Source organism: Actinoplanes couchii, from assembly GCF_016862075.1.
Classification (GTDB): Bacteria; Actinomycetota; Actinomycetes; order Mycobacteriales; family Micromonosporaceae; genus Actinoplanes; species Actinoplanes couchii.
The window spans coordinates 1-47,423 of the sequence record NZ_BOMG01000128.1 but is presented as its reverse complement, the minus strand read 5'-3'; the positions used below and the strand labels follow the sequence as shown (position 1 = coordinate 47,423).

The 47,423-nt window shown below is 72.1% G+C and carries 23 protein-coding genes; 4 read left to right on the top strand and 19 right to left on the bottom strand.

What is annotated here, in order from left to right:
• The 7 genes from Aco03nite_RS49180 to Aco03nite_RS49150 form a co-directional block, all read right to left on the bottom strand.
• The coding region (locus Aco03nite_RS49180) for a polyketide synthase (RefSeq protein WP_239146070.1) at nt 1-1,445 on the bottom strand (1,445 nt) is incomplete at its 3' end.
• 24 nt (nt 1,446-1,469) lie between these two features.
• Entirely contained in the window at nt 1,470-2,756 is a 1,287-nt protein-coding gene (locus Aco03nite_RS49175) for a condensation domain-containing protein (protein WP_203809534.1), read from the bottom strand.
• Nucleotides 2,753-3,028: an acyl carrier protein gene (locus tag Aco03nite_RS49170; protein WP_203809532.1), complete on the bottom strand. Its 276-nt coding sequence runs from the start codon at nt 3,026-3,028 to the stop codon at nt 2,753-2,755. Before Aco03nite_RS49170 ends, Aco03nite_RS49175 begins: the two co-directional genes overlap by 4 nt.
• Nucleotides 3,028-3,216: an MbtH family protein gene (locus tag Aco03nite_RS49165; protein ID WP_203809530.1), complete on the bottom strand. Its 189-nt coding sequence runs from the start codon at nt 3,214-3,216 to the stop codon at nt 3,028-3,030. Before Aco03nite_RS49165 ends, Aco03nite_RS49170 begins: the two co-directional genes overlap by 1 nt.
• Before the next feature lie 14 nt (nt 3,217-3,230).
• Nucleotides 3,231-9,614, bottom strand: a complete 6,384-nt coding sequence (locus Aco03nite_RS49160; RefSeq protein WP_203809528.1) for a non-ribosomal peptide synthetase — start codon at nt 9,612-9,614, stop codon at nt 3,231-3,233.
• A gap of 4 nt (nt 9,615-9,618) precedes the next feature.
• Nucleotides 9,619-14,061, bottom strand: coding sequence for a non-ribosomal peptide synthetase (locus Aco03nite_RS49155; protein WP_203809526.1), 4,443 nt, complete (start codon nt 14,059-14,061; stop codon nt 9,619-9,621).
• 4 nt (nt 14,062-14,065) lie between these two features.
• Complete coding sequence (locus tag Aco03nite_RS49150; protein WP_203809524.1) at nt 14,066-17,866, bottom strand: non-ribosomal peptide synthetase; 3,801 nt, start codon at nt 17,864-17,866, stop codon at nt 14,066-14,068.
• Between the two features lie 307 nt (nt 17,867-18,173).
• Here Aco03nite_RS49150 and Aco03nite_RS49145 point away from each other — a divergent pair, with 307 nt between their 5' ends.
• The 4 genes from Aco03nite_RS49145 (at nt 18,174) to ccrA (ending at nt 24,238) form a co-directional block, all read left to right on the top strand.
• The gene (locus tag Aco03nite_RS49145) at nt 18,174-19,382 is read left to right on the top strand and encodes a hypothetical protein (RefSeq protein ID WP_203809522.1); all 1,209 of its coding nucleotides are present in this window, start codon (nt 18,174-18,176) and stop codon (nt 19,380-19,382) included.
• 13 nt (nt 19,383-19,395) lie between these two features.
• Nucleotides 19,396-20,022 (top strand): RraA family protein, encoded by a 627-nt coding sequence (locus Aco03nite_RS49140; RefSeq protein WP_203809520.1) that lies wholly within the window; start codon nt 19,396-19,398, stop codon nt 20,020-20,022.
• A 108-nt stretch (nt 20,023-20,130) separates the two neighbouring features.
• Entirely contained in the window at nt 20,131-22,887 is a 2,757-nt protein-coding gene (locus tag Aco03nite_RS49135) for a helix-turn-helix transcriptional regulator (RefSeq protein WP_203809518.1), read from the top strand.
• Between the two features lie 16 nt (nt 22,888-22,903).
• Nucleotides 22,904-24,238 (top strand): crotonyl-CoA carboxylase/reductase, encoded by a 1,335-nt coding sequence (gene ccrA, locus Aco03nite_RS49130; RefSeq protein ID WP_239146069.1) that lies wholly within the window; start codon nt 22,904-22,906, stop codon nt 24,236-24,238.
• 19 nt (nt 24,239-24,257) lie between these two features.
• Here ccrA and Aco03nite_RS49125 read toward each other — a convergent pair whose 3' ends face one another.
• The 12 genes from Aco03nite_RS49125 to Aco03nite_RS49070 form a co-directional block, all read right to left on the bottom strand.
• Complete coding sequence (locus Aco03nite_RS49125; protein WP_203809514.1) at nt 24,258-24,662, bottom strand: DNA-binding protein; 405 nt, start codon at nt 24,660-24,662, stop codon at nt 24,258-24,260.
• A 66-nt stretch (nt 24,663-24,728) separates the two neighbouring features.
• The gene (locus Aco03nite_RS49120; RefSeq protein WP_203809512.1) at nt 24,729-25,208 is read right to left on the bottom strand and encodes a peptidylprolyl isomerase; all 480 of its coding nucleotides are present in this window, start codon (nt 25,206-25,208) and stop codon (nt 24,729-24,731) included.
• A gap of 79 nt (nt 25,209-25,287) precedes the next feature.
• The gene (locus Aco03nite_RS49115) at nt 25,288-26,448 is read right to left on the bottom strand and encodes a cytochrome P450 (RefSeq protein WP_203809510.1); all 1,161 of its coding nucleotides are present in this window, start codon (nt 26,446-26,448) and stop codon (nt 25,288-25,290) included.
• A gap of 25 nt (nt 26,449-26,473) precedes the next feature.
• A complete protein-coding gene (locus Aco03nite_RS49110; RefSeq protein WP_203809508.1) occupies nt 26,474-27,520 on the bottom strand; it encodes an SAM-dependent methyltransferase in 1,047 nt (348 codons plus the stop codon).
• A complete protein-coding gene (locus Aco03nite_RS49105; RefSeq protein WP_239146068.1) occupies nt 27,510-28,706 on the bottom strand; it encodes a pyridoxal phosphate-dependent aminotransferase in 1,197 nt (398 codons plus the stop codon). The genes Aco03nite_RS49110 and Aco03nite_RS49105 overlap by 11 nt, the downstream gene beginning before the upstream one ends.
• On the bottom strand, nt 28,690-29,718 hold the full coding sequence (locus Aco03nite_RS49100; RefSeq protein ID WP_203809506.1) for an isocitrate/isopropylmalate dehydrogenase family protein: 1,029 nt from the start codon (nt 29,716-29,718) through the stop codon (nt 28,690-28,692). Before Aco03nite_RS49100 ends, Aco03nite_RS49105 begins: the two co-directional genes overlap by 17 nt.
• Nucleotides 29,719-29,723: 5 nt before the next feature.
• Nucleotides 29,724-30,326: a 3-isopropylmalate dehydratase small subunit gene (leuD, locus tag Aco03nite_RS49095; protein ID WP_203809504.1), complete on the bottom strand. Its 603-nt coding sequence runs from the start codon at nt 30,324-30,326 to the stop codon at nt 29,724-29,726.
• Between the two features lie 23 nt (nt 30,327-30,349).
• Nucleotides 30,350-31,750: a 3-isopropylmalate dehydratase large subunit gene (gene leuC, locus Aco03nite_RS49090; RefSeq protein ID WP_203809502.1), complete on the bottom strand. Its 1,401-nt coding sequence runs from the start codon at nt 31,748-31,750 to the stop codon at nt 30,350-30,352.
• Nucleotides 31,747-32,919, bottom strand: coding sequence for a LeuA family protein (locus Aco03nite_RS49085; protein WP_203809500.1), 1,173 nt, complete (start codon nt 32,917-32,919; stop codon nt 31,747-31,749). Before Aco03nite_RS49085 ends, leuC begins: the two co-directional genes overlap by 4 nt.
• A gap of 5 nt (nt 32,920-32,924) precedes the next feature.
• Complete coding sequence (locus tag Aco03nite_RS49080) at nt 32,925-33,731, bottom strand: SAM-dependent methyltransferase (RefSeq protein ID WP_203809498.1); 807 nt, start codon at nt 33,729-33,731, stop codon at nt 32,925-32,927.
• A 22-nt stretch (nt 33,732-33,753) separates the two neighbouring features.
• A complete protein-coding gene (locus Aco03nite_RS49075; protein ID WP_203809496.1) occupies nt 33,754-35,025 on the bottom strand; it encodes a lysine N(6)-hydroxylase/L-ornithine N(5)-oxygenase family protein in 1,272 nt (423 codons plus the stop codon).
• Nucleotide 35,026: 1 nt separating this feature from the next.
• On the bottom strand, nt 35,027-47,410 hold the full coding sequence (locus Aco03nite_RS49070; RefSeq protein ID WP_203809494.1) for a type I polyketide synthase: 12,384 nt from the start codon (nt 47,408-47,410) through the stop codon (nt 35,027-35,029).
• Between the last annotated feature and the right edge of the window lie 13 nt (nt 47,411-47,423).

Genomic DNA, 47,423 nt, shown 5'->3' with positions numbered 1-47,423 from the left:
CCGAGAGCGACCCCCCGGAACGGCAGCAGGGCGCGTGACCCGAGCAGCGACCCGGCCACGGCCACGTCGTCGGTCTCGGGGGCCGAGGCGACCGCTTCCAACCGAGCGGCCTGGGCGCGGAGCGCTGCCTCCGAAGCGGCTGAGAACACCCACGGCACCACCTCAGGACGCGGACCGGAGAGTGCCACGGCCGGCTCCGGCCAGCCGCCGACGATCACGTGACAGTTCGCCCCGCCCATGCCGAACGAGCTGACCCCGGCGAGCAATCCGGCCGGATCGCCGGCCCACGGCTCGGTCGCGCGCTGGACGGCCAGTACGCCGTCGGCCAGTGGAATGGCCGGGTTCGGCGCCACGAAGTGGAGGCTGGGCACCAGTTCGCGATGCCGCACGCTGAGCACCGTCTTGACCAGTCCCGCGATGCCCGCGGCTGCCTCCAGGTGACCGATGTTGGTCTTGACGGAGCCCACTCGCAGCTCCCGTCGACGGCCCTCGCCGTAGACAGCACGCAGGGCCGCCGCCTCGATCGGGTCGCCGACGCGGGTACCGGTGCCGTGCAGTTCGACGTAGCCGACCTGCCCGGCCTCGATTCCCGCCGAGCACAGTGCGGCGCGCAGCACGGACTCCTGCCCGGCACGGCCGGGCACGCCGAGCTCGTTCTCGTCGCCGTCATGGTTCATCGCGGTGCCATGGATCACCGCGACGACCGGGTCACCGTCGGCTAGGGCGTGTGCCAGCGGCTTGAGGACGACGAACGCTCCGCCCTCACCTCGGACGAAGCCGTTGGCCCTGGCGTCGAACGTGTGACACCGGCCGTCGGGAGACAAGGCACCGAAGCTGTCCAGCAGTGCGAAGCCCTCGGGGGCGAGGTCGAGGTTGACACCGCCGGCCAGCGCGGTGCCGCACTCGCCGCGCCGCAGGCTCTCGACGGCGAGGTGGACCGCGACCAGTGACGAGGACTGGGCCGTGTCGACGGTGAGGCTCGGACCGCGCAGACCGAGCGTGTGCGACACCCGGTTGGCGATCATGCCGCGGTGCCGGCCAGGGACGGAGTGCGATCCGATGGTGTCGTCGCCGTGTCGGGCCAGCACCTTCGCGAAGTCGTCCGACGCCACCCCCACGAACACACCGGTGGCGGTGTCGCGCAACGCGTCCGGAGCGACGCGGGCCGACTCGATCGCCTCCCAGCCGAGCTCGAGCATCAACCGCTGCTGCGGATCCATGGCCGCGGCTTGCTCAGAGTTCAGGCCGAAGAAGTCGGCGTCGAACGCACCCGGCTCGTCGAGGAAACCGCCGCGGTAGCCGGCGGCCGCGTGGTCCGCGGGCGCGTCGGTGACCGCATCGGTTCCGGTGCGCAGCAGCTCCCAGAATCGGGCTGGCGTCGCGGCGCCCGGAAACCGGCACGCCATGCCGACCACTGCCACCGCACCCTCGGGAATCGTTGACATCGGCTCTTTCCTCCCCGTTTCTTCTCAGCTGAGAATGCCGCTCTCCGGTGCTCGGCTGAACCGGTCGAAGAGGACCCCGAGCCCGGAGGCCATGGCCCGGACCGGGCCGGCGTCGAAGAGATGCGTCTTGTACTGGATGGACACGATCGACTCGGTCCGGCGCTGGACGGCCTCGACAATGAGGTCGTAACCGCCTGGCGGGCTGCATCCGGGCAGCGGTGTCACCGGCGCGTCCTCGACGCTCAGGTCGAATGGCTTGCCGGGCAGGAAGTTGAACAACACCTGCACCAAAGGCGCCCGGTCCCGGGAACGCGGCGCCCGCAACAGCCCGGGCAGTAGGGCGAATGGGTAGTTCAGGTGCGGGAGTGCTGAGCCGAGCTGCCGACCGCACCCGGCGAGTACTTCGGTGAAGGTGGCGTCGGGGTCCAGTCGTACCCGGTAGGGCGGGGTGTTGACCAGATAGCCGACGGTGTTGCGTGATCGCGGCCGTAAGCGGGTCGAGGCGGTGTAGCCCAGTAGGAAGTCCTCCTGCCGGGTTTCCCGGTAGAGCTGAATCTGAAAGATCGTGAACAGGTAGACGAACGGCGTGACACCCGCGGAGCGCGCCGCAGTGTCCAGCCGATCACTGAATTCCGGGCCGTAGGAGACCCTTTCGGTGGCACTCGCCGTGGGCGCCGGACCGGTCCGCCCGGGGCGCAGGGTCAGGTCTGGCGGAAGCGGCAGGCAAAGCTCCCGCCAGTACGCTTCGGCCCGAGTCCGGCGCGGCCCGGCCAGCAACGCCTGCTCGTCGGCGACGAACTCGTCGTAGTCGGCCGCGGCCGGCAGTTCCGCCCGGTCGCCGCGGCTCAGCGCGGCGTACTCCTGCAGTAGGTCGCGCAGCAGCAGCATCTGGGCGGTCACGTCCATGGCGATGTGGTGAGCGGTCAGCACGAGGACCGACTCGGCGGCTGTGCTGGTCAGGGTGAACCGGAACGGAACATCCTTCTCCAGGTCGAACGGCCGGGCGGCAAGCTCTTCGACGATGGCGGCGATCCCGGCCTCGGTCACGTCCGCCGAGGCGCGCACGTCGAGCGGCGGCACCCGGTCGTCGGCGACCAACCGGATCGGGCCGGCCGGCCGAGAGGCGAACGTGGACCGCAGCATCGAGTGTCGCTCGGCGACCAGGCGCAATGCCCGGCCGAGCCGGTCCGCATCCACCCGGCGGGGGATCAGGACCGGCGTGGCGCCGTTGAACGCACAGTCGTCCGGACGCATGCAGTACAGGAACCAGAGCGCCTCCTGACCGACCGACAGGGAATGTTCCGTGATCACGTCATCGTCTGCTCTCCCGCCGGAACGGCCGCAATCTGCTCGCTCAGCCCGGCGGCGATGCTCTCGACGGTCAGGTGCACCTGGAAGAAGTCCTGTTCCAGCTGTACACCGAAGGTCTCCTCCACCTCGGCGCCCAGGGACGCCTTGGCGAGCGAGTCGACGCCGTACCGGACCACGTCCTCGTCGGCGTCGATCTCACCGGCGTCGATCTCGAGGTAGTCGGCGAGCCGCTCGACGAGCCAGCCTTCCAGGTATGCGGGTGTGATGGTCATCAGGCGCTCCGGACGCTGACCGGGCGCATGTCGGTCCACACCAGCTCGATGTGGTCGACGCACTGTTGCTCGGTGCCGGTGAAGTCGGCGTAGTGCCAGCCAGCCGGCCGGTCGCGATCGGTCCACCAGATCGAGTACTGGCCCTCGTCGTTCACCACGACGTGGAACTGGTCGTCGATGTCGGTCATGGGGATTACCTCCGTCACTGGTTGTCGTCTTCCGCCTGCAGCTCCGCGATGCGCGCGGACAGGTCGGCGATGGTGGGTGATTCGAAGATGTCGGCGAACGACAGCTCGATGCCGAGGCGCTGCTTGATCTGCCAGATGATCTGGATGATCAGCATCGAGTGGCCGCCGAGTGCGAAGAAGTCGTCGTTCACGCCGACGCCGCTGAGCCCGAGCGTGCCGGCCCAGATGTCGGCCAAGGCCAACTGCAGCGGCCCTTCCGGCGCGACGTAGCCGGCGGCCAGCTCCGGCCTGATGCCCTCGACCGGGGGCAACGCGGCCCGATCGGCCTTGCCGCTCGGCAGCAGCGGGACGGCGTCGATGGAGACGATCACCGACGGCACCATGTAGCCGGGCAGGGCGTCACGCAGGAACGGGCGGATCTCGGCGAGCTCGGCGGTGTCGTCGCGGGTGACGACGTGAGCGACGAGCCGGGCACCGCCGGGGCCGTTCTCGTCGACCGAGGCGACCGCGTCCACCACGTCCGGGTGGCGGGCCAGTGCCGCCTCTACCTCGCCCAGCTCGATCCGGTGGCCGCGGACCTTGACCTGCTGGTCGACCCGGCTCAGGTATTCGAGCCGGCCGTCGGCCAGGTAGCGAACCAGGTCACCGGTCCGGTAGAGGCGTGCGCCCGGCGCCGTTCCGTACGGGTCGGGCCGGAAGCTGAGGGCCGTACGACCGGGGCTGTTGCGGTAGCCGCGAGTGACGCCGATCCCGCCGATCCACAGCTCCCCCGGCACGCCCTGCGGAACCAGCCGCATGCGCTCGTCGAGGACGTACACGGTGGTACCGGCGACCGGCCGGCCGATCGGGATCGTGCGGCCGTTGGCCATCTCCGGGCGGCACCGGCCCATGACCGACACCACTGTCGTCTCGGTCGGGCCGTAGCAGTTGTACATCCGTAGCCGGTCCGCCCACCGGCGCACCACCTGCGGAGTCACCGACTCGGCGCCGGTACCGATCGACCTCAGCGACGGCAGGTCGCTCTCCGGCAGCGATTTGAGTACAGAGACCGGCAGGTGAAGCGCGGTCACCTCGTTCGCGTCGATGTGCCGGGCGAGTTCCGCGCCGTACCGGTACGTGTCCGGAGGTTGGATGTACAGCGTGCCGCCCTGGGTGAGCGGCAGTACGGTGGCCGACAGCGCCGCGTCGAAAGCTGGGCCGAAGGCGTTCGACGACCGGGTGTCCGGAGAGATCTCGAACAGGTCGGCCTGGTAGCGCACCAGGCTGACAAGGCCGCGATGGGGAACCTCGACGCCCTTCGGCAGGCCCGTCGACCCGGAGGTGTAGATCACATACGCGAGGTTGTCCGCGCCACCGAGCTGCGGCAGGTCGGCAGGGCTGAAGGCCGACAGGTCGACACCGGTCCGGACCACCCGTGCGGTGTGCGCGGGGAGACCGGCGGCCAACTCGTCGTCAGTCACCAGGGCCACCGCACCGGTATCCGCGAGCATGTAGGCGATCCGCGGCGACGGGTAACTCGGGTCCAGCGGCACGTACACGCCACCGGACTTGAACGTGGCCAGCAGGGCTACCACCGCGTCCACGCCGCGCGGGAGCAGTACCGCCACCGCCTTCTCCGGACCGGCACCGATCGAGCGCAGGTAGCCGGCCAGGCGGTTGGCACGCCCGTTGAGTTTCGCGTAGGTCAGCCGGTCGTCCCCGCAGGCAACCGCAATCGCCTGCGGCGTCTCCGCGGCCCGCCGCTCGATCATGCGGGCAACGGTCGTGTCCGCCGAGAGGTCGGGGACCGCGGGGCCAGTGCTCCACTCGCGGGTCAGCCGGTACCGCTCGGCGTCGCTCAGCATGTCGATCTCGGAGGCGCGGATGCCCGGCGAGGCCGCCACCACGTCCAGGATCCGGCGGAAGTGCGCGACCATCCGGTCCAGCGTCGTCTCGTCGAAGAGATCGGTGCTGTAGACGACACGACCGTAGAGCCCGCCGGACAGATCGTCGCCGGCACCGGGCGGGAGGATGTCCAGCATCTCGGCCGGCACCTCGACGTCCAGTGGCACCTCGGTCAGGTAGACCTCGACGTCCAGATGAGTGGTCAGCTTGCCGGTCATGAAGAACGACGACTGCAACTCCGCCATCTCCAACAGGCCGAGCGGCATGTTCTGCAGCTGGAACCCGACCTGCACGAGCGGATTGCGGCTCAGGTCCCGGGGCGGTGCCAGGGCGGTCACCAGGCGTTCGAACGGGATGTCCTGGTGGGCGTACGCGCCGAGGGTCGTCTCCCGGACCCGTTCGACCAATTCGCTGAACGAGGGATCGCCGGAGCAGTCGGTGCGCAGCACCAGCGTGTTGATGAAGAATCCGACGAGATCCTCCAGCACCGCACTGCGCCGGTTCGCGACCGGCGCGCCGATCACCACATCGGTCTGCCCGGTGTAGCGCACCAGCAGCGCCTTGAACGCGGCCAGCAGCACCATGTAGAGCGTGGCGCGATGTTCTCGTGCGACCGCGCGCAGACCGTCCACGACCGAGCGCGGCAGCGTGAAGAAGCGTGTCGAACCCTCGTAGGTGGAGACGGCCGGGCGCAACCTGTCGGTCGGCAGTTCCAGCACGGCCGGCATCCCGGTCAGTTTGCCGCGCCAGTAGGCGAGCTGGGCGTCGATCACCGTCTCGGTCAGCCACTCGCGCTGCCAGACCGCGTAGTCGGCGTACTGCACCGGCAGCGGGGGCAGGCCGGGGTCCGAGCCGGTGGCGTATGCGCCGTAGAAGGCACCGAGCTCCTTGGCGAGCAGGCTGGAGGACCAGCCGTCGCCGACCATGTGGTGGATGACCATGACGAAGACGTGGTCGGTCGGCGAGATCCGCAGCAGCGTGGCCCGGAAGACCGGCCCAGCCGACAGGTCGAACACCCGGGCGGCCTCCTCCGAGCTGATCCGGGTCGCCTCGGCCAGCCGCTCCTCGGCGGTCTCGCCAGCCACCTCGATCACCGGCATCGGCACCTCACCGGCGGGCAGCACGACCTGCACCGGGCGGCCGCCGGACGGTGCCGGGAAGACCGTGCGGAGCACCTCGTGCCGGTGGACGATCGCGGTCACTGTGCGGTGCAACGCCTCGACGTCGAGCGGTCCCAGCAGGCGGTAGGCGGCTGGCAGGTTGTAGAACGGATTGCCGGGGATGAGCTGGTCGAGGAACCACAGCCGCTGCTGCGGGAAGGACAGCGGCAGCTGCTGGTCGCGGTCCACCGCCACGACCGGCGGCAGCACCGCGGTGGCGCCGCCGGCCAGCATCCCGGACACCACCTGAGCCAGCCCCGCCACGGTCGGCGTGTCGAACAGCGCGCCGAACGGCACCTCCACGCCGAACGCCTCGCGCACTCGGGACATCACCCGGGTCACCAGTAGCGAGTGGCCACCGAGCGCGAAGAAGTCGTCGGCGGCGCCGATTCGGTCGGCGCTCAGCAGGTCCGCCCAGATTCCGGCGATGACCTCCTGCACCGGGCCGCTCGGTGCCACATAGCCCTCGTCCGCTCGGGTGATCACCGGGACCGGTAGCCGGGACCTGTCGACCTTGCGGCTGGCCAGCATGGGGATCTCGTCGACGGCGACGATCAGCGAGGGCACCATGTAGCCGGGCAGTGACTCGGCCAGGTACCCGCGCAGCCCCGGCACGTCCACCGAATCATCGGCCGGGACGACGTAGCCGACCAGGCGACGGTCACCGGGGATGTCCTCGCGCACGATCACTGCCGCACGGGAGACGCCGTCATGCCGGGAGAGCGCCACCTCGATCTCACCCAGCTCGACCCGGTGCCCACGGATCTTGACCTGGTGGTCGATCCGGCCGAGGAATTCGAGATTGTGGTCCGGCCGGTAGCGGACCAGGTCACCGGTGCGGTAGAGCCGCGCGCCGGGTGCGCCGAACGGGTCCGGCACGAACTTCTGCGCGGTCAGGCCGGCCCGGCCCCGATAGCCCCGGCCGACGCCGACACCGCCGAGGTAGAGCTCGCCCGGCACGCCCACCGGCAGCAGCCGCGCGCGGTCGTCGAGCACGTACGCCGTGGTGTTGGGCAGTGGGCGGCCGATGGGCAGCACACCGGTGGCCTGCTCGGCGCCGTCGATCCAGTTGAACGTCGTGCCGATGCTGCCCTCGGTGGGCCCGTAGTGATTGGCCAGGCGCACCCGCGGGGACTCGGCCAGCTCGGCGAGGAGCCCGCTGCGGAGCACCGCCTCGCCACCGACGAGGAGGATCCCGGTGAGGTCGGCGACCTGGTCGGCGGTGAGGCGTTCCTCGGCTGCCAGCTCGGACGGTGTCATCTTGAGGTAGGACAGCCGCTCGCCCTCGGCCAGGAACGGCTCCGCCTGGATGACCGACTTCTCGTGCGCGGGCAGAATGTGCAGCCGCTGACCCGCGAGGAGCGGGCAGAACGTATCCCGGACGGTGGTGTCGAACGCAAGGCTGTAGTGGCTCACCCCGCCGTCGCCCTGGCCGTCGATGATCCCGGCCCACCAGCGCAGGTAGTTGGCCACGCTGCGGTGGGTGATCTCGACGCCCTTCGGGATGCCGGTCGAACCGGAGGTGTAGATCAGGTACGCGAGGTTGCCCGGCCGGGCGGACGAGGGCAGGTTGCCGCCCTCCTGCTCGGCGATCAGCGGCCAGTCGGCGTCGATCCGCACCACCGGCACGTCGTGCTCGGGCAGCTCGCGTGCCTCCGCCTCAGCGGTGAGCACCATCGCCGCGCGCGTGTCGGCAAGCATGAACGCCTTGCGAGACAGCGGATAAGACGGGTCGATCGGCGCGTACGCGGCGCCCGCCTTGAGCACGCCGAGCATCGCGATCACCGATTCGACGCCGCGGTCGAGGCTGATGGCCACCACCGTCTCCGGGGCTGCGCCCAGTGTCCGCAGGTGTCGGGCCAGCCGGTTGGCCCGCTCGTTCAGCTCCGCGTAGGTGAGCCGGTCGGTTCCGCAGACCACGGCCACCTCGCCGGACGAGCGTGCCGCCTGCCGCTCGAACAACTCACCGAGGGTGGCGTCCGGCCCGAGGTCTGCGCCGGTGGCGTTCCACTCCTCGACCAGCAGTCGCCGGTCGGCGCCGGTCAGCACGTCGAGCCCCGCCACCGGCTTGTCCCACTCGGCGACCAGCGCGTCGAGGATCGCCAGCAGGTGCCGGCTCAGCTGGTCGACGGTGGGCTCGTCGAATCGGCGGGTGTCGTAGTTGATCTTCAGATCGAGGGTCTGGTCGAACTCGGCGATCAGCGTCAACGGGTAGTTGACCCGGGTCCGGTAGTCGACGGCGCCCACCTCGACGACTGGCGCCGCGGTCGCCTCGGCCAGCGGGTAGTTCTCGAAGGCCAGCATCGTCTCGAACAGCGACGCGTCGGTCGCCAGCCCGGACCAGCGGTGGATATCGGTCAGTGGCGCCCGGCCGTACTCGCGCGCCTCGGCCTGGTGGGCCTGCAGCGACCGCAGCCAGTCGCCGACCGTCTGCCCACGGCGTACCTCCGCGCGGATCGGCACCGAGTTGAGCATGACGCCGACGATCCGGTCGGCGCCGGCGAGTTCTGCCGGCCGCTCCGCGGCGCTCAGCCCGAACACCACGTCACGGGTTCCGGAGTAGAGGGCGACGAGCAGGGCCCAAGCACCGGAGACGACGGTGTTGACGGTGATCCGCTGCGCCGCCGCGAACGAGCGGATCCGCTGGAAGCCGGCCGCGTCCACGGCCAGCTTGCGGCTGCCGTCGGTGTGCCAGCGCGCGGTCCGGCCGTCGCCGAAGAGCGGGGCCGGTTCGTAGCCGGCCAGCGCATCGCGCCAGAATCGGTCGGCGCCGTCCGGTTCGCTGCCCTGTAGCCACGCGAGGTAGGCGCTGTACTGCACCGGTTCGGGCAGGTCCGGTTCCCGGCCGGTGAGCAGCGCCGCGTACACCCGGGACAACTCGCCGTAGACGGTCTGCAGGCTCCACCCGTCCATCAGCAGCTGGTGGAACGACCAGACCACGTGCGTGCCCTCGGTGGTATGGAAGGCCGTCACCCGGTAGAGCGGCGCCGTCGCCAAATCGTACCGGCGGTCCAAGTCCTCCTGCGCGTACGCATCGATCGCCTTCCGCTGGTCGTCCTCCGGCAGACCGGTGAGGTCCCGGCGGTCGACGGCGAAGCCGACCCGGCGCCAGACGATCTGGACCGGCTGGTCGATGCCCTCCCACTCGAAGCTCACCCGCAGCGCGTCATGCCGCTGGATGACGATCTGCCACGCCTTCTCGAAGAGGTCCATGTCGAACTCGCCGCGGACGGTCCAGCGGTACTGCGCGACGTAGATCGAGTCGTCGTCGTCGAGCAGGCCATGGAACAGGATGCCCTCCTGCAGCGGGGTGAGCGCCTGGATCTCCTGGACATCTCCAACGTCGTAGGTCACTGTCTCAGCTCTCCCGCCGGGTCATACGCTTCATCAGCTTGGCCATGTCGCTGTCGGAGACACCTGTGGTGGGGACCCGGGTGTCCTGCGCCGCCGTGTCGCAGATCTCGCGCAGGGCGCCGGTGTACGCCTCGGCCAGCCGCACGACGTCAGGTGCGCCGATCCGGTCCGGATCGAAGGTCCAGGTGGTCACCAGCCGATCCGACGCCACCCAGGCGTTGATCTCCACGACGTGCGTGCCGTCGCTGCGCGAGCGCTGGTTCGGCCCGGTGGTCATGTCCTCGGCGGTGAGCACCTGCCGCAGCAGGCCGTCACCGGTGACGAGCAGCTCCGGCCGGCCTGAATAGTTGAACCGGACCGACGGGCGGGGCAAGCCGGCCAGCCCGCCGGCCGACTCCGGCGGCGCCAGGTAGCGGAGAAGCCCGTACCCGATCCCGTGCCGCGGCACCGCGCCGAGCCGGTCGCGCATGTCCCGCAGCCGGGTGGCGACGTCCTGGCCCGCCCGCGGCGCCGGGAGCAGCAGCGGGTACATGGCGGTGAACCAGCCGACGGTGCGGGACAGGTCGACGTCGTCGAACATCTCCTCGCGACCGTGCACCTCGAGGTGGATGGAGATCGCCGATTCGCCCGCCCACGAGCAGAGCACCGGGGCGAGCGCGGTGAGCAGGCCGGCGTCGATTCGGGTGCCGAGCACCTCGGGCACCCGGCGTAGCAGGATGTCGGTTGCCGTCTCGTCCAGCGAAACGGTCACCGTGTCCACTTTGCCGGCGCCGGTACCGGCCGGTGCCGGGCCGGCGACCAGCTGGGACCGCCAGTACGACAGCTCGTCGTGTAGTGCCGGATCCTGCGCGTGCTCCTGTAGCCGACCGGTCCAGGTGCGCCAGCTCGTCGTCTCGGGGAGCTCGGGTGGCCGTCCCCCGGCGAGCTGACGGTACGCGTTCTGCAGGTCGTCGAGCAGGATGCCCCACGAGACGATGTCGACGGCGACGTGGTGCACGACCACGACCAGTGCGTCCTTGCCGGCCGAGCCGCCCACGACGATGGCGGCCCGGAACAGCTCGCCGTCGGCCAGGCTCAACCGGCCGCTCAGCTCGGTCGCAACCGCGTCCAGGTCGGTGACGCCCTCGATCCGTTCCAGCATCGGCCGCGGCTCGCCCGCCGGCACCTCCGGGATCTCGTGTCGCCAGGCGCCGTCGGCGTCGCGGCGGAAGCGGCCGCGCAGCACGGCGTGGTGCCGCCACACCGCGCCGAACGCGCGGTCCAGCAGCTCCGGATCGACCGCGGCGTCGAGTTCGCCGATGTAGCGGTGCCCGAACTCGTCGCGGCCGGTCTCGATCTCGGCGAAGAACCACCGCTGGATCGGGCTGAGTGCGGCCGGGCCGGTGGGGTCACCGGTCACTGTGAGCGGGATGCGGGTGCCGGCCTTGGCGAGCTCGGCCACGGTCTGGTGCTCGAAGACGTCCTTCGGCTTGAGGATGATGCCCTCCTGCCGGGCCCGGCTCACCATCTGGATGCTGGTGATCGAGTCGCCGCCCAGTTCGAAGAAGTTGTCCGCGGCGCCGACCCGGCGCAGGCGCAGTACGTCCGCCCAGACCCGGGCGAGCGCCGCCTCGACCTCGTCGGCCGGTGCGACGTAGCTCTCGCCGTCGCGCAGCGTCTCCCCGTCCGGCGCGGGCAGGGCGGAGCGGTCCACCTTGCCGTTGGCGTTCAGCGGCAGTTCGGTGAGGACGACGAACCGGGACGGGATCATGTAGTCGGGCAGGTTCGCCGAAAGGTGCTCCCGCAGCTCGGGCGCCAGCCGGTCCTGCGCCTTGCTGGTGATCCGCCGACTGATCGGGTGGTTGGTCATCCGGCCACCGGGTGCCGACGGTGCGAAGTCGACAAGGACCGGTGCCGCGGGTTTCGGGATGAGAACCGCGTCGAAATTGCCAGCGCTGTGCGGCGACAGCAGACTCAGGTGCGCCTCGTAGCCGGACTCCTCGGCCATCGCGTACACGTCGGCCGGGTCCAGCGCCGCTCCGCCGCCTTGACGCAGGGAGCTCTCACCCCGCAACGTCGGCAGGAATCGCGCGGCGGCCTGAGCGGCCTCGGCCGTCCGGGCGTTCGGGATCTCGCGGTACGCCAGGCAGGCGGGCCGCTCGCGCAGAGCCTCGCGCAGCGTTCCGGCATCACCGTTCCAGGTGATCCAGGCCGGCGGCCGGAGCACCGGCGCCGGGCGCCGTACGTGCACCATGACGTCATAGCGGTAGCAGCTCATCTCATTGCGCGACCGGGACCGCTTGGGCATCACCTCGACATGAGTGATCTCCGGATGCCGCTCGGCCAGCCGCAGGAAGTACGCCGGTGCGACAAGCAGCTCGTTCTCGCCTTCGAGTGCCAGCTTGACGCGCTCCCGGACCGTCTCCTCCCCATCGGCCGCCTGTACCAGGCTCACCTGGAACGGGACCTCCAGGCCCAGGTGGCGGACGTCGCCGACGAAGATCCGCCCGTGGTCCACCACGCTGACGGCCCGGTCCAGCACCTCGTCGAGATATCCGGCGTCCGGGAAGTACTGGACGATCGAGTTGAGCACCACCAGGTCGAAGCGTTCGGTGTCGAGACCGGTGAAGTCGGTCGCCTCCTGGGTCTGGAAACGGGCGTTGGCACGTCCCGCCTCACGGAAGTGCCCCCGCAGGTCCTCCAGGGTGCCGGGGCTGAAGTCGGTGCCGACGTACCGCCCGGCTCGCTCGGAGAGCCGCCAGGCGAGCAAACCGGTGCCGCAGCCGATCTCCAGCACGCTCGCACCGTCGCTGGCCGGGAGCCGGGCGAGCGTGTCGTCGCGCCACTCCCGCATCTGCTCGGCACCGATCGGTTCCCGGCGGTAGGAGTCGTTCCAGCCGAAGATGTTGAAAGTGCCGTCCATCGTGTGGTGCGTTCCGGTGGACTCCTCGAACAACGCCCGCCACTCGGCCAGGTGGTCGGTCTCGCTGGCGCGCCGGTCACTCTCGCCCCGGCTGACGACGTACGCGACCAGGCGCCGCTCGCCGGGCACGTCCTCGCGGATCATCGCCACCGCGTCCGCCACCTCGGGATGCGCGCTCAGGCTGCTCTCGACCTCGCCCAGTTCGACCCGGTGTCCCCTGATCTTGACCTGGTCGTCCACCCGGCCGACGAAGTCGAGGTTGCCGTCCGGCAGGTAGCGGACCAGGTCGCCACTGCGGTAGAGCCGGGCGCCGGGACTGCTGCTGAACGGGTCCGGCACGAACCGCCGGGCCGTCTGCCCGGGCCGGCCGTGGTATCCGCGGCAGACCGCGGCGTCACCGATGTAGAGCTCGCCCTGGGCGCCGATCGGCACCGGCCGCATCCCGGCGTCGAGGACGTAGAGCGTGGTGTTCGGCAACGGCCGGCCGATCGGCACCGGGCGGTCGGTAGGCAGGGCGGCGGGAACCGGGTACATCGTGGTGGCGGTGCCGGCCTCGGTCGGGCCGTAGCCGTTGTAGATCCGCACGTGCGGATACCGCTGCTGCACCTTGGCGACGTGCTGCGGCGACAGCACCTCGCCGCCGGTGAGAATCGCCTCGACCCCGGCCAGCGCGTCGAGCGCGACGTCCGCGAACTGGTGGAGCAGCGGCGCGGTGAGCCACACCGCGGTCACGCCCTCACGCTGGATGGTCGCGCCCAGCTGGTGCGGGTCGGGGACACGGCCCTCCTGAACGATCGTGCGGCCGCCCTGGGTGAGCGGGCACCACAGTTCGAGCAACGCGGCGTCGAACGAGATCGGAGCGAGCTGGGTGGTGACAGGGGCACCGGCCGACCACCCGTTCGCCATGCCCGTCAGGACCCGGGTCAGGCTGATGTGGGTGATCTCGGCGCCCTTCGGGATTCCCGTCGAGCCCGAGGTGTAGAAGATGTACGCCAGATCCTGGGGCCGGGCGTGGGCGCCGGGGTTCGTCACCGGCTGCCTGTCGAGTTCGGTGCCCTCGTCGTCCAGCAGCACCACGGTCGCCTCGTGCGGCGGCAGGACGCCGGCCAGCGCCCGCTCGGTGATCACCACCGCAGAGCCGGTGTCCGAGATCATGAACGCCAGTCGCGACCGCGGGTACTCCGGGTCCAGCGGCGCGCAGACGCCGCCCGACTTGAGTACCGCCATGATCGAGACCACCGCTTGCACCCCGCGCGGCAGGCACACCGAGACTACGGTCTCCGGACCCACGCCCAGCCCACGCAGGTGATGGGCTATCCGGTTGCTGCGCTCGTTCAACTCGCGGTAGGTGACGCGTTGTTCTCCGCAGACGACGGCGACCAGGTCGGGTGTGCGTTCCGCCTGCTCCTCGAACATGCGCGCCACGGTCGATTCGGCCGGGAAGTCCGCAGCCGTGTCGTTCCACTCGACGAGGAGCCGGTGCTCCTCGTCGGCGGTCATCAACGGCACGGAGAACAGGGAGAGTCCGCCGGGATTCAATGCCATCCTCCTAGAACCGCGGGTCGGCCGACCAGGCGCGGGAGATGTGTTCGAGCAGCTGGATGTACGAGGCGATGAACCGGTCGATGGAGGTTTCGTGGTAGATGTCCGCGGCACAGATCCAGCGGCCGGTCAGCCCGCCGCCGACCTCCTGCAGGTGCACCTCGGTGTCGAATCGGGTGTTGATGAAGCCGTCGTCGAACCGGGACACCTGGGCGTCGCCGAATCGGGGCGGGGCCGCCTCGGTGTTCTGTAGCTGGAAGACCACCTGCACGAGCGGGTTGCGGCTCAGGTTCCGGGCCGGCGCCAGCTCGGTGACGAGGCGTTCGAACGGCAGGTCCTGGTGGGTGTACGCGCCGAGGGTCGTGTCCCGGACCCGGCCCAGCAGGTCGCGGAACGACGGTGTGCCGGCGCAGTCGGTCCGCAGCACCAGGGTGTTCACGAAGAACCCGACCAGGTCGTCCAATTCGGCGCTGCGCCGGTTGGCGACCGGCGCGCCGACCACGATGTCGGTCTGCCCGGTGTACCGGGCCAGCAGCACTTTGAAGGCGGCCAGTAGCACCATGAACAGCGTCGCCGCCTCCGCCTGGGCGAGAGCACGCAACGCGCCGGTGACCACCGGGCCGACCGTGAACTGCCGGGTGACGCCGCGGTAGGAGGCCACCACCGGCCGGGGCCGGTCGGTGGGCAGTTCGAGCGTCGGCGGCATGCCGGCCAGCCGGTCCCGCCAGTAGCCCAGCTGGCCGGCCAGAACGGCCTCGGTGAGCCACTCGCGCTGCCAGATGGCGTAGTCCCCGTACTGGACGGTGAGCGGCGGCAGCGGCTCGGCGGCGTACAGCCGGGTCAGGTCCCGCGCGATCACACCCATCGACCAGCCGTCGCCCGCGATGTGGTGCAGCACCAGCACGAGCACGTGGTCAGTGTCCGACAGCCGCAGCAGTGCGGCCCGGAAGACCGGGCCGTGGGCCAGGTCGAACACCCGGCTGGCGGTACGCTCCACCATCCGGGCCGCCTCGGCGAGCCGAGCCGGTGCCGTGTCACCCGGCACGTCGAGGACCGGCATCGGCACCTCGCCGCCCGGCTGGACGACCTGCACCGCCCGGCCGTCGGAGGTCTCCTCGACGGTGGAACGCAGCGCCTCGTGCCGGTGCACCACTGCGGTCACCGCCCGGTGCAACGCCTCGACGTCGAGCCTGCCCTCGATCCGGCAGGAGACGGGCAGGTTGTAGAAGGGGTTGTCCGGAATGAGCTGGTTGAGGAACCAGAGCCGCTGCTGCGAGTACGCCAGCGGAAGGTCACCGTCACGCCGCCCGGCGGTGACCGGCGGAACCGGCTCGGTCGCGCCGCGGGCGGCGAGCGACATCACCACCTCGGCGAGACCGGCCGCGGTCGGCGCCTCGAACAGCGCGCCGAACGGCACCTCCACCCCGAACGCCTCGCGTATCCGGGACATCACCCGCGTCACCAGCAGCGAGTGGCCGCCGAGTTCGAAGAAGTCGTCGTGCGGGCCCACCACCTCGACGTCCAGCAGGTCGGCCCAGATCGCGGCGATCATCCGGACCACCGGCTCGTCCAGAAGCCGGGCTCCGGCTACCGGGGTGGGACGTGTCACCGCCGGCTCGGGCAGTTGCGAGCGGTCCACCTTCCCGCTGGGCAGCAGCGGGATCTCGTCGATCGAGACGACCGCGGCCGGCACCATGTACGCCGGCAGGTGCTCACCGGCGAACGCGCGCAGTTCGGCCGGCTCCGGCGCTACTCCGGCCGGAACCACATAGGCCACGAGACGGAAGTCTCCCGGGGTGCTCTCCCGGGCCATCACCACCGCACGCGCCACAGCGGCGTGCCGGGACAGCACGGTCTCGATCTCGCCCGGCTCGATCCGGTGGCCGCGGATCTTCACCTGCTGGTCTCGCCGGCCGAGGAACTCCACGTTGCCATCCGGCAGGTAGCGCACCAGGTCGCCGGTCCGGTAGAGCCGTGCGCCGGGCTCGCCGTACGGGTCCGGAACGAACCGTTGCGCGGTCAGGCCCGGCCGGTTGCGGTAGCCGCGGGTGACCCCGGTGCCGCCGATGTAGAGCTCGCCGGTCACGCCGGCCGGCACCAGCCGCATCCGCTCGTCGAAGACGTAGATCGTGGTGTTCGCCAGCGGGCGCCCGATCGGGACGGTGTGCGGCGGTCGCTCGGTGCAGGTGTAGCTGGTCGACCAGATCGTCGTCTCGGTCGGCCCGTACACATTGGTGAAACTGCCCACCGCGTCGAACAGGCGGCCCGCCAGCGACTCGTTGATCGCTTCGCCGCCGGTGAGGCAGCGGATCCCACGCAGCCGGTCGCTGCCGGCCCGCAGCACGAGTTCCCACTTCGACGGAGTGGCCTGCGCGGTCAGCCGTTGCGGCCGGGCCGCGATGTCCGCCACATACTCGCCTGTCGACACGATCACCGTGCCGCCGCTGACCAGCGGCCCGAAGAGTTCGAGAGCCGCGATGTCGAAGGTCGGCACGGTGCCGAGCACGAAGTCCGGGAAGTCCGTCGACACCAGGTCCCACAACAGGTTGACGACCCCGCGGTGGGGCACCTCGACGCCCTTCGGGGTGCCTGTCGAGCCGGACGTGTAGATCAGGTACGCGAGGTTCTCCGGTCCGGCAGTTCCGGGCAGGTCAGTACCGTCCTGCTCGGCGATCGCGCGGCGGTCGGTGTCCAGGCGGATCAGCGGTATGCCGTTGTCGGCCAGCACCGCGCCGGTGGGCTCGTCGGTCAGCACCGCGACCGCGCGGGTATCGGCCAGAAGGAACCGCAGGCGGGCCTCCGGGTAGGCCGGATCGAGCGGCGCGTACGCCCCGCCGGCCTTGAGGATCCCGAGCAGGCCCACCACGAGGGCGGTGCTTGGCGGCAGGCACACGCCCACCACGCTCTCCGGCCCGACGCCGCGGTCCCGCAGGTGCCGCGCCAGCCGGTTGGCACGGGTGTCCAGTTCCCGGTAGGAGAGCCGCTCCGCGCCGCAGACCACCGCCGTCGCGTCCGGCGTCCGGGCCGCCTGCGCCGCACACAGCCCGGCGATCGTCGCGTCCCGAGGGAACCACGCCGCGGTCGCGTTCCACTCGGTCAGCTGCCGGTCCCGCTCGGCGGTGGCCAGCATCTCCACCGCGGCGATCGACCGATCCGGATGGTCTGCGACCTCGCTCAGCACCGAGCCGAGGTGGCCGGTGAGACGCCGCATCGTCGACTCGTCGAACAGGTCCGTGCGGTAGCTCAGCCACCCGTCGAGGCCGCCGTCCGGCCGGCTCTGACCGGCCACCCGCAGCGCGAGATCGCATCCGCCAGGCACCGGGGCGCCGGCCGTCTCGGACTCACCGGTGTCGAAGTAGATCCGTGCCCCCGGAGCCTGCGGGCGCTCCGCCGCGAACTGCCCCTGGTGCGCGAACGCCTCCAGGACGGTCTGCCGGACCCGGCCTGCCAGCTCGCGGAACCCCGGCCCACCGGAGCAGTCGGTGCGCAGCAGGAGGCCGGCCGAGGTGGCGACGACGATGTCCGTCTGACCGGTGTACCGCATCACCACGACCTTGGTGGCCGCGAGCATCACCACGAAGAGCGTGGCCCGCTCGGCCTCGGTGATCTCACGCAGGCCGTCGAGCACGTCGGCGGGAACGGTGAAGGCGATGGTGTCCACTGTCGATGAGTGAGCGGACTGAGCCATGGCGCGCGGCCGGTCAGCCGGCAACTCCGGAGCCGCCGGCATGCCGGCCAGTTTCTCCTGCCAGTAGCCGGGCCGCAGTCCCGCAATGGCACCGGCCTGTTCACTACGTGTCGAAGTCACTGACCACCATCTCCGCTGCCGAATCCATGAATGCACCGGATCGGAACGCTACGGAGGCGGTTGTGCAGCGCCAACCCTTAAACGGCGCCCCCGGCACCCCTACGGCTACCTGCACCACCCCGACCCGGCGCATAAACCGTGCGCCGAGCAGGCCATACGACAACCGGGGTTGACCCACCGCAATATGTATTTCTAGTGTCAACTCGCCTCACTCGACCTCTTTGATATCTGACCCGACGCCATTGGGGCGCGATCAGCGGGGGATATATTGGAAACGCCATTCCTGAATCGAATAAGCGACGTCGTCGTGGTCGTTTCCAGCCCGCGAGGTGGGTCCTCCCATCTGGCCGAGCTGCTGCGTGGCTGCCCGTCGCTGTTACACCTGCCGGGCGAGACACCACCTCTACTGACACTGGCCGGGCTCGACCCGCTGAGCCGCACCGGCTGCGAGGAGCTGGGCGCCGCCGACGCCGCCGACTTCGCCGAGGCGCTGGACCGCGAGTTCGCGCGTGAGGCCGGCGCTCCGGCCGATCGATGCGACCTGCCGGAGCTGGCGGCCTGGCTACACCGCCGGCTCACCATGCAGTGGCCGGACGAGACCTTCGAGACCGATGAGGTGGCGGGTTACGTCGCCGAGGCCACCGCGGTGGCCAGGCTGCCGGAGCGAGCCGCCGAATTCGGCGACCTGGCCGAGTTCCATCTGGAGTTCTTGGCTGCGGTACGCGCAGCGCATCCGCGCGTGGACCCGTACTACTACGACCTGGACGAGGACCTGGTCACCGCCCGCTTTCCCGGGCTGGACGTGCCGCAGGCCCCGCATCAGGCAGACCGGCTGGTCGAGGTCGCTCCGTTCCTCATCGCCCGGCCATGGCGCCTGGCCGACCCGGACGAGTTGGCGGGCCGCACCCTGGTGATCAAGGCGCCGGGATGCTCGTACCAGATCCCCTTCTTCCGAGCGCTCTTCCCGCACGCCCGGGTACGGATCCTGCACCTGACCCGCGCGCCCGGACCATCGATCAACGGGCTGATGATCGCCTGGCTGCACCGGGGATTCTTCTCCCGCACGGTTCCCGAGGAGCTCGCGATCGGCGGGTACAGCGACGTCCATCCCGAGTGGGGAGACCACTGGTGGAACTTCGACCTCCCGCCGGGCTGGACCGACATGACCAAGGAGCCGCTGGAGGCAGTCTGCGCCTTCCAGTGGGCGTCCGCACACCGGGCCGTCGGCGCGGAGATCGCCCGCTCACAGGTGGACCACCTGACCGTGCGACACGAGGACCTGGTCGGTTCCGGCCGAAAGCGGCACGCCGCCGTCCACCGGCTGGGCTGCTGGCTGGGCCTGTCCAGTGCCGAGATCGAGCGCCTGGCGACGGCGACAATCGATCCGGTCTCGGCGACCGCCAAACCGGACGAGAACCGCTGGAAGCGCAACGCGCACGTGATCCTGCCCGCGATGCGGGCGCCGCACATCCGCGAGGTCGCCTCCGACCTCGGCTACCACGACTTCTCCGCATAGACGGGACGACGCGATGACGACGATCGACCATGGACGGATACTCCGGCTGGGCTCCTCGACGCTCTTCGAGGCCGGCCGGGCAGCCGGTGCCACCGACATTCTGGATCCGGCCATCCGGCCGCTGTGGAACGGCGCTGCCGTCTGCGGACCGGCCTATCCGGTGACCTGTGACTCCGCGGACAACCTGGCCGTGCACCGGGCGGTGGAGCTGTGCGAGCCCGGCGGGGTGCTGATGGTGAACGGCTGGGGTGTCGCGGCCGGCTACTGGGGCGAGATCCTCACCGCCGCGGCCCAGTTCCAGGGCATCGCCGGTGTCGTGATCGACGGCGGCGCCCGGGACCTCGACGGACTGCGGGCGCGGGGCTTTCCGGTCTTCGCCCGAACGATCGGCATGCGCGGCGCGGCCAAACGATCTCCGGGCGAAACGGGACAGCGGGCCAAAGTCGGAGGGGTTACGGTCGAGTCCGGCGACCTCGTGGTGGCCGACACCGACGGCGTCCTCGTCGTGCGCCGCTCCATGGTGTCCAAGGTCACAGCTGACGCCGAGGAGCGAGTCCGGTATGAGAACGAACTCCTCAACAGGGTTACGAAGGGCGAACGCACATTGGACCTCTTGCAACTCCGCGCGACCCTTGACTGAACATTGACGGATTTGAGTAGCCATTCAAGGATTCCAGAGTAGAATCCGGACTGCCAATCACTGAATGTGAAGGCCAAAGAGCACAAAACCGTAATCGGGGGATGGCGGATGAGCTTGGCTGAACGGGACCAGTGTGTCCACAGCTTGATGAAATCCCTGGACGAATGCCGGCAAGGGAAAGGCAGCGTCACTCTGGTCAGCGGCTCCATAGCAAGCGGGAAAACAGCTTTACTGCACGAATTCGCCGAGCATGCGACGACTTCGAACGCACGATTCCTGAGCGCCACCTGTTCAGCAGCTGAGAGCGACCTACCCCTTGGCGTCATCGATCAGATCATTCTCAACGCCCGGACGGCGTACGGCTACGAGCCGGGCGGCGACGACGGAAACGATCGGGAGCCGGCCGGCGCCCGTGCCCTGCACCGCCTCTGCCTCGACATCGCCGACCGGGACGCGGAGCGTCCACTCATCATCGGCATCGATGATATCGAATACATCGACACCGCATCGCGGCAGTGCGTTCTCTACCTGGCGCGCCGGCTGACCGCGAGCCCGGTGATGGTGGTGCTCGCCGGGTCCTCCGACCCGCAGTCGGTCGGCTGGCAGTTCCAGGCCGAGCTGCTGCGGCAGCCGCACGCCTCGGCCATCCGGCTCGCTTCGCTGACGCCGGCCGGCACCGCCGACGTGCTCGCCGATCACCTGGCACCGGCCGAGACACAGCGGCTGGCGGCCGCCTGTCACCAGATCAGCGGGGGGAACCCCCTGCTCGTGCACGCCCTGGCGGAGGACAACCAGTCGCCGGCCGACCCCTCGGCGCCGATCGAGGTCGGCGACGCCTTCAGCCGGGCCCTCCTCAACTGTCTCTACCGGTGCGACCCGCCGACGCTCTCGGTGGCCCAGGCGCTCGCCGTCCTCGACGGGCTGCCCACCGGCCTCCCGGCGCTGGTGAACATGGAGCCGGAACAGGTCGAGGCCATCCTCCGCTCACTGCAGTCCGCCGGGCTGGTGAACCGGGGTCACTTCCGCCACGCGGTGGCGCAGACCGCGGTGCTGCAGAGTCTCGACCCGCAGGAGCGACGGCGACTGCACCTGCGGGCCGCCGTCATCCTGCACGACATCGGCAGCCCCGCCACCGAGGTGGCCGGCCACCTGGTGGCGGCCAAGCGGGTGACGGACGCCTGGGGTGTCGGCGTACTGCGGGAGGCCGCCGAGCAGCGGCTGTCCGACGGGGACGTCGGAGCGGCACTCGACGCGCTGGACCTCGCCTACCAGGCCAGCTCCGGCGAGCACGAGCGGGCCACGGTCAAGTCGCTGATGGCGGTGGCCGAATGGCGGATCAACCCGTCCAGCGCTCGGCGGCACCTGCCCGAGTTGAGCGCGGCCGTGCAGCGAGGCGACCTCGCCGGGCGACCGGCGATCGACCTCATCGACCGGCTGCTGTGGCACGGCCGGCCCGAGGACGCCGTCGATCTGCTGGACCGGCTCAGCGAACGCGACCGAGCCGGCGAGCTGGACGCCGAGTCCCAGGCCGCGCTCCGGGCGATCGCCCTCAGCATCGCCTTCCTCTACCCCGACACCGCCGAGCAGGTCCGGCCCGAGGCCACGGACGGTGACCACACCGACGAGGCGATACCGGCCAGTCCACTGAGCCTGCGACTACAGTCCGCCACGGTCCGGGCCGCGATCCTGGCCGACGGTCCGGACAGCGCCACGGTCAGCCACGCGGAGCAGATCCTGCAGGTGGCCCGGCTGGACGACACCACCCTGGCCCCGATCACAGCAGCGTTGCTCGCCTTGTTCTACGCCGACCGCGCGGACAAGGCCGCGGCCTGGTCCGCGCCCCTGCTGGCCGAGGCTGACCTCCGGCACGCGCCGACCTGGCAAGCGATCTTCGGCACCCTGCACGGATTGGTAGCGCATCGCCAGGGTGACCTGGCCGCCGCCGAGCAGCACGGGAACACCGCTTTGACCCGGATCTCGCCCCGATGCTGGGGCGTCGCGATCGGTGCCCCGCTTGCGCTGCTCATCCTGGCCAAGACCGAGATGGGCAAGCACGACGACGCCGCGGAGCTGCTGCACCACCCGGTGCCGGACGCCATGTTCCGGACCCCGTACGGACTGCACTATCTGCATGCCCGTGGGCGTCACATGCTCGCGACCAAGCACTTCGCCGCGGCACTCAACGACTTCCAGGCGTGCGGCGAGCTGATGCAGAGGTGGGGCTTCGACCTACCGTCCGTGGTGCCCTGGCGCAGTGAGGCGGCGCAGGTCCGCCTGGCGCAGGGCCGGGGCGACGAGGCCCGCCGTCTGGTGGAGGAGCAACTGAGCATGCTCGGGCCGGGGCACACCAGGGCCCGCGGCATCTCGCTGCGCGCGATGGCCTCGATCACCGAGCCGCGTCAGCGCCCCCAGTTGCTCAGGCAGGCCGCGGAGGTGCTGCAAGCCTGCGGCGACCGGCTGGAACTGGCGCGCACGCTGGCCGCGCTGAGCCATGTCAAGGAGGAGGTCGGCGAGTCCAGCCGGGCCCGGGCCCTGGAACGCTGGGCACAGAACCTGGCCGCGACCTGTTACGCCGAGACGCCGTCGACGGAGCCGCCCGGGCCCGGCGACGGCACCGAGCAGCATGCCACCGTCGACGGCGGTGCTTCCTCGCTCAGCAACGCGGAGCGCCGGGTCGCCGAGCTGGCGGCCAAGGGCTACACGAACCGCGAGATCTCTTGCAAGCTCTACGTCACCGTGAGCACGGTCGAGCAGCATCTCACCCGGGTGTACCGGAAGTTGAACGTCAATTCCCGTGCCGACCTGCCGCTGGGTCTCGACTTCGACGACCTTGACTTCGACGACCACACCAAGGCGATCGCCTGACCATCGGGAGGTATCCGTGAGAGCGGAGTTCATCGAGACGGTAACCGGCGAGACGGACGCCGGCGCGGTCGCGGCCCTGCCCGTGCCCGACCACTATCGCGCGGCGGTGCTGCTCGAGGACGAGCAGACCATGTTCGAGGGTGTCTCGATGCCGGACCGCAAGCCGGCCGACGCCGTGCACATCCAGGAGGTGCCCACCCCGGAGCCCGGTCCCGGCGAGGCGCTGATCGCGGTGATGGCCAGCGCCGTCAACTACAACACGGTCTGGAGCGCGATGTTCGCCCCGGTGCCGACATTCGCGTTCCTCCGCCGGTACGCCAAGACCGGTGGCCTGGCCGCCCGTCATTACCAGCCGTACCACGTGATCGGGTCGGATCTCGCCGGGGTCGTGCTACGCACCGGTCCGGGCGTCCGCCGGTGGAAAGCGGGTGACCGGGTGGTGGCGCACTGCCTGTCGGTGGAGCTGGAACACCCGGACGGCCACGACGACAGCATGCTCGACCCGGAGCAGCGCATCTGGGGATTCGAGACCAACTACGGCGGGCTGGCCGAGCTCGCGCTGGTCAAGGCCAACCAACTGATGCCCAAGGCCGAACATCTGACGTGGGAGGAGGCGGCGTCGCCGGGGCTGGTGAATTCGACCGCGTACCGTCAGCTCGTCTCGCACCACGGCGCCGCCATGAAACAGGGCGACAACATCCTGATCTGGGGTGCGGCCGGCGGCCTGGGCTCGTTCGCTGTGCAGTACGCCCTGGGCGGCGGCGCGAACCCGATCTGCGTCGTATCGAATGCGCGCAAGGCCGAGGTCTGCCGGCGGATGGGCGCAGAGGCCGTGATCGACCGGGACGCCGAGGACTACCGGTTCTGGACCGACGAGCACACCCAGAACCCGCGTGAGTGGCGGCGCTTCGGCGAGCGCATCCGCGAACTGACCGGCGGCGAGGACGTCGACATCGTCTTCGAGCACCCGGGCCGGGAGACGTTCGGCGCTTCGGTCTATGTCGCACGCCGGGGCGGCACGGTGGTGACCTGCGCCTCCACCAGCGGCTTCCTCCACCAGTTCGACAACCGGTACCTGTGGATGAACGTCAAGCGCATCCTCGGTTCGCACTTCGCCAACTACCGCGAGGCGTGGCAGGCCAACCGGCTCATTCAACAGGGCCGGATCCACCCCACTCTGTCCACCACATACCGGCTGGAGGACACCGGACAGGCCATCGACGACCTGCATCACAACCGGCACCAGGGCAAGGTCGGCGTGCTGTGCCTGGCGCCGGCCGAGAACGGCGGAGTCACCGATCCCGAGATGCGTGAACGGCATCTGCCCGCCATCGAACGGTTCCGGTCGTGAGATCGGTCTGACCGGCGCCTCAGGCCTGCTGACGTTCAGACAACCGGTCGTGGCGCTGCTTGACCGCCTGGGCGCTGTTGAGGCCCACGCCCTGGGCGATGGCCTGCCAGGTCAGCTCTCGGCCGCGCGCGGCGTTGAGCAGGCCCAGCTCCAACTGGTCCACGTCGGCCCGCACGTGGGCGATCAGCGCCAGCGCGGCGAGGACGTCCTCGTCGGCGATGTCGGGCTCACCGAGATCGAGGTCGATCGTGCCCAGCGCCAGCCCGGCCACCAGGCGCACCGCCTCATGGGGCTCGATGGCCGCCGGGTGGGCGGACCGCCGCCGCTGCTCGTCGGTGGCGGCGTGCCGCTCCGCGATCCGGCTCAGTGCCGCCCACTGCTGTCGCGCCACGTCCGCCGCCGGTGCCGTACTCGTCTCCGTCATGCACTGATCTCATCATTTCAACGAAGTGTTGTCAACACTTCGTTGAAATGATGAGGGGTGCGGACCCTACTCGACCGTGGCCGACTCGATGACGATCTGCTCGCGCGGGACATCCTGGGCGCCGGTCGGCACCTGGGCGATCCGGTCGACGACGTCGAAGCCCTCGGTCACCTTGCCGAACACCGTGTAACCCCAGCCGTCCTGGCCCGGATAATCGAGGAACGCGTTGTCCACGGTGTTGACGAAGAACTGCGCGCCCGCCGAGTGCGGATCGGACGTCCGGGCCATGGCCAGGCTGTACTTGACGTTCTTCAGTCCGTTCTTCGCCTCGTTCTCCACCTGGTGGGGAGCGGGCTTCTGCCGCATGCTCGTGTCGAAACCACCACCCTGGATCATGAAGGTGCCGATCACCCGGTGGAAGATCGTTCCGGTGTAGTGGCCTGAGTTGACGTAGTTCAGGAAATTCGCGACGGTCTTCGGCGCGTTCGCCTCCTCGAGCTCGAGCACGATGTCGCCGTAGCTGGTACGCAGTCGGACTGTAGACATATCGGCAGTTTCTCACAGCCGCCGATCCGCCCGCGGCCGTGCCCGAACTCATCGCCCCGGGCACGGCCGGACGAGCCGTCTATCCGACGAGAAGAGGGAGCTCCTTGGGCCCGTTCATGGTCGGGTCAGGGTGCGGCCGCATCGGGCGATCCGGATCGAGCCGGATCCGGTCGAAGCGGCGCAGCAGCACGCCGAGCGCCGCCTGCGCCTCGAGCCGGGCCAGCGGCGCGCCGAAACAGAAATGGATGCCCTTACTGAAGGCGAGATGCGGGTTCGGCGAGCGCTCGGGGTCGAACTCGCCGGGCCGCTCGAACTGCCGCTCGTCGTGGTTGGCCGACAGCACCGAGCACACCACGATCTGGCCCGGCTCCATGGCCACACCGCGCAGCTCGGTGGCCTTCTTCGTCACCCGCGGCACGATGCCCACGGGACTGCGGTAGCGCAGCACCTCCTCCAGCGCGGTGGGGATGACCTCCGGACGCCGGCGTACCAGCTCCTCGGCCTCGGGGTTCTCCGCCAGGCACAGGATCGCGTTGCCGAGCCACAGGGTGACCGTGACGTGCCCGGCCAGCAACAGCACGGTGGCGAATCCGGCGATCTCCCGGTCGGTGAGCCGCACGCCGTCGACCTCGGCCGTCACCAGGTCGCCGAGCAGACCGGGCTCGGGCTTGGCGCGGCGCCGGACGGCCAGGTCGAGCAGGTAGTCGTGGAACGACTTGGACGCGTTCACCGCCGACTCGTCGTTCGGGTCGAAAGCGCCACCGGCGTACAGGGCGTCTGCCCAGTCCTTGAACTGCGGCCGATCCCGTTCGGGCACACCCAGCAGCTCAGTGATCACCGTGAGGGGCAGCGGGTAGGCGAAATCGTTCACGAGTTCGAGCCGGCCCGGGTCGGGCGCACGGTCGAGCAGATCCTCGGCCAGCTGCTCGATCCGGTCCTTGAGCCGCGCCACCGACCGGGGCGTGAACGCCTGGCTGACCAGGCGCCGCAGCTGGTGGTGCCGGGGCGGGTCGAGCGTGCCGATGTGCCCCTCCATGAGCTGGACCTGATCGGGATAGACGGAGCCGAAGTCCGACGAGAACGTCTCCGGGTCGTGGAGCACGCTCACCGCGTCGTCGTACCGGAAGACCTGGTAGACGCCGCTGGCCGGATCCCGGACCACCGGGCTGTTGTCGCGCATCGTCCGGCACAGGTCGAGCATCTCGAGTCCCGGCCGCACCGCTGGCGCTTCTGCCGACATGATCAAAACCTCCAGGGTGTACGGATTAGCCGGCCACGATCTCGTAGTAGGCGAACCGGAACGCGGTGTTCGGAGCGGAGAGGATGCGCCGGCAGGTGAGCCCGGCCGCCTCGATGACCTTCAGCCAGCCGTCACGCGGGCGCGGGAAGCCCTGCTCGGTGAGGACGTGCACCAGGTAGAAGTCGGCGTCCGAGCCGTCGACGTACAGCTCCGGCTCGCACAGCAGCATGGCCCGGTCCGGCCCGGCGCGGAGCATGTCCGCGTACCGGCGCAGCAGGTCGACGACCGCGTCCTCGCCGTCGCGGAAGTGCTCGTGCAGAGCTCCGACCGCCACGTACAGGTCGGCCGTCGCGGCGACCTCCGCCGGCCACGACTGCGGCTTGAACGCGTCGCCCACCACGAACGAGAGACGGTCGGCCACCCCCTCGTCGTGGGCACGGCGGGTGGCGTACCCGATGGCGTCCTCGGCGATGTCGAGACCGAAACCACGCAGGCCGGGCTCCGAACGCACCAGGTCGAGCAGCAGGCCACCGGTGCCGCACCCGAGATCGAGCACGCCACGCGCGCCGCGGTCGCGCACCACGTCCCGGACGATGCTGCCGCCGAAGCTGCGGAACAGGACCTCACAGCGCAGGCCCAGCTGCTCGGTGTCGCGGTGGACGTCGATGCCGTACGTGCGGCTGCCGTCGACGAGGCCGGCGATGTTGTGCAGCACCGGCCCGTACGCGTCGACGTAGTAGCCGATCAGCGACTCGGCCACCTCGTTGAAGAGCCCCTCGCCGCGCTCGGTGAGACGCCAGCGATCGCCGTCGGACTCGGTCACCTCGCGCAGCTCCAGATAGCGCAGGACCTGGCCGGTCTTCTCGGTCCGTGTGGGGTCGCCGGCCAGCCGGTCCAGGGGCGTGAAGTCCCGGGAGAGCCGGCCGGCCACGCCGGAGCGGGCGAGGCCGACGATCGCCGTACACAGCACGTAGGACGACGCGAGCTCGCCGGCGCCGGCCCGCGCCACCCCCTTCCAGGTGCTCTGTACCTCGTCGTCGAGAACCTTCTCGGACTTGTCGTCAACGGTCATGGTGTCCTCCACTCAGGAAATTCCGCAGCCGGTCCAGGGCCTCCTCCGTACGGCCCTCGTCCCGGACGAACGTCATGCGCATCCACCGCCGGCCTCCGGCCGGGTCGGTGAAGAAGCTGGTGCCCGGGGCCACCAGCACACCGGCCGAGCGCACCAGTTCCTCGGCCAGCAGGTCGCTGGGCCGACCGAGGGTGTCCACCGCGGCCAGCACGAACCAGCCGCCCTCGGGCCGGGCCACCGTGAGGCCGAGTTCCCCCAGCCGGTCCACGAGGTGGTCGCGGCGCCGCTGGAAGTACGCCGAGTCGTCGGCCAGACCCGCCACGTCGACGGCGGCCGCACCTACCTGGAGCGGGCCGGGCGCGCCGACCGTGGTGCGCTCGTGCGCCCGCCGCACCGCCGCGGTGAACGCCGGCGACGCGAGGCAGTAACCGAGCCGCCAGCCGGACATCTGCAGCGACTTCGACAGGCTGCCGACGACGATCGCGTGCTCGGCGGCGCCGGGCCGGCCCAGCGGCGACACGTGCCGGCGGCCGTCGTAGACGTACCCCTCGTACACCTCGTCGGTGATCAGCACGAGGTCGTGGCGGGCACAGAGGTCGAGCAGGCCGGCCACCTCGTCCTCGTCGAAGGCGCGGCCGGTCGGGTTGTGCGGGGTGTTGAGCAGCACGGCGCGGGTGCGCGGAGTCAGCGCGGCGCGCACGGCCTCCAGGTCGAGGCGCCAGCCGGGCCCGTCCAGCGGCACCGGTCGCGCAACGGCACCGGCCAGCTCGATCATGCCGGGATAGTTCTCGTAGAAGGGTTCGAACAGCACGACCTCGTCGCCGGGGTCGGTGACCGCCAGCAGCGCGTTCAGCACCCCCTCGGTCGCCCCGCACGTGATGGTCACCTCGGTCGCCGGGTCGACGGTCACACCGCGGTGGCGCCGGGCCAGCTCGGCGATCGTCTCCCGCAGGGCGAGGAGACCCTCCGGGGGCGCGTACTGGTTGCGGCCGCCGGTGAGGGCCCCGGTGGCCGCCCGTACGGCCTCGGCAGGTGGCTCTCCCGGCGGGATGCCGAGGGCGATGTCGATGGCGCCGATCCCGGCGGCGAGCCGCATCAGCTCGGCCAGCCGCATCGACCCGATGCCGGAGACCCGGCGCGAGAGGCGGGCGCCGGCGCGCGGCGAGTGCTCAAGCGAGGAGGTCACGGATCGCCTCCCCCGCCGCCCGGGTGCCGAGTGAACCGCCGATGTCGGCCGTGCACCGTCCGTCGGCCACCGCGCGATCGGTCGCGGCACGTACGGCCGTGGCCTCGTCCCGGTACCCGACCCGGTCGAGCAGCAGCGCCGCGGACAGCACAGCGCCGATCGGGTTGGCGGTGTCCGTGCCGGCGATGTCCGGTGCGCTGCCGTGCACCGGCTCGTAGAGGCCGAATCCGGTGCCGGGGTTCAGGTTCACCGAGGCGGCCGTGCCCAGGCCCCCGGCCAGTTCGGCCGCGAGATCGCTGAGGATGTCGCCGTAGGAGTTGTTGGTCACGATCACCTCGAACCGGGTCGGGTCCTGCACCAGCCGCATCGCTGCGACGTCGACATACAGGTGGGTGGTCTCCAGGTCCGGGCGCTCGGCGCACGCCGCGCGCCACAGGCGCTGCCAGACCCGTCCGCCGTTGGGCACGGCGTTCGACTTGTCGACCATGCACACCGCCCGCGACGCGGCCGCCATCGCGTAGTCGATGACCCGCCGCACGCCGAGGTGGGTGGTGACCTCGGTGTCGATGGCGACCTCGTCCTCGGTCCGCGACCGCAGCGCGCCGCCGATGTCGGTGTACAGGCCCTCGGTGTTCTCCCGCACGATGGCGCAGTCGATCTCCCGTCGGCCGGCCCGGCGCAGCGGGCTGAGCCGGGCGTCCAGCAGGCGCACCGGCCGGTAATTGACATAGAGGTCCAGCTCGAAACGCAGGCGCAGGAGCACGTCGCGCGCGTACCGGGTGCCCGCCACGCGCGGATCGCCGACCGCGCCGAGCAGGGTGCCCGCGCTGCCGGCGATCCGCTCGAGGTCGACCTCGGAGAGTGCCACCCCGGTCTCCAGGAAGGTGCCCGCGTTGACGTGGTCGAGGACGTCGAACTCCAGCCCCAGGTCGAAGGCGCCGAGCACCAGCAGGGCCTGCTCGGTCACCTCCGGCCCGATGCCGTCGCCGGGGATCACGGTGATCCGGGTCATCGCCCTCACCCGGCCCGGGCCGCGCCGAAGACCGGCAGCCAGTGCGGCCGACCACGCTCGTACGCGGTGATGCCGTCGCCGTCAGCCAGGGTCACCGCGATGTCGTCCTGCCCGTCGAGCAGCAGCCGGCGGGCCCGCGGATCGACCTCGAACGCCTGCCGGCCGCCGTCCCAGCGCACCTCGCACGCCACCAGGTCCACGGTGACCGGGAACCCCGGATCCCGGTCGGCCGCGTCCAGCAGGCCGGACACGACCGCGTCCGGCAGCTGAACGGCGAGCAGCCCGTTCTTCAGCGCGTTGCGCCGGAAGATGTCACCGAAGCTCGGCGCCAGCACCGCGGCGATGCCCCAGTCCCGCAGGGCCCAGACGGCGTGCTCGCGGGAACTTCCGGTGGCGAAGTTCGGCCCGGCGACGAGCACCGAGCCGCCGGCCCGGGCCGGATCGTTGAGCACGAAGTCGTCCGCCTCCCGCCAGCGGGCGAACAGCCCGTCCGCGTACCCGGTCTTGGTGAGCCGACGGCAGAAACGGCTCGGGATTATCTGATCGGTGTCCACGTCACTGCGCCGCAGTGGCAGGACACGTCCGGTGTGCTCGGTCAGCGGTTCCAAGCGCTTGCCTCTCCACTCATCGATCAGCTCAGGTCCGCGGGCGCGGCGAGACGTCCGGCGACCGCGGTGGCCGCCGCCACGGCGGGCGATACCAGGTGGGTACGGGCGGTGTCGCCCTGCCGGCCCTCGTAGTTGCGGTTGGAGGTGGACGCACAGCGACTCGGCCCGCTGAGCCGGTCGGCGTTCATGCCCAGGCACATCGAGCACCCGGACAGCCGCCACTCCGCGCCGGCCGCCAGGAAGACGTCGTGCAGGCCCTCCCTCTCGGCGTCCGCGCGCACCTGCATCGAGCCGGGCACGACCAGCATGCGCACCGATGGCGCGACCTTCCGCCCGCGCAGTACCGCGGCCGCCGCCCGCAGGTCCTCGATGCGCCCGTTGGTGCACGAGCCGAGGAAGACGGTGTCGACCTCGATGTCGCGCATCCGCGTGCCCGGTTCCAGTGCCATGTACTCCAGCGCGCGACGGGCGGCGGCCTGCTCGGCGGCGTCGGAGAACTGCGCGGGGTCCGGCACCGCCTGACTGAGCGGGACCGCCTGGCCGGGGTTGGTGCCCCAGGTGACGACCGGGCTGAGGGCGTCCACGCCGAGCGTCACCGTACGGTCGAACGTGGCACCGGGATCGGTGTGCAGGCCCGACCAGTACGCCAGCGCGTCGTCCCAGTCCGAGCCGGTCGGCCGGCGGGGGCGGGTGGCGAGGTACTCGACGGTGACCTCGTCCGGCGCCACCATCCCGGCCCTCGCGCCGGCCTCGATGCTGAGGTTGCACAGGGTCATCCGGCTCTCCATGGAGAGACCGCGGATCGCCGCGCCGCGGTACTCCAGGACGTGGCCGTGCGCACCGTTCGCCCCGATCTCGGTCAGCAGCGCCAGCATCAGATCCTTGGCGGTCACGTCCGGCGGGAGCGCGCCGGTGAACTCCACGGCCATCGTGCGCGGCCGCGGCATCGACAGCGTCTGGGTGGCCAGCACGTGTTCGACGTCGCTGGTCCCGACGCCGAACGCCAGAGCGCCGAACGCGCCGTGCGTCGAGGTGTGGCTGTCGCCGCAGACCACCGTCATACCGGGCTGGATCGCGCCCAGCTCCGGCCCCACCACGTGCACAATGCCCTGCTGGGCGTCACCGTGCCGGAACAGTTCGATGCCGTGCTCGGCGCAGTTGCTCCGTAGCCGGGTGACCTGCTCGACACTGATCGGATCGCTGATCGACAGGCTGTCGGTGGGCACGTTGTGGTCCTCGACGGCCAGCGTCAGATCGGGCCGCCGCACCGCCCGGCCGGTCAGGCGCAGGCCGTCGAAGGCCTGCGCCGACGTCGCCTCGTGCACCAGGTGAGCATCGATGTAGAGCAGGTCGGGACCGTCGGATCCGGACGGGACGCGGTGGCTGTCCCAGATCTTCTGGAACAGCGTGCGGGGCTCGCTCACGCCTGCGCTCGCAGGGATGCGGCCAGCCGCTCGCGCACCACGTCCAGCTCGTCGGCGCGGCCGTCCGGGCGCTCGGAGACATATTCGAGGTAGAACCGGTCGACCACCTTCTCGTCCACCGGCTCGCCGAGGCCCTCGAGCAGGTACCGGATGATCGCGCGGCCGGAGTGCCGGCCGACCAGCAACGAGCGCTCCCGATGGAACCGGTGCGGGTTGATGAACTCGTACGTCGCCGGGTTCTTGAGAATGCCGTCCTGGTGGATGCCGGCCTCGGTGGCGAAGGCGTTCTCCCCGAAGATCGCCTTGTTGCGCGGCGCCGGCATACCGATCGTCTCGGAGAGCATGCGGAACGCGCGGTACAGGTAATCCAGCCGCACGCTGGTGGCCGCGCCGAAGTACTCGCCCTTGTACGCCAGCGCGGCCGCGAGCTCCTCGACCGGCGTGTTGCCGGCCCGCTCCCCGATCCCGGCCAGCGTGGCCTGGACCTCGTCGGCGCCCGCCTGGATGCCGGCGAGGGCGTTGGCGAGGGACAGCCCGAGGTCGTCGTGGCAGTGCGTGGAGAGTTTGACGTCGTCCGGCAGCAGCGACCGCACCATGGCGCACAGGTCGCCGTACTCCTGCGGCGTGGCGCAGCCGGTGGTGTCGGCCAGGATGACAGTGGTGACACCGGATGACAGCGCCTCGGTCACCAGCGCCTCGATCAGGTCCTTCTCGCCACGGCTGGCGTCCTCAACCCCGTACGAGACGTCCTGCGCGCCCAGTTCGTGCGCGAACCGGATCGCCTCGCCGGTCTCCCGCACGGCTTCGGCCCGGGAGATGCCACGCTTGTACCGCAGGTGCAGATCACTGCCAGTGCCGCAGATCTGCACCTGGTGGTTGGGGCCGGTGCCGCCCGCCTCGATGGAGAGCTTGACGTCGGCGATGGACGTGCGGTTGAAGGTGGCGAACCGCGCGGTGGTGAGCGCCGCGGCGATGAGCCGGGTGGCCTCGAAGTCCACCGGGGACGATCCGGGGTAGCCGGCCTCGACGATGTCGGCGCCGTAGTCCTGGATGGCCAGCGCCAGCCGCAACTTCTGCTCGGCCGTCATGGCGTTGCCGGGAGCCTGCTCGCCGTCGCGCAGCGTCGCGTCGAACAGCGAGATGCGCCGTGGGGACGTCGCTTCGTTCATGATGTTCAGCCCTTCCGGGCCGCGACGATCAGCACGCAGCCCAGCTCGCCCGTCATCTGGCCGACCATGCTCTCGGCCGCTTCCGCCTGCTCGGGTGTGAAGTTGAGGATCTTCGCCAGCTCGTCGCGGTTGTCGTAGGTGATGTCGGTCATCATCGAGAAGGAGGGCGCCACGTTCGCCGAGATGTCCTCGATCTCGACGACCTCGAGGCCGGCCTCGGCCAGCAGGGCCGGATATCCGTCGAGCCGGGGCAGTGCGCCCGGCTGGCCGGCGCGGTCGCGGGCCTCGTCCGCACTGATCTCCTCGCGGTCGAACAGGTCGGTGAGGACCACCCGGCCGCCCGGCTTCACCACCCGGCCCGCCTCCTTCAGGGCCCGGGCGCGGTCCATGTGCACGATGGACTCGAACGCCAGCACCGCGTCGAACGAGGCGTCCGCGAACGGCGTGGCCATGCCGTCGGCGACCTGGAACCGCACCCGGTCGGCCAATCCCTCGGCCGCCGCCCGCTCGCCGGCCACCCCGATCTGGTACGGGCTGATCGTGATACCGACGACCTCGGCGCCGGTCGCCCGGGCCACCCGGACCGCCGGCTTGCCCAGCCCACAGCCCACGTCCAGGACCCGCTGCCCGGCGCTGACGCCGAGCTTGGGGATCAGCAGGTCGGTGAAGCGGTCGGTCGCCTCGGACACCGACACCTTGTCGTCCGGGCCGAGCCAGTACGCGAAGTGGAAGTTGTCGTCCCACACCCGGCGCAGCAGCGGGCCGACCATCTCGTAGTAGTCCATCGCCGGGAAGGCTTCCTGGGTCTCCATGGTTCTCCTTCGATCGGTGTGATCACTGAGGGGTGGTGCCGGTCAGGGACTCGACGATGTGACCGGCCCGCTGCGCGGTGGTCGACAGCAGGCTCGACGAGATGCCGTGCGTGTGTTCCGTGCCGCCCTGCAGATAGATGCCGCAGGCGAGCTTGTCCGAGGTGCGCAGGCGGTAGTCGCGGCCGACCTGGACCATGCCGTCGTCGTCCAGCTCGACGAACTCCATGAGTTCGCCGAGCAACGGCCGCGGGTCCAGCGGGCGATACCCGGTGGCGAAGACGACGACGTCGCTGCGCAGGTCGGTGTGCTCCCCGGTGGGCAGATACTCGACGTCGACCGAGACCGCGCCGCCGATCTCGCGGACCCGCCGCACCCGCGAGACGTTGACGATCCGCAGCCGGTCCCGCCCGCGTACGCGCTCCTGGTACTGACGGCGGTAGAGCTCACGGATCAGGTCGAGGTCGACGACCGAGTAGTTGGTGTTGGCGTGGTACGTCATCAGCGACTCGCGCACCGGCGGAGCCGCCAGGTAGTAGTCGTCGACCGCGGCGGCGTCGAAGATCCGGTTGGTGAACGGGCTGTCGTCGGCGACGCTGTAGCCGTACCGGGGGAACACGGCGTGGACGGTCGCCTCCGGGAAGCGCGACATCAGGTCGTTGGTGATCTCCGCGGCGCTCTGCCCGGACCCGACCACGGTGAAGCTGCCGGTCGCCTCCGGCGGCAGCCCGGCCAGCCGGTGCAGGTAGTCCGCGCTGTGCCAGACCCGGCCGGAGGCCCGCACGCCGTCCGGCAACCGGGGCTGCAGGCCGGTCGCGAGCACCACGTTGCGTGCTCGGCACACATACGGCTCGCGGTGCGCGCCGTCGCGCACCACCAGCTCCAGCAGGTCCACCACGCCGTCGCCGGAGACCGGGCGGATCGCCAGCACCTCGCTGTCGTAACGGACCACGCCGGCGACCCGCTCGGCCGCCCACCGCAGGTAGTCGTGGAACTCCACACGGGAGGGCACGAGCGTCTGGTGATTGATGAAGTCGGCGAGCCGGCCGCGGTCGTGCAGGTAGGCCAGGAAGCTGAACGAACTGACCGGGTTGCGCAGCAGCACCAGGTCCTTGAGGAACGAGATCTGCATGGTCGCGTCTTCGAGCAGCATGCCGCGGTGCCACCCGAACGACGGCTGCCGCTCGAAGAAGACCGCCTCCGTCCCGGCCCGGCGGCATTCGCGCAGCGCGATCGCGAGCGCCAGGTTGGACGGCCCGAAGCCGATCCCGGCGACCTCCACAATGTCTTCCGTCACGTCAGTCGTTCCCCCACTTGTCGGTCAGCGTCCGCAGCAGCGTGGTGATCCGCGTCCGGGCCGCGTTCTCGGGTGGCAGCGCGGTGACCGCGCCGTCGAGCTTGGTGAGTTCCTCCAGCACCATCAGCGCGGCCGCCACTTCCGCCGGGACGTCGCCGTCGGCGATCACCGGTGCCTCGGCCGGCACCAGCGCGGCGTGCAGGTGCTCGGCGAGCGCGGCCGGCGTCGGGTGCTCGAAGATCAGTCCGGCCGAGAGGCGCACGCCGCAGCCGGCCGCCAGCTGGTTGCGCAACCGGACCGAGCCGAGCGAGTCCAGCCCCAGCTCGATGAAGCTGCGGGCCGGATCGAACCGGCCGGGATCGGGGTAGCCGAGCTGCGTGGCGGTGGCGCCGAGCACCAGGTCGAGCACCAGCTCCTCGCGCTCGGCCGGCCCGGCGGCGCGCAGCCGGCCGAGGAACACGCCGGAATCCGCGGCCGGCGCCTCCTCCACCGGCCGGTCACGATCCTCGCCGGGCAGGCCGGCCAGGATCGGCGGCAGCAGACCGGCCCGGTTCTGGGCCCGCAACGCCGCCATGTCGAGCGGCATCGGCACCACCGCGGCGGAGCCGGCCGAGAGCGCCCGGTCGAACAGCGCGAGGCCTGCCTCGGCGCTCAGCGGCACCACGCCGCCGTGCCGGGACAGCTCACGGGCCACGTGACCGGTCATCGTGGTGGCGTCGGCCCAGAGGCCCCATGCCATCGACACGGCGGGCAGTCCGCCGGCCCGCCGGTGCGCGGCCAGCGCGTCCAGATAGGTGTTCGCGGCCGCGTAGTTCGCCTGGCCGGGGTTGCCCAGCACGCCGGCGGCCGCGGAGAAGAGCACGAAGGCGGCGAGGTCCCGGTCGCGGGTCAGCTCGTGCAGATGCCGGGCGCCGTCCACCTTCGGCCGCAGCACCGCGTCCAGCTGGTCCGGGCGCAGTGAGCCGATCAGCGCGTCGTCGAGGATGCCCGCCGCGTGAACGACCGCGGTCAGCGGGTGCTCGGGCGGGATCGCGTCCAGGGCGGCGGCCAACTGGGCGCGGTCGGCCACGTCGCAGGCCCGCACGGTGACGTTCGCGCCGATCTCCGGCGCCGGGCCGCCGCGGCGGCTGAGCAGCAGCAGGTGCCGCACCCCGTGTTTCTCGGCCAGGTGCCGCGCAACCAGGACGCCGAGGCCGCCGGTGCCGCCGGTGACCAGGACCGTGCCTTCGGGGTCGAACGGCGGCTTGGCCGTGGCCGCCGGTGGGACGGGCCCCAGGCGCGGTACGCGGAATTCCGGGCCGCGCACGGCGATCTGCGGCTCGCCGGTGGCCAGCGCGCCGGCCAGCACGGGGAGCGGGACGGCCGGCCCGGCGTCGAGGAGCACGATCCGGCCGGGCTCCTCGGACTGCGCCGAGCGGACCAGACCCCACACCCCGGCGGCGTCCAGGTCGGTCACGTCCTCGCGGGGCGCCGTCGCGATCGCGCCCGAGGTCACGACGGCCAGCGTGGCGGCGGCCGTGGCCTCGTCGGCGAGCCACCCCTGCATCAGCGCCAGCACTTCCTGGACGTCCCCGGCGCGCGCCAGCAGAACATCGGGAACCGGCCCCGCCTCGCGGAGCGCGGCGAGGTCCGGGTAGGTGGGCACGTCCCAGTCGCCGCCGAGCGCGGCCCAGCGTCCCGGCGCCGCGGGGGCGGCCGGCCGGGCCGGCCAGTCGACCTGGAGCAGGCCGGTACGCGCGGGAGCCACCGTGAGCCAGTAGCGCTCGTGCTGGAACGGGTAGGTGGGCAACTCCACCGGGCGCGCCCCGGTGCCGTCGAACACGCGGGGCCAGGTGACCGGCACACCGTAGGCGAATACCTCGGCGGCCGATTCGAGCAGGCGGCGGATGCCGCCCTCACCCCGGCGCAGCGTGCCGCAGGCCAGCACGTCGCCGTCGAGCTCCTGCACCGCCGCCGCGAGCACCGGGTGCGGGCTGACCTCGACGAAGCAGACCGGCCCGGCACCGGCCGCCGCCTTCGCCGCGGCCTCGAAGCGCACGGTGCCACGCAGATTGCGATACCAGTAGCCCGCGTCCCACTCCGTCGTGTCGGCCGGCTCCCCGGTCACCGTCGAATAGCACGGCACCTCGGCCGCGCGCGGCCGCACCGGCGCCAGGGCGTCGAGCACCTCGGCCCGGATCGGCTCGACGAGCGCGGAGTGCGAGGCGTAGTCGACCTCGATCCGGCGGGTGCGGACGCCCATCGCGGTAGCCCGGTCGACGAGGTCGTCCAGAGCCGCCGAAGTGCCCGACACGACCACCGAGGCGGGCCCGTTGACCGCGGCCAGCGAGAGGCCGTCGCCGATCAGCTGCCGCGCCCGCTCGGCCGAGACCGCCACCGACACCATGCCGCCCCCGCCGGCCAGCGCGACCAGGGCGCGGCTGCGCAGCGCCACCACGCGGGCGCCGTCGTCGAGCGACAGCGCGCCGGCGATCACGGCGGCGGCGATCTCGCCCTGCGAGTGGCCGATCACCGCGTCCGGCTCGACGCCCCACGAGCGCCACACCTCGGCCAGCGAGAGCATCACCGCGAACAGCACCGGTTGCACGACGTCGACGCGGGCCAGGGCCCTGTCGTCGGCGAGTGCGTCGTGCAGGGACCAGTCCGTGTACGGGCGCAGCGCCGCGGCGCACTCGGCCATCCGGGCGGCGAAGACCGGCGAGGTGGCCAGCAGCTCGGTGGCCATGCCGGCCCATTGCGCGCCCTGCCCGGGGAAGACGAACACGACTCGGGGGGCGGGCCGGGCTCGGCCGGTCACGCCGGCGCCGGCCTCGGCCGCACGCAGCAGCTCGCCGCGGTCGGCGCCGATCAGGACCGCGCGGTGCTCCATCGTGGCCCGGCTCGCGGCGAGCGTGTAGCCGACGTCGACGGGGTCCACCCGCACCTCCGCCAGCCGTGCGAGCTGTTCCCGTAGGGCGGCCTCGTCGCGGGCGGAGACCACCCACGGGATGGCGGGAAGCGGCTCCGGCCGCTGCTCCTCCTCGGGTTCGATGGGCAGTTCGAGCACGACGTGCGCGTTCGTGCCGGTCACGCCGAAGGCCGAGACGCCGGCCCGGCGCGGGCGGCCGGTCGCGGGCCAGTCCACGGCTTCGCCGAGCAGCTCGACCGCACCGGAGGACCAGTTCACGTGCGAGGTCGGCCGCTCGGCGTGCAGCGACTTCGGCAGCGTGCCGTTCCGCATGGCCAGCACCATCTTGATCACACCGGCCACGCCGGCGGCCGCCTGGGTGTGGCCGATGTTCGACTTCACCGAGCCCAGGAGCAGCGGGCGTGCCCGGTCCCGGCCGTAGGTGGCCAGCAGCGCCTGCGCCTCGATCGGATCGCCGAGTGCGGTGCCGGTGCCGTGCGCCTCGACGGCGTCCACGTCGGCCGCCTCGAGCCGGGCGTCGGCGAGTGCACCTCGGATCACCCGCTGCTGCGCCAGCCCGTTCGGCGCGGAGAACCCGCTGCTGGCGCCGTCCTGGTTGACCGCCGAACCGCGCACCACAGCGAGCACCCGGTGGCCGTTGCGGCGGGCGTCGGACAGCCGTTCGAGCAGCAGGACGCCGACGCCCTCGCCCCAGCCGGTGCCGTCCGCCTCCTCGGCGAACGCCTTGCAGCGGCCGTCGGGGGCCAGCGCCCGCTGTCTGCTGAACTCGACGAAGGCCGCCGGGGTGGCCATCACCGCGGCGCCGCCGGCCAGCGCCAGAGTGCTCTCGCCGCGGCGCAGCGACTGGGCGGCCAGGTGCAGCGCCACCAGCGACGAGGAGCACGCCGTGTCGACGGTCAGCGCCGGGCCCTCCAGCCCGAACGTGTAGGAGATGCGGCCGGAGACCGCCGCCGCGCCGTTGCCGGTGCCGACGTAGCCGCCGAGGTCCTCACCAGAGGCGTGCGCCAGGAACGCGTAGTCCTGCCCGTTGGTGCCGACGAAGACTCCCGTGCGGGTGCCGCGCAGCCCGTGCGGGTCGAGGCCGGCCCGCTCCACCGCCTCCCAGGCGGTCTCCAGCAGCAGCCGCTGCTGGGGGTCCATCGCCAGCGCCTCGCGCGGGCCGATCCGGAAGAAGCCGGCGTCGAAGCCCGGCGCGTCGCTGAGGAAGCCACCCGCACGGGTGTACGACGTGCCGGGGCGCTCCGGGTCCGCGTCGTAGAGCGCGTCGAGGTCCCAGCCCCGGTCGCCCGGGAACTCCGAGATCGCGTCGGTCCCGTCGCGGACCAGCCGCCAGAGGTCGTCGGGGGACCGGACGCCGCCGGGGAAGCGGCACGCCATCCCGATGATGGCGACCGGCTCGTCGGTGCCCGGGCGCTCCCCCACCTCCTCGGCGGCCTCCTCGCCCTCCCCGGTCAGCAGCGCGAGGAGATGGTCGGTGAGCAGACCGGCCGCCGGGTAGTCGAAGGCGAGCGTGGTGGGCAGGGCCAGCCCGGTGGCCGTGGCGAGCCGGTTACGGAACTCGACGGCGATCAGCGAGTCGAAGCCGAGGTCCTGGAACCCACGGTCGGCCGGGATCGGGTCGGTGTGCCCGAGCACGGCCGCCGCGTGGGCCCGGACCAGGTCCAGCACCCGCCGGTGGCGGCGCGGCCCGGACAGCCCGTCGAGGGCCACGGCCGGTGTGACCGCGGCGGTCGGCACGGCCACGGCGTCCCGGGCCTCCGGCAGGTCTCCGAAGAGCGGCGCCGGCCGAACCGAGGAGAAGAGCGGAGCGAACCGAGCCCAGTCGATGTCGGCCACGGTGACCGTGGTGTCGCCGTCGCCGACCGCCCGCACGAGGGCGGCCACCGCGTGCTCCGGGTCCATCGGAAGAACCCCGCGACGGACCAGTTCGTCCTTCTCCGCCATGCCGTCACCGGCCCACGCCCCGAAGGCGATCGACGTGGCGGCCCGGCCGAGCGCCCGCCGCCGGCGAGCCAGCCCGTCCAGGAAGGCGTTGGCCGAGGCGTACGCGCCCTGGCCCCCGGCACCCCAGGTGGCGGCGATCGAGGAACACAGGACGAGCGCGTCCAGCGGCCGGCCGGCCAGCAGCTCGTCCAGGTGGGCCGCGCCGGCCACCTTGGCCTCCACGATCGCGGCGAAGGCGGCCGGATCGGTTCCGGCCAGCGGGGCGACGGTGCTCACGCCGGCGGCGTGGACCACCGCGGACGGGGGGTACTCGGCCAGCACGGCTTCGAGCACGCCCCGGTCGGCCACGTCACCGGCGATCAGCGTCACCTCGGCGCCACGGCGCCGCAGGCCCGCGGCGAGCTCGTCCGCGCCGGGCGCGCCGGGACCACGGCGGCTCAGCAGGACGAGGTGCTCGGCGCCCGCCTCGGCCAGGTGCCGCGCGATGTGCCCGGCCACCGCGCCGGTGCCGCCGGTGATCAGCACGGTGCCGCGCGGCGTCCACGCCGGCCGGCCCGTCGGCGGCCGCGCCCGGACCAGCCGGCGCGCGTACGCCGCGGCGGGCCGCAGGGCGACCTGGTCCTCCGGGCCGCCGAGCACGCCGGGCAGGCAGGCCAGCGATGCGGCATCCGGGTCGGCGGGGAGGTCGACGAGGCCGCCCCACCGGTCCGGATGCTCCAGCGCGATCACCCGGCCGAGGCCCCACAGCAGGCTCTGCGCGGGCTGCACCGGCGCGTCGGTGTCACCGCCGGCGTCCGTCGCCGCGCGGGTCACGCTCCACACCGGGGCACCGACCCCGGCCTCGGCCAGCCGCTCGATCAGCGCGAGCGTCGCGGGCACGCCGAGCGGAAGCACGGGGTGCTCCGGCGACGGCCGGTCGTCGAGGGCGAGCAGCGAGAGAACGCCGGTCACCTCGCCGTGGCCGGCCAGGTCGGCGGCCGTGGCGGCGGTGCGGACCCGCACGCCGTGCGCGGTCAGCACGGCGCCGATGCCCACGTCGTCCGGCCCGACGAGCAGCCAGGTGCCCTCCAGCGTGCGCGGCTCCGGCTCAGGCAGTTTCCGCCACCGCTCGTGGTAGCGGCGGCCACCAGTGCTTCCGGCCGCCGCGGCGGCGTGCGGTTCGAGCCAGAAGCGGCGGCGCTGGAACGGATAGGTGGGCAGATCGGCACGCGGGCCCCCGGCACCGAAGAGCCGGGCGCTGTCCAGGGGGACGCCGCGGACATGGAGGCCGGCGGCGGCCGACAGCACCGCCACCGTCTCGTCCCGGTCGGGCCGCAGGGTCGCGATCGAGGCGACGTCCCCGCCGAGCGTCTCGGTGACCATGGGCGCCAGGCCGCCGCCGGGGCCCACCTCGAGGAACGTGCCGGTACCGAGCCGCTCCAGCGCCCGGGCGCCGTCGGCGAACCGCACGGTGGCCCGGACCTGGTCCACCCAGTACTCGGCCGAGGTCGCCTGCTCGGCGGTGAGCAGCTCACCGGTCACCGTGGACACCACGGGCAGCACCGGAGCGGCCGGGCGCAGCTCGCGCACCACCCGCTCGTAGTCGGCCAGCATCGGGTACATCAGCGGCGAGTGGAAGGCGTGGCTCACCCGCAGCCGGCGGGTCCGCCTGCCACGCTCGGCCCAGAGCCGGGTCACCCGCTCGACCGCCGCGCCCGCGCCCGAGATCACGGTGGAGGACGGCCCGTTGACCGCGGCCACGCCGACCGTCGCGGGGAGCGTCGCGGCCACCTCGGCGGCCGGTGCCTGGATCGCGGCCATCGCGCCGCCGGCCGGCAGGGCCTGCATGAGCCGGCCGCGGGCCGCGACCAGCCGGCAGGCGTCGGCGAGGGAGAAGACACCGGCCACGTGCGCGGCCGCGATCTCGCCGATCGAGTGCCCGATCAGCCGGTCCGGCCGGATCCCCCAGTCGCGCAGCAGCGCCGCCAGCGCGACCTCGACGGCGAACAGCGCGGGCTGGGTGTGCCGGGTCTCGTCCAGGGCCGTGCCGTCGAGTACGAGCGGATCGCCGAACGCGGCGGCCACGGCGTCGAACGCGGCGGCGTAGGCCGGGAACGTCTCGTACAGGCGGCGTCCCATCCCGGCGTACTGCGCGCCCTGGCCGGAGAACATGAACGCCAAGCCACCGGTGGTGACCGCTCCCTCGATCACCCCCGGCGCGGGCGACCCGGCGGCCAGCGCGGTGAGACCGGCGGCCAGCGCGCCGGGGTCCGCGGCCACGATCGCGGCCCGCTGGTCGTGCCCCGCACGGGAGATGGCAAGCGTGGCGGCGACGGCGTTCGGGTCCCGGCCGAGGTGACCGCTCAACCGGCCGGCCAGCGCGCGCAGCGCCGGGCGCGTCCGCGCGGACAGCAGCCACGGCAGCAGCGGCCCGGGCGCCGGCTCGGGGGTGTACGCCGGGACGGGTTCGGCCGCCTCGATGATGACGTGCGCGTTGGTGCCGCTCACGCCGAACCCCGAGACGCCGGCACGGCGAGGCCGGCCGTGCTCCGGCCACGAGGTGCGCGCGGTGGCCAGCCGCACCGCACCGCTGTCCCAGGGCACCTGCGGCGACGGCTCGTCGGCGTGCAGCGTGCGCGGCACCACGCCGTGGCGCAGGGCCAGCACGGTCTTGATCACGCCGGCGACGCCGGCGGCGGCCTGCGTGTGCCCGAGGTTCGACTTGACCGAGCCGAGCAGCAGCGGCTCGTCCCGGTCCTGGCCGTAGGTGGCGAGCAGCGCCTGCGCCTCGATCGGGTCGCCGAGCCGGGTGCCGGTGCCGTGTGCCTCCACGACGTCCACCTCGGCCGCCGAGATCCCCGCACTTGCCAGGGCCTGCCGGATCACCCGTTGCTGCGCGGGCCCGTTCGGCGCGGTGAGGCCGTTCGAAGCGCCGTCCTGGTTGACCGCCGAGCCGCGGATCACCGCCAGCACCGGGTGGCCGTTGCGGCGGGCGTCGGAGAGCCGTTCGAGCAGCACCATGCCGGCGCCCTCGGACCAGCCGGTCCCGTCCGCGCCGGCACCGAACGACTTGCACCGGCCGTCGTTGGACAGCCCGCCGTGCCGGCTGAACTCGACGAAAACCGCTGGACTGGACATCAGCGTGACACCGCCGGCCAGGGCCAGGGAGCTCTCGCCCTGACGCAGCGACTGACAGGCCAGGTGTAGCGCCACCAGCGACGACGAGCAGGCCGTGTCGACGGTCACCGCGGGGCCCTGCAACCCGAACGTGTAGGCCACCCGGCCCGACGCGACGCTGCCCGCGCTGCCGTTGCCCAGATAGCCGACCAGCTCGTCGGGCACCACGTCGTGCAGGCGGGACGCGTAGTCGTGGTACATCACGCCGGCGAAGACACCGGTCGGTGTGCCGCGCAGCGAGGTGACGTCGATGCCGGCCCGCTCGAACGCCTCCCACGCCGTCTCCAGCAGCACCCGCTGCTGAGGGTCCATCGCGAGCGCCTCGCGCGGTGAGATGCCGAACGCCTCCGGATCGAAGTCGGCCATGTCGTGCACGAAACCGCCCTCGCGAGCGGACGACCGCACCGTACGGCTCGTGTCGAACAGCCGGTCGAGATCCCAACCGCGGTCGGACGGGAACTCCGAGATCGCGTCGGCCTCGTCCAGGAGCAGCTGCCAGAGATCCTCCGGCGTCCGCACGCCACCGGGATAGCGGCAGCTCATCGCGACGATCGCGACCGGATCGCCGGTGGCGCCCATGGTGGCCGGTGCGGCGGCGGCAGGCACCGGCCCCCCGGTCAGCTCGGCGACCAGGTGCTCGGCGACCTCGGCCGCGGTGGGGAAGTCGAAGACCAGCGTGGCGGGCAGGCGCCGGCCGGTCGCCGCGGCGAGGCGGTTGCGCAGTTCGACCGCCGTGAGCGAGTCGAAGCCTAGCTCCTGGAACGGCCGGCCCGGCGCGACGGCGTGCGGGCCTGCCTGGCCGAGCACCGCGCCGGCGTGGTCGCGGACGAGCGCGAGCATCAACTCGGTGCGCTCGCGCTCCGGCAGCCCGAGCAACCGGCGCCGGAACAGGTCACCGTCCTGTGCCTGCCCGGCCGTGCGCCGGGCGGGCCCGTGAACGAGGCCGCGCAGTAGCGGCGGAACCGGCCGCTGACGCCCGCGCGCGCCGGTGCCGGTGAAGGCGACCGGCACCACGACCGGCACGTCCCGGGTCAGCGCGTCGTCGAACATGGCCAGGGCCTCGGCCGCCGGCAGCGGGCGGATCCCGGTGCGGGTCAGACGGTCGAGGTCGCGGCCGGAGAGCCGGCCGGTGAGCCCGGAGCGATCGGCCCAGAACCCCCAGGCCAGTGACTGCCCCGGCAGCCCCAGTTCCCGGCGGTGGGCGGCCAGCGCGTCGAGGAACGTGTTGGCGGCCGCGTAGTTGCCCTGCCCGGCGCTGCCGAGCGTGCCGGCCGCCGAGGAGAACATCACGAACGCCGTCAGCTTCAGGTCGCGGGTCAGCTCGTGCAGGTGCCAGGCAGCGTCCACCTTGGGCCGCAGCACCGCGTCGAGCCGGTCCGGGGTCAACGACCCGATCAGGCCGTCATCCAGCACACCGGCCGCGTGCACGACGGCGGTCACCGGATACTCGGCGGGCACCGCGGCCAGCGCGGCGGCCAGCGCGTCCCGGTCGGCGACGTCGCAGGCCCGGACGGTCACGTCGGCGCCGAGGTCCTCGACCGGCCCGCCACCGCGGCTCAGCAGCAGCAGATGGCGGACGCCGTACGCGGTGACCAGGTGCCGGGCCAGGAGCCGGCCGAGCACGCCGGTGCCGCCGGTGACCACGACGGTGCCGGAGCCGAGTGCGGGCCGCTCCCCGGCCGACGCGGAGAGCCGGGCCAGCCGGGCCGCGAACACCCGGCCGTCACGGACGGCGATCTCGTTCTCGTCGCCGGCCGCGGCCACGGCGAGGGCCGCATGGGGTACCGTCCCGGCGCCGGCGTCCAGCAGCACGAGAGCGCCGGGGTGCTCGGACTGCGCCGAGCGGGCCAGTCCCCGTACGGCCGCGCCGGCCACCGTGCCGCGGATGGTCAGCACCAGCCGGACCCCGGTGAGACGCGGCTCGGCCAGCCAGGACTGCAGCAGCGTGAGCGCTGCGCGAGTGTTCTCGTGGACGGCGGCGGGAACGTCGTCGCCGGACGCGGCCGGGGCTGCGGCGAACACCACGTCCGGTAGCACCTCGGCCCCGAGCACGCCGGCCAGGTCGGCGTAGCGGTCGCCGCCGACGGCGAGGCCGGTGTCGCCGAGTTCGGCCCAGCGCCCCGACTCGGCCTGCCCGGCGGCCTCCACCCAGTCCAGGCCGTAGAGCGGCGCGGTGCCGGCGATGCCACCGTCGGCGACCGGCCGGGCGGTCAGCGAGCCCACGTACGCCACCGGCGCACCGGTCCCGTCGGCGAGCAGCACCGTCGTCGCGCCCGGGCCCGCCGGCGTGATGAGCACCCGGGCCGCGGTGGCGCCGGACGCCGACAATTCGACGTCCGACCATGTGAAGGGCAGGTGTGCGGCGCCGTCCCGGTCCGCAGTGAGCCCGGTGGCGTGCAGCGCGGCGTCCAGCAGCGCGGGATGCAGGCCGAACGAGGCGGCCGCCCCGCGCTGCGCCTCGGGCAGCTCGACCTCGGCGTAGACCCGGTCACCGTCCCGCCAGGCCGCCCGCAGGCCGCGGAATACCGGCCCGTAGTCGACGCCGGTCGCGGACACCCGCTCGTAGAAGTCGCCCAGCGGCACCGCGGCGGCGCCCGGCGGCGGCCAGGCGGCGAGGTCCTCGGCGACCCGGTCCACGGCCGGGCCGAGTACCCCGGCGGCGTGCCGGGCCCAGTCGCCGCCGTCGCGGCACGCGTGCACCTCCAGGCTCCGGCGGCCCGCCTCGTCCGGCGTACCCACCGTGACCTGGAGCCGCACCGCGCCCTGCGCCGGCACGACCAGGGGCGTCTCCAGGACGAGCTCCTCGATCCGCGGGCAGGAGACCTCGTCACCGGCCCGGATCGCCAGGTCCACATAGGCGCTGCCGGGCAGCACCGCCGAGTCGAGCACCCGGTGGTCGGCCACCCACGGGTGCGCTCGCATCGACACCGAGCCGCTGAGCATGCGGGTGTCGGTGCCGGCCGGCGTGGTCACGGTGCGCAGCAGCGGGTGCTCGACCCTGGTGAGTCCCAGCCCGGTCACGTCCCCGGCGGCCGCGAGCAGCGTGTCCGGCCAGAATCGGCGGCGCTGGAACGCGTAGGTGGGCAGATCGATCGTCCGGCCACCGGGGTAGAGCACCGTCCAGTCCACGGCCACGCCCCGCACGTACGCCTCGGCCAGGGCCGTGCGCCAGCGGCGCGGCCCGCCCTCGTCGCGGCGCAGCGTGCCGAGCACGGCGACGTCGGAGTCGAGGGTCTCGGCGATCTCCCGCATCGCCGGCACGAGCACCGGGTGCGGGCTCACCTCGAGGAAGACGGTGTGACCGTGCTCGGCCGCGAGGCGCACGGCGGACTCGAACCGGACGGTGTGCCGCAGGTTGCGATACCAGTAGCCGGCGTCGAGCGCCGCCGTGTCCAACAGCTCGCCGGTCAGCGCCGAGTAGAACGGTGTGGCCGAGGAGCGCGGGCGGATCGGGGCCAGGGCCTCGGCGAGCTGCCGCTCGATCTGTTCGACCTGCGCGGAGTGCGATCCGTAGTCCACGTCCACCCGCCGGACGCGAAGGTCGCCGCAGGCGGCCACGAGCTCGTCGAGCGCGGCGGTCTCACCCGAGACGACCACCGAGGCGGGACCGTTGACGGCGGCGATCGCGAGGCGCTCGCCCCACGGCCGGATCCGCTCGGCAACCTGCTCGGGCGGGGCCGGCACGACGGCCATGCCGCCCTGCCCCGCCAGCGCGACCAGGGCCCGGCTGCGCAGGGCGACCACGCGGGCCGCGTCGGCGAGGGTCAGGCCGCCGGCGACGCAAGCGGCGGCGATCTCGCCCTGGCTGTGCCCGATCACAGCGGCCGGCTCGACGCCGTACGTGCGCCAGGTCCCGGCCAGCGACACCATGACCGCGAACAGGACCGGCTGCACCACGTCGACCCGGGCCAGCGCCGCGGGGTCGTCGAGCACGTCGAGCAGCGACCAGTCGGTGTGGTCGCTCAGCGCCGCCGCGCACTCGCGCATCCGCTCGGCGAAGGTGGCGTCGGCGGCGAGCAGCTCGCGCGCCATGCCGACCCACTGCGACCCCTGCCCGGGGAAGACGAATGCCACCCGGGGGCCGGTGACGGCGGTGCCGCGGACGATTCCCGGCGTCTCCGCGGTGTCGGCGAGGGCCTGCAGCAGGGCCGGCCGGTCCGCGTCGCTCTCCGGCAGCAGGACGGCCCGGGTGCCGAACGAGGCGCGGGTGGTGACCAGCGACCGGCCCGTGTCGAACGGATCGCCCTCGTACGCCAGGAGGCGCTCCGCCTGCGCGGCCAGCGCGGTCCCGGACGGCGCGGACAGCACCCACGGCACGGTGCCGGCCGGGCGCTCGGCCGGCACCGGCTCCTCAGGTGTGGCCTGTTCGAGGATCACGTGCGCGTTGGTG

Coding starts and splice junctions, on each gene's coding strand:
- Aco03nite_RS49135 (WP_203809518.1), top strand. CDS start 20,131: ATGAGCTTGGCTGAACGGGACCAGTGTGTCCACAGCTTGATGAAATCC.
- Aco03nite_RS49120 (WP_203809512.1), bottom strand. CDS start 25,208: ATGTCTACAGTCCGACTGCGTACCAGCTACGGCGACATCGTGCTCGAG.
- Aco03nite_RS49170 (WP_203809532.1), bottom strand. CDS start 3,028: ATGACCATCACACCCGCATACCTGGAAGGCTGGCTCGTCGAGCGGCTC.
- Aco03nite_RS49165 (WP_203809530.1), bottom strand. CDS start 3,216: ATGACCGACATCGACGACCAGTTCCACGTCGTGGTGAACGACGAGGGC.
- Aco03nite_RS49115 (WP_203809510.1), bottom strand. CDS start 26,448: ATGTCGGCAGAAGCGCCAGCGGTGCGGCCGGGACTCGAGATGCTCGAC.
- Aco03nite_RS49080 (WP_203809498.1), bottom strand. CDS start 33,731: ATGGAGACCCAGGAAGCCTTCCCGGCGATGGACTACTACGAGATGGTC.
- Aco03nite_RS49125 (WP_203809514.1), bottom strand. CDS start 24,662: ATGACGGAGACGAGTACGGCACCGGCGGCGGACGTGGCGCGACAGCAG.
- Aco03nite_RS49140 (WP_203809520.1), top strand. CDS start 19,396: ATGACGACGATCGACCATGGACGGATACTCCGGCTGGGCTCCTCGACG.
- Aco03nite_RS49110 (WP_203809508.1), bottom strand. CDS start 27,520: ATGACCGTTGACGACAAGTCCGAGAAGGTTCTCGACGACGAGGTACAG.
- Aco03nite_RS49155 (WP_203809526.1), bottom strand. CDS start 14,061: ATGGCATTGAATCCCGGCGGACTCTCCCTGTTCTCCGTGCCGTTGATG.
- Aco03nite_RS49085 (WP_203809500.1), bottom strand. CDS start 32,919: ATGAACGAAGCGACGTCCCCACGGCGCATCTCGCTGTTCGACGCGACG.
- Aco03nite_RS49100 (WP_203809506.1), bottom strand. CDS start 29,718: ATGACCCGGATCACCGTGATCCCCGGCGACGGCATCGGGCCGGAGGTG.